Genomic DNA, 56,432 nt, shown 5'->3' with positions numbered 1-56,432 from the left:
TCCTCGGCGGCCTGGGCCATCAGCCCAACGTTCGGCACGGTGCCCATGGTGGTGGGGTCGTAGGCGCCGTGGGCACGGCAGTCGTCGATGACTGCCTGGTAGACACCGGCGTAGGAGCTGTCCGGGAGGACGGCGAGGGTGTCGTGCTCGGCGTCGTCCGCGCCCCACATGTGGCCCGAGGTACGGATCATGGCGGGCATCGAAGCATCCACGATGACATCCGACGGGACATGGAGGTTGGTGATTCCCTTGCTGGAGTCGACCATGGCAATGGCCGGTCCGTTGGCCAGTCCGTCCTGGATGGCCTTCTTGACGCCGTCGCGCACGGTGTCGGAGACCTCGTCGAGTCCGCCGAGGATGGCGGCCAGGCCGTCGTTGGCACTGAGGCCGGCGGCGTCGAGGTCATCACCGTAGGTGGCGAAGAGGTCGGGAAGGAAGGCCTTGACGACGTGGCCGAAGATGATCGGGTCGGAGACCTTCATCATGGTGGCCTTCAGGTGGGCGGAGAAGAGCACGCCTTCGTCCTGGGCGCGGGCGACCTGGGCGGCGAGGAACTCATCGAGCTTCTTGGCCGACATGAACGTGCCGTCGATGACCTCGCCCTTGAGGACGGGGAACGCCTTCTTGAGGACCTTCACCGTGCCGTCTTCGCTGGTGAAGCGGATCTCGATCTGGTCATCGTCCGCCATGACGACCGACTTCTCGTTGGCGCGGAAGTCGCCGCCGTCCATGGTGGCGACGTTGGTCTTGGACTCGGAGGACCAGGCACCCATCGTGTGCGGGTTCTTGCGGGCGTAGTTCTTCACCGACAGGGGTGCGCGGCGGTCCGAGTTGCCCTCGCGCAGGACCGGGTTCACGGCGGAGCCCTTGATGCGGTCGTAGCGGGAGCGGATGTCGGTTTCCTCGTCGGAGGAGGGGTTGTCCGGGTAGTCCGGCAGCGCGAAGCCCTGCGACTGGAGTTCGGCGATGGCTGCCTTGAGCTGCGGGATCGATGCACTGATGTTCGGCAGCTTGATGATGTTGGCTTCGGGCGTCTGCGCGAGGGCACCGAGTTCGGCCAGTGCGTCCGGCTGACGCTGGTCCTCGGTCAGGAAGTCACCGAAGACGGAGATGATGCGGCCAGCGAGAGAGATGTCGCGGGTCTCGACTTCCACGCCGGCAGTCGAGGCAAAGGCCTCGACCACGGGGAGGAAGGAGTAGGTGGCGAGCATCGGCGCTTCGTCGGTGTGGGTATAGATAATCTTTGCCATGGGTGAGGCATCTCCCTGAAGGTCAACGGTTTGGGGAGATCAACGTGATGATCTCAACGTACCCAACTTACCCGAGACGCCCCTCCAGCCCATATTCCGCACCGGGATGAGACGACGCCAGCGCCACCCCACGAAGGGTGGCACCGGCGTCGTCGTTGTTCTTCTGCTGCAGGTGAAGCCCTACTCGGTCTCGGGGGCCTTCGCGTTCGGGGTCTCCTTCAGCGAGGTCAGCTTCCAGGCGCCGTCGGCGTAGCGGCCGGTGACCGTGTAGGTCGTGCCGTCGGAATCCCACTCGGTTTCGTCGACGACCTTCCCGTCCTGGTCCAGGGTCTTCTCGGCATCCTGCATGAAGGGGACGACCGCGCTGAGTTCGCCGTTCTTGTCCACGGTCCCCACGGCCGCGACGTCCTGGGGCTTGGGCTGGCCGCCCTCGATCTTGCCGCCGTCGGCGTAGACCTTGGCGATGGCGTCGGCGGCCTTCGTGCACTGCGCACAGTCCTCGGTGACTGCGAGCATGCCCTCGGTCTTGCCCGTCTGCTGGGCGTAGGTCATGGCCTCGAAGTAGTAGTACGTGGTGGCGGAGAGGCCGGGGGCGCCTTCGTCCTTCATCTGCGCGTTCGTTTCGGGGGCCTGGATGGTTTCGGCGTCCGAGGCGGAGGCAGACGGCGCGGCCGACGGCTGGTCCGAGGCGCATCCGGCCAGGGCCAGGGAGGCCGCGGCGATGGCAATGCCAGCTCCCAGGGTGCGGGTGAACTTCATGGTGGTGGCTCCAGTGGATCGTGGGGTGGCTGGGGGCGGACGATCCGCCCGCCGCCACCACGCTACCTGTTGCCCCAGGCCACCAATTGTGGGATTCCACACATGGCGCGGGTCACGCAGGGTGCTCGTGTCCAATCTCACAGCCGCGTGAAGCCCGGTATGCTGTTCCGGGCGCCGCATCGGCGTTCCGAGCAGCAACGGACGAAGGACGGCGGACATGCCCCAGGCGGCATTGGCGATTGATGGCGGGCAAACGGGAATCCGCGCCCAGGTGCGCACCCAGGACGGCACCGCCCACGCCGACTTCCCGATCCAGGAGTTCCGGGGCATCCTCACCGACCGGCCGCTGGCTCCGCAGATCGCCGACGTCGTCGGCCAGGCGCGGGCCGCAACGGGGCTAGATTTCACCACTGTGTCCGCGGGGCTCTCGGGGCTGACGGATGGGGAGAGCCTGGCACCGGCACTGCTCACCGCGACCACTGGCTTCGGCGTCTCCACCATCCATCTGGCCCACGACTCGGTCAGTTCCTATCTGGGTGCTCTCGGTGACGCGCGGGGTGCCGTCATCGCAGCGGGTACCGGCGCCGTGACCCTGGCAGTGGGTGCCAGCGAGGTGGTACGCATCGATGGCTGGGGCTACATCATGGGCGACGCCGGCAGCGGCTATTGGCTGGGCAGGGAGGCGCTCGTCGCGGTCATGCGCGCCTTCGACGGACGCGGCCCGGCCACCGCCCTCACCGAGGTCCTGCTGGCCGAATTCCCGGATCTGGCCCAGGCCTACGTCGATCTCCAGCGCGATCCCGACCGCATTCGCCGCACCGCTTCCTACGCTGCCCATGTCGCCCGGTTGGCCGATACCGACGAGGTGGCCCGGGACATCTGCGACGCCGCGGCCGAGGAGCTCGCCCTGGCCGTGGCCACCGGACTACGCCGCGTCGGCGAAGACCGGTCCGAGTCCCCCGCCGTCTGCTTCCTGGGCGGGGTCCTGCGTGGGGAACGCGTGCGCTCCCAGCTCACCGCGCGGCTGGCCTCGCTGTGGCCGCACCTCGAAGTGCGTGAACCGCTGGCGACCTCGCTCGAGGGTGCTGCCCTGCTCCCCGGCCTTGCCCCCGGTTCCGCGCTGGCGCATCAGGTCCTCACCGCGCGTCGCTAACGGTCTGTCTGACCCACGTCTCCACCTCGCCGATGGCTTCGGGCAGCATCGTGTAGCCATGACCGGTATCAAAGCCCGCAAAGTCCGCCCCGGTCTCCGCGGCCAGCCGCTCCGTTTCCCCGAATCGCGCCTCGCCGTCGTCGTGGGACATGGCCAGCAGCACCGGATGGCCCAGATTCCGGAGGTCTTTCCCGAAAGATGCTTCACCGGCCATCCCGTAGCCGGAGAGGCTGACCACGGCGTCGGCTCCGGCGGCGCGGCCCCCGTGCACTGCCAGGTATCCTCCGAGGGATGCCCCCATGATGACTACTTCACGGGCGCCGCTGCTGCGCAGCCGCTTGACCGCCGCGACGATCTGCGACTTCTGGTTGGACTCGTTACCGGCGCACGTGGCCTGCCCATAGCCGCAGAGGTCGAAGGCCATGAACCGGGTATCGGCACCGAATCTGCTCAAGGTGTCCGCCGCGGCGACCCAACCGCACATGCCGTCGCCATCGGTCTGGTGCAACAGCAGCACACCGGTGGCGCCATGTCCCCACGTGGCCGCGGGTGCACTGGTGGATGTGGTCTTCAGTGTCTGTGCCGTGATGTCGACCGGGGCCAAACAGCGGGTGTCGTTGGGGACCTCGACGACCTGCGACGTGTCCGTTCCGGATGACGTCGCTGCTGCCTCCGGGTGGTTCTCGGAGGCCGGGGCAGAGCAGCCGCACAGTACCGCCACCGCCAGGACGGCCTGCAGGCGGGGTATCCGGCTTGCGCGGCGTGGGCCCATTCCCGGAGCCTACGAGAAGCGGTACAGGCGGGCAAGGGAAGGCGATCCCCCACGATCGTGCGCCCCCGGAGCCCGCCCGATTCAGCCCCCGGTCTCAGAAGCCTCCGCGGCGCAGGTACTTCACGTCGATCTGGTCCTGCACTGCCTTCTGCTCCGGCCGCTGGCGGTGGACTTCACGCAACATCTCGTGTTCTGCACGGCTGGCAGCCGGGCGCCGGGCCACGCGGTACCGGTGGGCCAGCCACCACACGGCCGCGACCACCGCGAAAGCACCGATGAGCAGGCCCAGCATCATGTTCCCCTGGCCGCCGTCCGTCGATTCCACCGCTGCCATCAGCTGGCCCATGGTCGCATTCAGCACGAGTCCCCCTTCATTGGTCTGAGCCTCCAATGTATCGACCGTTGATGTCGAGGGCATCACCCCACCGGATGAAATCCGCTTTCGGGGGTAGGCCCGCAGGACAACGGCCGATCCCCCGCGGTGCGGGGAATCGGCCGTCTGGTACGTGGTGCCGGCGCCGTGGGACGCCAACCCGTTAGTGGAAGAAGTGCCGGGCTCCCGTGAAGTACATCGTGACGCCGGCGGCCTGTGCCGCGGCGACGACTTCCTCATCCCGGATCGAACCACCGGGGTGGACCACGGCCTTCACGCCGGCATCGATGAGGATCTGCAACCCATCGGCGAACGGGAAGAACGCATCGGAGGAGGCGACGGCACCGCGGGCCCGCTCCTCGGAGGATGCATCCGCTGCCCCGGCGGCGCCACCGGCGGCATCGACGTCGGAGTCCACGGAGACGCCGAGCGTGTTGGCACGCTCGACGGCCAGCCGGCAGGAATCCACGCGGTTGACCTGTCCCATGCCCACGCCGACGGTGGCACCGTCACGCGCGAGCAGGATGGCGTTGGACTTGGCGGCCCGGACGGCCCGCCAGGCGAAGACCAGATCGGCCAGGGTGTCCGGGTCCGCGGCCTCCCCCGCTGCCAGCTTCCAGTTGGCCGGATCGTCGCCGTCGGCATCGATCCGGTCGGAGGCCTGCAGCAGCATGCCACCGGAGATCTGCTTGTACTCGACGCCGTCGCGCTCATAGCCGGCCGGCAGCTGCAGCAGGCGGATGTTCTTCTTGGCCTGGAGGATCTCCAGGGCGGCCGGCTCGAAGCCCGGCGCGATGACCACCTCGGTGAAGATCGAGCGGATCGTTTCGGCCATGCCTGCGGTGACGGTGCGGTTTGCGGCGATCACTCCGCCATAGGCAGAGACGGGATCGCAGGAGTGGGCCTTGCGGTGCGCATCGGCGATCGGGTCATCGGCACCGGGGGTGGCGACGGCGACCCCACAGGGGTTGGCGTGCTTGACCACGGCTACTGCCGGTTCGGCGAAATCGAAGGCGGCGCGCAATGCTGCGTCGGCGTCGATGAAATTGTTGTAGCTCATGGCCTTGCCGTGCAGCTGTTCGGCCTGGGCGATGCCTGCGGGGGCCGACTTGTCGACGTACAGGGCGGCCGCCTGGTGCGGGTTCTCCCCGTACCGCAGGGTGTCGGCGCGCTCCAGGGCGACACCGGCGTACGGCGGGAACTTCGCCGGGGCCTCGTCATCACCGAACTGGGCGGCGGTCCAGCTGGCAACCGCCGTGTCGTAGGCGGCCGTGTGGGCGAAGGCCAGCGACGCGAGGCGACGGCGGGTCTTCAGATCGAAGCCACCGGACTGGGCGGCCTCGACGACGTCACCATACTTGGCTGGATCCACGACGACGGCGACCGACGGGTGGTTCTTCGCGGCGGCACGGACCATGGAGGGTCCCCCGATGTCGATCTGTTCGACGACGGCGTCCTGCCCGGCTCCGGACTTCACGGTGTCCACGAACGGGTACAGGTTGACGACCACCAGGTCGAAGGGTTCGATGCCCAGGTCGGTCAACTGCTGGACATGCTCCGGCAGGCGGCGGTCGGCCAGGATACCGGCGTGCACGCGCGGGTGCAGGGTCTTCACGCGGCCGTCCAGGCATTCCTGGAACCCGGTGACCTCGGAGACCTCCGTGACCGGAACGCCGGCTGCCGCGATCTTCGATGCGGTGGAACCGGTGGAGACGATGGATACGCCGGCCGCGTGCAGGCCGCGTGCCAGGTCCTCGAGCCCGGTCTTGTCGTAGACGGAGATCAGTGCCCGGCGTAGCGGAACACGGTCAAGGGCGGTTTGGCTCACGAAAAGCTCCCTGGGAAATCAGCGGTCGGGGGATGCTGCCCACTCTACCGTCCAGCCTCTTCCCGGAGGATGTTTGTTGCATCCACCCCCAGGGCGGAGGCGGGCCCGCCATCGTTGGCGTTCAGGCGACCAGATCGGGAAAATGTCGGGAAAGCTGCTCGGGTGTCAGGCAACGCCGCAGCAGTGCGTCCGCATGGTCGTCGTCGGAGAGGTATACGACGATGTCGGCGTTCCGTCCCACGGCCAGCTCCTCGCGCAGACTCGTGGTGACCGAGAGCAACAGCTCGTAGAAACGACGGAGTGTCGGTTCCCAGCCCGCCGACTCGGCGACGCGGGTGAGTGCCTGACTCCAGAGTTCGGCAGCTGATTCGTCGAAGAGTTCCATCGAGCACCAGTGCCAGTCCGGTGGGTTCCAGCGGGCCGAGTAGTAGCTGGAGTCGGTCTCGGTGGCTTCGCCTTCTTCTTCCAGGCGATCCAGTTCCCCGTCGATGTCGAAGTCGTCGTCATCTGGCTCTTCGTCGTCGTCCTCGTCGTCATCCGCGTCCGTCGCTGCGGAGGGGTCGTCGGCATCGGTCCCCAGGTTCAGCGGATCGGGGCCTTCACCGTCTTCCTCGACTTCTTCCGGTTCATCGGCGACCAGATCGGCCACCTCCACCGGGCCGCGGTCACGCGTCAGCGCCTGTTCGGAATTCAGGGCCAGGACCGGGAGTTCGACCCGGCCGCTGGGTTCGGTGGACACCCCATCGAGCGCCACCGCGTAGAACACGTGGTCGGGATGATGCTCGATCACGTCCCGTGCCTGTCGCAATGCCGATCGCCGGATTGCCTCTTCCAAAGCCGTCCAATCCACTCCCATGACCAGAGCCTACCCCCGACGGAGTCCCCTGATAAGGGACGCGACACGGCGCGGTGCCCCGCAAAGGCAGCGGGCGCCGGACGGCTCCCGAATCAGGATCCGTCCGGCGCCCGTGGGGTTCCGGTGGGGGTGCCGTGCCGTTACACGTACTTCAGGATGGTCGTCACCAGCTGGTAGACACCCAGCCAGATGAACAGCACCGCGGTGATGACCAGTGCGGTGTTCGTGTGCCAGCGGTTGCGCCACTCCCTGGGCACCCGGTCGGTGTTCAGCAGCGGCAGCAGCGTGATCGCCAGGAACGGCATGAACAGCGACCCCAGGACCCCGTAGGCCAGCACCAGGCCGATCGGCTTGCCCAGCAACAACAGCAGCATCGGCGGGAACGTCAGCCACAGGATGTAGAAGCGGAAGTACTTGCCGTGTGCCTGGGAGTCCGGGTGGTTGGATCCCTTACCGCGGATGTTGCCCCAGAAATCGGCGAACATCAGCGAGACACCGTGCCAGACGCCCAGGACGGAGGAGAACGCCGCGGCGAAGAAGCCGACCAGGAACGCCTTGCCGATGAAGGTCCCGTACTTCTCGTTCAGCACGTCCGAGAGGTCGATCAGGCCCTTGTCGCCCGCGTCGATGGTGACGCCTGCGGCGGCCACGACCTCCGTGCCGACGACCATCATGGAGATGACGAAGATGCCGGTCATGACGTAGGCCATGGTGTTGTCGATCCGCATCACGCGCATCCATCCGGGTTTGACCCAGCCCTTCTCGCGCAGCCAGTACCCATAGGCCGCCAGGGTGATCGTGCCGCCGACACCGCCGGCCAGGGCCAGCGTGTACAGCACGGAACCGTGGGGCAGATGCGGCACCAGACCGGCGAGCATGGCGGGAACATCGGGGACGGCGATGATCGCCAGGCCGACGATCGTGATGAACATCAGTCCCACCAGCACCGCGGTGATCTTCTCGAACACCGAGTACCGGTTGAACCAGACCAGCAGGCAACCGGCCAGCCCGGTGCCGATGGCGAAGACGTTCTGCGGGACGCCGGGGAACAGTGCGGCCAGCGGCAAGGCGGTGGAGGCCATGGCCGAGGCCCCGTAGATGAAGCCCCAGATGATGATGTAGGGCCCGAAGTACCAGACGGGCCAGCGGCCCAGCGTGCGCCAGCCCTCGAAGATCGTCTTGCCGGTGGCCAGCGAGTAGCGTCCGGCACCCTCGACGAGGACGATCTTCAGGATGACGCCGATGACCAGCGCCCAGAGCAGCCCGTAGCCGAACTTCGAGCCGGCGACCAGGGTCGAGACCATGTCGGCGGCCCCGACGCCGGTGGCCGCGACGACGAGTCCCGGACCAATGATTTTCCATTTTTTGGGGGGTTCGAGCTCGACGCCCCGTTCGGTGGTTTCCTCTGACATGGTGTGCAGGTCCCTTCAGGCGTGCGGCAGTGCGCGCCAGGTGTGTGGTGATCGCCACCTACTGTAGTGCCCCCGTTCTCATCGGCCCAGACCATGTCGACGTCCCCGGCGGCGGTGCAGCGGCTAATCTTGAGCTGGGTGGCCCGCCTGCGCGAGCGCGTCGCCGCCCTTCCCAGCCGCACGATCCGAGGGGACCCCTACGCCATGAACGAGTACCGCACCCTGCGCACCGGGGACGCGATCGTCCAGAACCTGCCGTGGCGGTGGGGCGTCCAGGGCCGGATCTTCGTCATCGGCGGGCTCGGCTTCATGTTCGATGCCTGGGATGTCACGCTCAATGGCGCCCTCATCCCGCTGGTCATGCAGGAATGGGGTCTGGAGCGCACGACGGCGGCATGGCTGGGTACCGCGAATCTGATCGGCATGGCGCTGGGAGCCTTCCTGTGGGGCACCATCGCCGACCGGATCGGGAGGCGTCAGGCCTTCACCTGGACGCTGCTGATCTTCTCGATCTTCACCGTGCTCGGGGCGGTATCCCCGAACTTCATCTTCTTCGCCGCCTGCCGTTTCCTGGCCGGCGTCGGACTGGGCGGCTGCATCCCCGTGGACTACGCGCTGGTCGGCGAATTCACCCCGGCGAAACAGCGGGGCCGGGTCCTGACCGCCATGGACGGCTGGTGGCCGATCGGCGCGGCGGCCGCCTTCTTCATCTCGGCCCTCATCCAGTCGGGCACCGGGAATTGGCGGCTGATCCTGCTGGTCATGGTGTTGCCGGCCCTTCTGGTGTTCTGGATCCGCCGTTCGGTTCCCGAGTCACCACTGTTCCTGCTGCGGTCCGGACGACAACGGGAGGCATCGGCAGTGATCGATGACCTCGTGCGCCGCACCGGTGCCGCACCGGAGCCCTATACGTTGCCCGATGCTGCCACGGTCCCCACCCTGTCCGCCGGATCCTGGCTGGACCAGCTGCGCCGCGTCTGGGCCTTCAACTGGCAGATCACCGCTGCCGCATGGTCGCTGTTCCTGACGGTCCTGCTGGTGTACTACCTGGCCCTGACCTGGATGCCTTCCATCCTGCTCGACGCCGGCATGGCCGAGTCGGCCGCCTTGTTCAGCACCGCCGGCATGGCAGCGGTCGGCTTGGCCGGTGTGGCGGTCGCTGCCCTGCTGGTCGAACGAGTGGGGCGCAAATGGCTCCTGGGTGTGACCGGGCCGCTTGCCGCAGTCGTCCTGGTGCTGGTGGCCCTGTCCCTGTCCCAACCCCGCATGGCGGTGGCCTGGCTACTGGTCTTCGGGTTCATCATCCAGATCGCGATCCCCGTGCTCTACGCCTACGTCTCGGAGCTGTATCCCACGGAGCTGCGGGGTTCCGGGTTCGGGTGGGCCTCCAGCTTCAGCCGCCTCGGCGCCGGATTCGGCCCCCTGGTCTTCGCCTGGCTGTGGCCGGTGTTCGGACTGGCCAATGCATTCCTCGCCGCCGGTGCGCTGGTCCTGCTGGCCGTGATCTGGATGGCGCTGCGAGCCCCCGAAACCCGGGGTGCGGAGCTGGGCTAGCGGTCCCACTGTGGCCATTCCCCCTGCCGTTTCACCGGGCTACACTGGCCACCATGGGGAGCACTCCCCGGTGACGACGGTGGAGGCAGCGCCATGTTGGATCCAGATTTTTCCGGCCAGCCCGGTGAAACAACCGGCCGCTACATTGCGGTGTTCGATGACGACGAACCGAACCCCCTGGAGGTGCTCGCCGCCGGCGGTTTGACCCGGGTGCTCGATACTCGCGATCTGACCGGGGCCGCTTCCCCGGACGACGAACCCTGGCAGGGTACCTACTTCGCCCAGTTGGGCATGGCCGTGCTCACCGCCCAGGAGGCCCAGCTCAATACCCTGCGCGCGCAGTCCACCGAGCCCGGGCGCGGCATGAAGCTCTATCCCGAGCTCATCCACCACGTCCTGGAGCCCTCCACGGGCCGGCACCGTTCCGCGGCGGCCCCCGATGCGGCCCCCGGAGGGAGCGAGGGCGGAACCCCCGTGCCACCTGCGGAACCGACAGCATCCTTCGCAGACACCGACCAATTCACCTGGGGACTCCAGGCCACCGGCGTCTCCACCAGTGCAGCCCTCGGAGCGGGCATCAAGGTCGCGGTCCTGGATACGGGCTTCGACATCGGACACCCGGACTTCGCCGGCCGCACCGTCGTCACCCAATCCTTCGTCGACGGCGAGGACGCCCAGGACGGCCACGGGCACGGGACCCACTGCATCGGCACGTCCTGCGGACCCCGCTCCCTGGAGTCGGGACGTGGATACGGCATCGCCGCGGAGGCAGACATCTATGCCGGCAAGGTCCTGGGCTCCTCGGGCTCCGGTGGCGACGCGGGCATACTCGCCGGCATCGACTGGGCCATCACCCAGGGGTGCGCCGTCATCTCCATGTCCCTCGGAGCCGATGTGGCCGAGGTCCACCCTCCCTATGTCGCCGCGGGCAAGCGGGCCCTGGCCCAAGGCACGTTGATCATTGTCGCCGCGGGAAACAACGCCCAACGTTCGGCCGGCAACCCCGGATTCGTGGGGACCCCGGCAAACAGCCCCTACATCATGGCCGTCGGAGCCGTCGACCAGACGCTGGCGATCGCCGATTTCTCGGCCCGCTCCGGAACCGCGGACGGAGGGCAGGTGGACGTGGCCGGCCCCGGCGTGGACGTGTATTCTTCCTGGCCCATGCCCCAGCGCTACAACACCATCAGCGGCACGAGCATGGCCACCCCACACGCCGCGGGAATCGCAGCCTTGTTGGCGGGGACCACCGGACTGCGGGGTCGCGAACTGTGGGCCGAGCTGGTCCAAGGCTGCCAGCGGTTGGAGGCCGCCTCGGTGGATGTCGGTGCCGGGTTGGTCAGGGCCCCGCAGGACACCACCGCCGCGCCGGATCCCGGGACGCCCGGAGATGCGCCGGCATGATCGAGCGCATCACCGTCACCGTTGCCGAGGAGTATGCGGACCGGACGGCCGACGTTGCCGCCCGGTTGCGCGATGCGGGGATGACGGTCGAACGGGTCTTGGGTGCCGTGTCCATGGTCACCGGAACAGTGGAGTCCGATCGGCGCCCGGCGCTGGAGGCCATCGGCGGGGTCGCCTCCGTGGAGACCGAACGCCTCTACCAGCTCCCCGACCCCGGCTCCGGGCTGCAGTAACGCGGCCCGTGCGGCTATGAACGTGCGCGCTGCCCCGCTGCCAGATGCGCCAGCGTCTCGATCAGCAGGGCCCGCTCGGCGACCTTGATGCGTTCATGCAGGCTCTCTTCGCTGTCGTCGTCGAGCACCTCGACGGCCCGTTGGGCCAGGATGGGGCCGGTGTCCACGCCGGTGTCGGCGATGTGGACGGTGCACCCGGTGACCTTGACCCCGTAAGCCAATGCGTCACGCACGCCATGCGCCCCCGGGAAGGCGGGCAGCAGTGCCGGATGGGTGTTGATGTAGGTGCCGTCAAACGCCGCGATGAACTCCTCGCCGACAATGCGCATGAAGCCCGAGGAGACCACATAGTCCGGCGCGTAGGACAGGCACTTCTGCGTCAACGCATGGTTCCACTCAGCCCGGTCGGTGTAATCGCGGAACGGCACCTCGAACGTCTCGAGTCCGGCGGCCGCCGAGCGCGCCACACCCCCGGTACCGGCACGGTCCGCACCGACGGCGGCGATCTCGACGTCGAGCCCGCCGGAGGCCACGGCGTCGATAACGGCTTGGAGGTTGGAACCGGTACCGGAGACAAGGACTACGATGCGCATCCTGCAAGTTTAGGTGCTGCCCGGCGCCCGACTAGGCTAAGGACATGCCTGCACCCGAAGAGGACGCCCCCGCGCGTCTGGCCGCCGTCAGCGGATGGGTCCGCGCCATCGTCCTGCTGGTCCTGCTGGCCTACCTGACCTCGTCCATCGCCCTGCCGTGGAAGATCGCCTCGGTCGCGTTCGGCTGGGCCGGCGTCGTCTGCGGGATCATCGCCTCCGTGAAGGTCCTGCGGCGCAAACTCCCCGGGGTCCTGCGCATCACCATCCCGCTGGCGACCCTCGCCTGCCTGCTGTTCACCATCTCGACCTCGACCCAGGTCCTGTTCTACCAGCCGACGGCCGACTACGAGCAGTGCCTGGCGAGTACCGTCACCGACCGCTCCCAGGCACAGTGCAAGCATGACTACGAACAGAAGCTCTCGACCTTCCAAGGAGTCATCGGAACATGAGCCCCGAAGCATCCGCCCGCCAGGACGGACCCGTCCAGCCCGAACCGGATACCAAGGACTGGACGTGGACCATCACGCGTCGCTGCGACGAATGCGGCACCGATGCCTCGGCCCTGAGCCCCCAGGACATCGCCGCGGCCCTGCGCGCCACCTTGCCCCGCTGGGCGGAGGTGCTGCGCCGCGAGGACGTGGCACGGCGCGACCATCCCGCCAGCTGGAGTCCGTTGGAATATGCGGCCCACGTGCGCGACGTGTTCAAGGTGATGCACTACCGCCTGGACCTGATGTACATGGAAGACGAGCCGACTTTTCCCGACTGGGACCAGGACGCCACCGCCGTCGAGGACGATTACGCACACCAGTCACCGCAGGTCGTGGCAACGCAGCTGGCTGCCGCCGGCCGCGGCCTGGCCGACGCCTTCGACGCGGTCCTGAACCGCGACCTGCACCGACGCGGGCTCCGGGGCAACGGCTCCGAATTCACGATCCAGACGTTGGCCCGCTATGCCTGGCACGACGTCGCCCACCACCTGCACGACGTCGGGGCCTGAGCTTTCCTGCCCGTTCCCCCGGGAGGGACTCAGTCCTCCAGGACCGGGTCGCGCTCCAGGAACGGGGCCACGAGGTAGCCGATGATCACGCCCAGGCCGACCTCTCCGGTCAGCAAGACGGCGGTCATCCACACGTCGGGGCCCAGTTCCGTGAGCCGGCCGATGCCCAGTGATCCCCCGGCCAGCCAGCTGCCCAGCAGCGAGACCACCCCGGCAACGGCACCGATGAACAGGCCCAGCAGCAGGGTCGATACCGCCAGTGCCACCCACCGCACCTTCAGCCGGATGGAGATCCAGTCCTCGAAGTGGTTTTCGCCCTCGCGCAGGAACCACCAGCCCGCCAGGATGCCGGCCAGCACGGGCAGGAGCATGAAGACCCACGCGGAGTCCAGGTTCCCGGCCGGCAGCGCCCCGAGCACCGGCATGGCCGGCACCGGGCCAACGGCGGTCCCCAGCGGCCCCAGGGTGCTGCCCACGCCCAGCGCGATGCCGCCGCCGCTGATCCAGGCCAGCGACCACAGCACCAGGTTGGGGATCACGCCCAGCTGGGCGATCGTCAGCACGGCTCCGCCGATGGGGCCGGGCTGGAGCTGCTGGTAGATGTTGGAGATCTCGAGCCACCGCATCACCAGGGACACGGTCAGGCCCAACGCCGCCAGGCAGAAGGTCGCGGCGTAGCCGACCATCCCGGCACGGATGACCGACCAGAGGTAGGAACCGGCCCAGCGGGAGTGCTGGCTGGTGGTGGCGACCCATTCGACGAAGTCCACGCCGACGAGCCGGCCCCAGGAGCCGGCCTCACGCCGGGCTCCGACGATGACGCCCAGCCCCGCGGGGATCAGCGGAATCAGCGCCGCGGCGCCCAGGTTCACCCCGACTTCCTCGGTGGGCACGGCGAAGCCGGTGACCAGCCCGACCAGCAGGTAGGCACCCAACGCCCCCGCGATGCCCTGCCACAGCTGGTCGGTATAGGAGGCGCGGGCGATCCGGCGCCCGGATCGCCAGGCCAGGAAGAACGGGATGAGCGTGAGTCCCAGCGGGATGAAGCTCAGCAGCCCGGTCACCACCACCGGCGAATCGCTACCCGCCGACAGGTTCAAGTGCAGCGGCACCCCGTGGATGAGCAGCCACACCTGGCCACACATGCGGAACACCGAGTCCAGCGTGCGCTGGGCGAATCCGTCGGAGAACCACACGGCCATCAACGGAATGACCACGAGCGCAGCAGAGAAGAACGCACACTGGATGAACTCCAGGGCACCCTGGAGCCAGAGCGGCATGGGGATGCCCTCACGCCATGATTCGCGCAGGGAATCGACGGTCGCGCTTCCGCGACCCGTGGTCTTCCCCGCTGTCTTCCGCTGGCCGGAGCCGGACTGCTGCGCTTTTTTCATCGTCTCAATCGTGCCACCTGAGCCCCCGGATCCGCGCCAACGACGCGACCCGGGCACCGGGTACGACGGCGGCACGCACCCGGGTGCCCGGAAGTTCACCTTCCCGCCGCCACGAATTCAGGCGGGCATCATGCGGGCATCCCAGACTGTGGGGTGTGAGAGTCGTCGTGATCGCAGAGTCCTTCCTTCCGCACTTCAACGGAGTCACCCACTCGGTGCTCCAGGTCCTGGCGCATCTGCGCCGGAGAGGACACGAGGCCCTGGTGATCGCCCCGGCCGGCGGCACCCCGGAGGGCGCCCGCCCCGGGGAAACAGCGGCGCCGGGCGCCCGTGTCGCCGGGGCCCGCACGGTCAGGATCCCGGGTACCGGCGTCGAAATGGTGGAGGGCTTTTCCGTGGTCCGCCTGCCGTCGCTGCCGCTGACCGGCTACGCCAACGTCAGGGTCGCCGCCGGGACCGTCGCCCGCATCCGCCGGCTGATCTCCGGTTTCAGCCCCGACGTGGTGCACGTGGCCAGCCCGTTCGTGCTGGGCTGGCGAGCCATCCAGGCAGCCGGGCAGCTGGGCCTTCCGCTCGTGTCGATCTACCAGACCCAGGTGCCGGCCTACGCCACGCGCTACGGGGTGCCGTGGCTGGAGCCGGTGCTGTGGAACCACGTGCGGGCCATGCACCAGGCCTCCACCGTGACCCTGGCACCGAGCAGCCACTCGCTCGATGAACTCCAGCGGGCCGGGGTGCCCCGGCTGCGGATGTGGCGCCGCGGCGTCGACACCCGGCGCTTCTCCCCCACCCGGCGCGATGCCGCCCTGCATGCCCAGTTGGCCCCGAACGGCGAGCGACTCGTCGGGTATGTGGGCCGACTGGCCACCGAGAAGCAGGTCGAGGACCTGGCAGTGCTGGCCGATGTGCCCGGGACCCGGCTGGTCATCGTCGGCTCCGGCCCGCTGAAGAAGACGCTGCGCCAGCGCCTGCCCGGCGCCCATTTCGCCGGGTTCCTGGATGGGGACGAGCTGGCCACCATGATGGCCAGCCTGGACCTGTTCGTGCACCCCGGTGAATCGGAGACGTTCTGCCAGACCATCCAGGAGGCGATGGCCTCCGGATTGCCGGCGATCGCCGTCGGCCGGGGTGGCCCGGTGGACCTGATCGACGCCTCGCGCACCGGCTGGTTGTACCGGCCCGGGGACCTGCAGGGGCTGCGTGCCCACGTCACGGACCTGGCGCATGACGACGCCAAGCGCGCTGCCTTTGCGGCGGCCGCCTGTGCCTCGGTGCAAACCCGCTCCTGGGCCTCGGTCTGCGACGAGCTCCTGGTCCACTACGAGCGGGCCATCAACGTCAAGACCCGCAGCCTGCACGCCAGGGCCTCCTGACTTCACACCCCTGACCACACACCCCCAAGTGTGCGCAAAACGCACAACTGTACGTATTCCGTACACGGGTTTAGGATGGGATCCAGGTCACCTTTCGGTGGCGGATCCAGTCCCGAGCGAGGTTGAACGTTGAGCACCCCTGAACAGTCCTATCTGGTTGGCCTGATCGGCGAGGGGGTCGAGCCCTCCCTCAGCCCGCCGATGCACGAGGCAGCCGCGGACGCCCACGGACTGCGCTACCTGTACCGACCCATCGACCTGCTCACCCTGGGCCGCGAGGCCACAGCCGTCGGCGACCTGCTGCGCGCCGGCCGGGACCTGGGCTACAACGCCTTCAACATCACCCACCCCTGCAAACAGGTGGTCATCGACGAGCTCGACACCCTCTCCGACCATGCCCGCCGGCTCGGCGCCGTCAACACGGTACTGATCCGCGACGGCCGCTTCCACGGTGAGAACACCGATTTCTCCGGGTTCGGTTTCGCCCTGCGCACCGGCCTGCCCGGGGCGCCACTGGGCAGCGTGCTCCAGCTCGGCGCCGGCGGCGCGGGATCCGCGGTCGCCTACGCCCTGCTCGACGCCGGAGTGGGACACCTGGCACTGGTGGACACCGATGCCGGCCGCTGCGCCGAAAGGGCCGCCGCCCTGGCCGGGCATTTCCCCGACGCCTCCGTCACCGCCCATGCACCCGACGAGGTCCCGGCACTGCTCGAGGCTGCTGACGGCCTGGTCAACGCCACCCCCATCGGCATGCACCAGCACCCCGGCCTGCCGCTGGACACCTCCGCCCTGCGCCCGGACCACTGGGTCGCCGACGTCATCTACCGTCCCGTCGACACCGAGCTGATCCGCACGGCGGCGGCCCTGGGCTGCCGCACCCTGGACGGCGGATACATGGCCGTCGGACAGGCGGTGGGCGCCTTCACCCATATCACCGGGATCGAGCCGGACGCCGGGACCATGCGCGCCCACTTCCTGGACCTGATCGAACGGGGGCTCTAGGACATGCGCACCTCCATCGCCACGGTCTGCCTCTCCGGCACGCTGGAGGAGAAGATGCTCGCCTGCGCCCGCGCCGGTTTCGACGGGATCGAGATCTTCGAACAGGATCTGGTGGTCAGCCCCATGTCGCCCGAGGAGATCCGGGCGCTGGCGGACCGGCTGCACCTGACGCTTGACCTGTACCAGCCCTTCCGCGACGTCGAAGGCGTCGACGAGGCAACCTTCACCGACAACCTGCGCCGTGCCGAGGCCAAGTTCGAGCTGATGGACCGGCTGGGCATCGACACGATGCTGGTGTGCAGCAACGTCGGCACCGCCACCCTCGACGACGACGAGCTGGCCGCGACCCAACTGCGCCGCCTCGGCGAAGCCGCCCAACGCCACAGCATCCGGCTGGCCTACGAGGCACTGGCCTGGGGCCGCTACGTGAACACGTACCGCCATGCGTACCGGATCGTGGAACTGGCCGACCATCCGGCGGTCGGCACCTGCCTGGACTCCTTCCACATCCTCTCGCGCGCCGATGACCCGGCGGCCATGGCCGACCTGGATCCGGAGCGGATCTTCTTCGTCCAGCTCGCCGATGCCCCCGTGCTCTCACTGGACATCCTGTCCTGGAGCCGGCACTACCGCGTCTTCCCCGGACAGGGCGGATTCGACCTGTCGGGCTTCATGGCCCACCTGGTGCGCAGCGGGTACGACGGCGCCGTGTCACTGGAGATCTTCAATGACACCTTCCGCCAGTCCAACGTCCAACGCACCGCAGTCGACGCGATGCGCTCGCTGCTGTGGCTGCAGGACCGCACCGCTGCCCTGCTCGGCGAGGAGGCCTCCGGTCACCCGATGCGGCTGGCGTCCCTGCCGAGCGCCGCGGCACCCACCGGCATGGACTTCGTGGAGATCCACACCGAGGACGCCGAATCCGTCGCCGCACTGCTGGCCCAGCTGGGCTTCACCTTCGTGGGACAACACCGCCGCAAGCCGGTCCAGCTGTGGACCCAGGGGGCGGCCCGCATCATCATCAACGGCCAACGGGCCGCCGGCGCCGCGGCATCGATCTCCGCCCTGGGGTTCCAGGTTGCCGACCCGGACACCAGCATCGAACGGGCCCGCAGCCTGCGCGCGGCACCGGTCCCCCGGCAGAACACCGCAGACGAGGCAGTGTTGCGCGGGGTCTTCGCCCCCGATGGCAGCGAGGTCTTCTTCGGTGCCGACACCGCGACACCGACCTGGGCCGGGGAATTCGGCACACCGGTGGACCCGGGCACCGGGGAGGCACCGGCGTCGTGCCTGGTGACCGGGATCGACCACGTGAACCTGGCCCAACCCTGGCAGGCGCTCGACGAGGCGGTGCTGTTCTACGAGTCGGCGCTGCGCCTCTCCACCCGTCCGGCCACCGAGGTGCCCAGCCCGCTGGGGCTGGTCCGCAGCCAGGTCATGCGCTCCGATGACGGGGCCATCCGGCTGGCGCTGAACCTGGTGCCGCAGGCCCTGGGCGGCGGCCCGGGGCAGGGACGGCACCCGTATGCCGAGCACGTCGCGTTCGCGACCACCGACATCGTGGAGGTGGCCCGGCGGGCGCAGGATGCTGGCATGGAGTTCCTGCCGATCCCGGAGAACTACTACGCCGACGTCGCCGCCCGGTTCGGGCTCGAGGCGGGGATGCTCCGGACGCTGCGTTCGCTGCAGCTGCTCTACGATCGCGACGAACACGGCGCCTTCCTGCACTTCTATACCGGGACGGTGGGCCGGTTGTTCCTGGAGGTCGTGCAGCGCCTCGATGGGTACGATGGCTACGGTGCGCCCAATGCGCCGGTTCGGCTCGCCTCCCAGTTCGAGCACAACCGGTTGCGGGCGGGCTGACACCCGACCACGATGAGCGAGGATGCCATGACTGCCGAGACCGATGAAGCGGTGCCCGACTACTTCGTGAAATCAGCGGACAAGGTGCTGCAGATCCTGTTGGCGTTCACCTCGGCATCGCCGACGCTGACCGTCTCCCAGGCCGCGGCGGCGACCTCGATGTCCCGTGCTGCGGCCCGGCGGTTCCTGCTCACGCTCACCGACCTGGGCTACCTGGACACCGATGGCACCACCTTCACCCAGACCCCCCGCGTGCTGGATCTGGGGGCCAGCTACCTGTCCTCGCTGAACCTGCCCGACATTGCCCGGCCCCATCTGACCGAGCTGGCGCACCGGTTGGACGAGACGGCGACCCTGTCCACGCTCGATGGCCAGGACGTCATCTACATTGCCCGCGTCGCGGCCCCGCGCCTGCACAGCGTGACCGTGAACCTGGGCAACCGGCTGCCGGCGTGGGGCACCTCGATGGGCCGCGTGCTGGTCTCCGCACTGCCCGAGGCGGCACGCGAGCGCTTCCTGGCCGGAGCCGAGCTGGTCGGCTACACGGCCCAGACCATCACCAGCATCGACGCCCTGCGTGCCGAGGTCCAGTCCGTGGGGGCCCGCGGCTGGTCGCTGGTCTCCCAGGAACTCGACGTGGGCTTGCGCGGGCTGGCCGTCCCGGTGCGCCGCGGGGACGATGTCATCGCGGCGCTGAACGTCTCGATCCAGGCCGGCCACGCCGGGGCCCCCGATGTCGAAGCGGACCTGGTCCCGGTGCTGCAGGAGACTGCGGCCCGGATCGCCGAGGACTTCGGCGGCCGGACCGTCTGAGCCACCCGGTCAGTAGCTGGCCGGGTCCCCGGATTCCGCCGCCGGGTCCTGCGGGACGAATTGCGCCGCCAGGGCCTCGGTCCCCCGGGCCAGCAGCGCCACGTCGGCGCCGACTCCCACGAAGTCGACCCCGGCGTCCATGTACCGCCGCGCGCCGGCTTCGCCGAAGGCGTTGACGCCGACGAATTTTCCGGCAGCCTTCACCGCGGCGATCGTCGATTCCACTCCGGCGACGACGTCCGGGTGGTCCTGCTGGCCGATGACGCCCATCGAGGCGGCCAGGTCGGAGGGGCCGATGAAGATCCCGTCCACCCCGTCAACGGCTGCAATGTCCGCCGCGTTGGCGACGGCCTCGGCGGATTCGATCTGCACGATCAGCGTGATCGTCGACGAGGCGCGCTCCAGGTAGCCGGGGATCCGGTTCCACCGGGCGGAGCGGGCCAGCGCCGAGCCGACGCCGCGCACGCCCAGCGGCGGGTACCGCACGGCGGCCACGGCAGCCTGGGCGTCGGCGACGGTGTGGACCATGGGCACGACGAGCGTCTGGGCCCCGATGTCCAGGTACTGCTTGATGAGCACCGTGTCGTTCACCGCGGGGCGGACGACGGGCACCACCGGGTAGCCGCGCACCGCCTGCAATTGGGCCAGCACCGATTCCGGGGAGTTCGGGGAGTGTTCGGCGTCGATGAAGAGCCAGTCGAAGCCGGCGCCGGCGCAGATCTCGGCCACCAGCGGGGAGGCGGAGCAGACCCAGATGCCGGCCAGCGGGCGGTGGGCAGCGGCGAGGGCGTCGCGGAAGGACGGATCGGGGCTTACGCGAAATGGCATGTGATGGTCCCCAGTTCCCCATAGTCGGCGAAGACGGTGTCGCCCTCGTTCACCCACATCGGACGGGTGAAGGACCCGGCGAGGATGATCTCCCCGGCCTTGAGCCCGTCGCCGTGCGGGGCGATCTTGTTGGCCAGCCAGTGCACTCCGGACGCCGGGTGGTTCAGCACGCCGGCGGCGACGCCGGTTTCCTCGACCACCTGGTTCTTGTACAGGATGGCCGAAACCCAGCGCAGGTCCACCGCGTCCGGGGCGACCGGGCGGCCGCCGATGACCATGGCGCCCATCGCGGCATTGTCGCTGATCGTATCCACGATCGTCCGGCCCTCCATCTCGATCCGCGAGTCGAGGATCTCCAGGGCGGGGGTGACGTATTCGGTGGCGCGCAGCACGTCGAAGATGGTGGCACCGGGCCCGGTGATGTCGTCCTTGAGCACGAACGCCAGTTCCACCTCGACGCGCGGGTGCGTGTAGCGCTTCCACTCGATGGTGGCCGCATTCTCCAGCACCATGTCATCGAAGATGATGCCGTAGTCGGGTTCGGTGATGCCGGTGGCCGCCTGCATGGCACGGGAGGTCAGGCCGATCTTGCGTCCGGCCAGCCGCCGCCCGCTGGCCTCGCTGCGCTGGCGCCACAGACCCTGCACCCGGTAGGAGTCCTCGATGGTCATGTCCGGGTAGCGTGCCGTCAGCCGTTTCACCGGGATGCGGTTGCGGCCGGCCTCCACCAGTTCGTCGGCGATGGCGGTGATGGTCTCGTCGTTGAGCATGTCGACATGGGCCTTCCTGATCCTGCGGGACGACGGCGCCCGGTCCACCTGGTGCCGCGGCATCCCCGCTCGTCCTCACATCGTATACGATCTTGTGCGTGACGGGGGTCATAGTCAGGCGTCATCTGGCGGCCGCGGCGGCACATGTTCGCGCAGGGCCAACCCCGCTAGACGGATGCGCCGTACCGCGTTAGCGTGGAAAGCACCGTGCAGGCCACCCCGCGGTCACACGGCGTTGGACCGGCACGATGGTTCCGCGGAACCGCCATCTGAGCAGTACCGATGAAAGGAATGCACCATGGGACTCGGAGACAAGATCTCGAACAAGGCCGAAGAGCTGTCCGGCAAGGCCAAGGAAGGCTTCGGCAAGGCCACGGACAACGAGAGCCTCCAGGCCGAGGGCATGGGCGACCAGGCCAGCGCCGGGACCAAGCAGGCCGGCGAGCATGTCAAGGACGCTGCGAAGGACGTCAAGGACGGCTTCGGCAACAAATAGAGCACGACGGCGGCGCTGGATTGGCTCGCGGCTCCCACCTGTGAAGGGTTGTGGAGTAGCGGGCGTGCCTGGCGTTAGCGGTTGAGAAGTTGTGAGGGGGCGGACCCATGGGTCCGCCCCTCACGCACGTCCGGGCCCGGTCAGGCCCCGGGCTGGATGTTGGCCAGCAGCTGCTCGAAGGGCAGCGACTCCATCGGATCGGGACGCTGCGCCGAGGCGCGGACGCCTCCCAACGCGCGGGACAGTTCGGCGCCGACGCGGGCGGCGCGCTCGTTGAGCTGGCCTCCCCCGGTATCCCCACCCCAGTCCTCCGGGGCAGCGAAGACGGCGGTGGGCAGGGCGTTGGCCCGCAGGTAACTGAAGATCGGGCGCATCACGTAGTCGATCACCATGGAGTGGCGCGCGGATCCGCCGGTGGCCGCCAGGATCACGGGCTTGCCATCCAGGGCGGCGGGATCGAGCACGTCCAGGAACGATTTGAACAGCCCCGATACCGAGGCAGTGAAGACCGGACTCACGGCGATCAGCGCGTCGGCCCCCTCCACCTGCGCGATGACCTCGGCCAGCTGGGGAGGGGCATACCCCGCGACCATGGTCGTGGCGATGTCCACGGCCACATCTCGGAGCTCGATGATCGAGACCGTGGCCTCGACCCCATCGGCAGCCAGCGCCGCCACGGCGGCCTGGCCCAGCTGGTCGCCCAGCATGCGTGAGGTCGAGGGCGTTCCGAGTCCCCCGGAGATGACGACGATTTCAGTGGCCATGAAGGCTTCCTCCCGATTGGTTCAATGCGTTTGCATATAAAACCTCGGGGACCGTCGATCTATTCCCGCACGGTATCGCTAGTCCGCCGGGTGATGTGCACGCGAGGTGCCGGCGCCGGTTTCGGGCCGGGGCAGGAAGGTCAGGCTCAATCGCTTCACGATGCCGTAGGCCAGCATGTACAAGCCGATCAGGACGCCAAACCAGAGCGATCCAGAGGTATCGCCGCTGCCCAGTACCGCCGCGTTGAGGAAGGCGCAGGCCACGAGGACCAGCAGCCCTCCGGTGGCCATGGCGCCGCCTTGGATCCGCGAACCATGCGGGAATCCGCCCCGTGGGTGGCTGCCTGTGGGAATTGCGTTTCCGTAACCCATGACCCTCTCCTTCGAAAGCCGATTCGGCCCCGGACGAGCCGAATGGGTCCTTCCACCGTAGGCCCGACCCGCAGCGGAAACAAGGGACCTTCGCCCCCCAGGGGACATGCGGTACCCGCCGGCCTAGCCGGTCTGTGCTGCCTCGCGTCCGGCCCGCTCGATCTCCTCGGCACGTTCCCGGCTGGCTTCCTCGGTCAGGGCCGCACCCGCAGCGGCATCGCGGGTGAGGTTTTCCCCGGTTGCGGGGTCGAAAACGTGCAACCGGCGGGTGTCCAGCCACAGTTCGGCGGGCCGTCCGCCGCGGATCTTGCTGGCCGCATCGAGGGTGACCACGACCTGCGGGCGCAGTTCGTCGGCGTCCAGGTCCCGGGCCAGACCATCGAGCAGGTCCTTGACCTCGGGTGAGGGCTCGAAGTGGATGTAGCCGTACTGCTCGTTGCCCAGCCATTCGGTGTGGCTGGGTTCGGCGGTGAACACCGTGCCGTGGGCCAACTTCGATTCCTCCACCAGGGTCGCGTCCTCGAAGTACTCCGGTCGGATCCCCAGCAGCACCACGTCCTTGCCGGCGGCCTGGGCGGCCAGCGCCTCGGGAACCTCGATGTTGCCGATGGGTGTCTTGAGGATGTTGCCTTCGGCGGTGGCGGGCAGGAAGTTCATCGACGGGCTGCCGATGAACCCGGCGACGAAGAGGTTCACCGGCTGCTCGTACAGTTCACGCGGTGAGGCGATCTGCTGCAGTTCGCCCTTCTTGAGCACCGCCACCCGGTCGCCCAGGGTCATCGCCTCGGTCTGGTCGTGGGTGACGTAGACACTGGTGGTGCCCAGCCGACGCTGCATCTGGGAGATCTCCGCGCGCATCTGGCCGCGCAGCTTGGCATCCAGGTTGGACAGCGGCTCGTCGAAGAGGAATGCATCGGCCTGGCGCACGATGGCCCGGCCCATCGCCACCCGTTGACGCTGGCCACCTGAGAGGTTGCCGGGCTTGCGGTCCAGGTGGTCCGTCAGTTCCAGAGTCTTCGCAGCAGTGCGCACGCGCTCCTGGACGTCGTCCTCGCTGAACTTGCCCTTGGCCAGCCGGAGCGGGAACGCGATGTTCTCGAACACGGTCAGGTGCGGGTAGAGCGCATAGTTCTGGAAGACCATGGCCAGGTTCCGGTCCCTGGGGGCCTTGTCGTTGACCCGGCGGTCGTCGATGTACAGGTCACCGCTGGTGATGTCCTCGAGACCGACGATCATGCGCAGCAACGTGGACTTGCCGCAGCCGGAAGGCCCGACGAGGATCACGAACTCACCATCGGCGATGTCGATGGAGACGTCGTTCACGGCCGGGAACCCGTCGTCGTACTTCTTGACCAGGTTCTTCAGCGAAATCGATGCCATGGGATGTCCTCTGCTTTCTCGGGTCAGGGCCTCAGCCCTTGACGGCGCCCTGGGTCAGCCCGGAGACGATCTGGCGCTGGAAGCCCAGCACCAGGAGCACCACCGGGATGGTGACGATGATTGCGGCTGCGGAAATCGCGCCGGTGGGTGATTCGAATTGGGAGGCGCCGGTGAAGAACGCCAGGGCGGCCGGCACGGGCCGGGCCGCCTCGGTGGAGGTCAGCGAGATGCCGTAGACGAAGTCGTTCCAGGCGATGAAGAACGCGATGATCGCGGTGGTGAACACCCCGGGCGCGGCCAGCGGCACGATGGCCTTGCGGAACGCCTGCCAGGCGGTGGCCCCATCGACCTGTGCCGCCTGCTCGAGCTCCCACGGGATCTGCCGGAAGAAGGCAGCCAGCGTCCAGATGGAGATCGGCAGCGTCAAGGACAGGTACGGGATGATCAGGCCCAGCCAGGTGTCGTAGAGCCCGATGGTCCGCCACACGTTGAACAACGGGGTGACGATGGAGATCACCGGGAAGATGGACACGGCCAGCGCGGTGGTCAACACCAGCTTCTTGCCCGGGAAGTCCAGCCGGGCGATCGCATAGGCGCAGAGCGTGGCCAACACGACGGCGATGGCCGTGGCGATGAGCGTGATGCCGATGGAGTTGCGCAGCGAGGTCAGGAACAGCTCCTGGGCGTCGCCGACGAGGATCTGCTCGTAGTTCACGCCCGACCAGGTGGTGGGCAGCAACTTGCCGTTGGACAGGTCGCTGGGCTGTTTGAACGAGGTCGCCAGGATCGAGAACACCGGGAACAGTGCGTACACGGCGACGACGACGGTGATGATGATCCAGATGATCCGCGACTTGACGGTGGTCGTTTTCATCACTTGCCTCCCTGGGCGCCGGCGAGGTCGACCTTGAACAACTTGATCGCCACGAAACAGATGAGCAACACGCAGATGAACAGCAGCACCGATACCGCCGAGCCGAGCCCGATCTCCAGCCGGCCGATCGATGTCCGGTAGGCCAGCAGCGACAGCACCTCGGTGCCGTAGGCGCCGTTGGTCATGATGAACACGTTGTCGAAGATGCGGAACGCGTCCAGGGCCCGGAACAGCACGGCGACCATGATCGCTGCCTTCATGTTCGGCAGGATCACCCGCTGCATGCGCTGCCACCAGGTGGCCCCGTCGACTTCGGCGGCCTCGGTGAGCTCATCGGGGACCTGGGCCAGCCCGGCGAGCAGCAGCAGTGAGATGAACGGGGTGGTCTTCCAGATCTCCGAGGCCATGATCACGGATAGCGCGGTCCACGTGTCGGCGAACCAGTTCAGGTCCGAGCCGATCCCCGGCACCCAGTCGAACCAGTTGTTGACGAACCCGGAGTTGATGTCGAAGGCGTAGAACCAGGCGAACGCGGAGACCACGGTGATGATTCCGTAGGGCACCAGGATCGCGGTGCGCACGAACCCGCGCAGCGATTTCAGCGCCTTGTGCATCACCAGCGCCAGCGCGAAGCCGAGGATGAGCTCGACCACCACGGTGATGACCGTGATCAGCGAGGTGACGCCGAGGTCGCGCCAGAACAGCGAATCGGAGAGGATCACCCCGTAGTTCTTCAGCCCGATGAAGGCCTTGTCCCCGGGGGCGGTGAGCCGGAAGTTGAACAGGGAATCCCAGATGGCCTGCAGGATCGGATACAGGGTGACCAGCAGCATGACCACGAAGGCGGGTCCCGCCAGCATCCAGCCCAGCCGGCGTTCGGCCCGACGCCTTTCGGAGAGCACGACGCCGGTGCTGGCGCGGCGCTTTCCGGTGCGGTTCTGCACGGTGGTGCTCATGCCCGCACCTCCCCCGCCCGGACCGGCACGGCGTTGCTGATGCGCCTCATAGCAGCCTCTCCCCTCGCAGGACCTCGGTGATGAAGTCGGTGGTCGTCTTCGGCGTCGTCTCCGGGTCCACGCCCGACGGCGGTGCCCAGTTCTGCTGGATCCCGGTGGAGACCTCGTTGTAGTACGGCGTCTGCGGCCGTGGCGCGGACTGGCGCAGCGACTGGCGGATGGTGTCGGCCATCGGGAATTTCTCCTTGATGGACGGATCGTCATAGGCGGTGGAGTCCGACGGCGGGTTGCCGTTGGTCACGAAGTACTCGACCTGGTTTTCCGGGGTCACGATGCACTCGATGGCGTCGTAGGCCAGGCCCACGTGCTTGCTGGCCGCACCGACCCCGAGGTTGATCCCGCCCAGTGGCGGGCGGGATTCCTTGCCGGCCTCTGTTTGCGGGTACAGCGCCCAGCCGATGTCCGTGATCAGCGACTTCTCCAGGCTGCCCGCCTTCACGCTGGCGTTGGTGGCCGGCCAGACGAACGGCCAGTTGACCATGAACGAGCCCTTGTCCCCCTGGAACTGGAGCATCGCTTCGTTTTCTGCCTGGGTGGGCAGGCCGGGTCCGCCCAGGCCCTTCTTGCCGATGGTCGAGACGATTTCCGCTGCCTTCTTCCCGGCTGCGGTTTCGAGACCGAGCTGGACGTCGTCGGCGGAAGCCTCGGGGTTCTCCACGATGTGGCCGCCCCCGGATTCAACCAGGGCGTTGACCCATACCGTCATGGATTCCGCCAGTGCGCCCTGCACGCCCAGGTACTTCTTATCGTCCTGGGCCGCCTTGATGAGCTGGTCCCAGGTGACTGGCTTGGACATGTCCAGGCCTGCTGCCTTGGCCGCCGATTTGCGGTACCAGAGGATCTGGGTGTTGGCCCAGAACGGGACGGTGACCAGGGTGTCCTTCCACTTCGCGCCGACCAGGGCACCGTCGAGGGTGTGCTGGGTCGTCTTCTTCGCGGTGTCTTCGGGCACGGGGGCCAGGAAACCGGGTTCGGCGAGTTCCGGGATGAACGGCGGATCCAGGCTCATGATGTCCATCGAGGTGTCGCTGGCGGCCAGTCGCCGGGCGAGCTGCTCGCGCTGTGCTGCGGCATCGGAGGGCAGCAGCGTGGTCTCGATGCGGTACTTGCCATCCGCAGCGGCTGTGCACTTCTTCGCGATCGCCGCCTGGCCACCGTCGTCGGGGTTGATGTACCAGGTCAGCACCGGCGTTGAATCCGCCGGCCCGCATCCGGAGAGCAGCAGGGCCGACGCCGCGGCAGCGACACCAGCCCACCGTGCTCGACGCCGGAACCCGGCGCGTCTCGATTGTCCGTGCATCAGCAAGAGCCTCCCCGTCAATGTCGGCGGTGCCCGTACCAAACCAGTCCGGCAGGGCCCTGGACCTGAGACTATGCCCTGAATGTGCTTTGCGCCACATGTGAATCCTGTGGCGCGTGTCGTCCGCTGGGACACCACGCAAAAACCCGCCGCCCCATCTCACGGAGGGGGCGGCGGGCTGCGCGCTACCGGGACCGGTCAGCCGGCGTCGTACCGGTCCTCGTCATCGTCGGGACGCCGATCCGGGTCGTCGGCATCGTTGCCGCTGCCGTCGGGGACCTGCCGGTACTCGAGGGTGCGGATCGTCTCGTCGTCTTCACCGGGGACATCGACAAGTTCCCCCTCGGCGGACCCGCCGACGCTGCGGTGCTCCGCATCGTCGCTCCCCCGCCGATCGGCGCCGAGCGATGACGGATCCGAAGATACCGCCTGGTCCCGGGCCGGACCGTTCCCGCCGTTTCCTGGTTCAATCTTTTCGTGATCTGACATTCGTGCCACCTTCCTCAGGGAAATCAAGTGCTCCTGGACCGCGTAGTCGTCGATAGATGCCGTAGACCACCATGATGAGCCCCAGAATGACGCCAAGCCACACCGGGCTCGCCATGGATGCGCCGTTGAGGGCCTGGATCATGAGGTATGCGCCAAACACCACGACGACGATCACGCCGGCGATCGCCAGTTTCATGCCGGAGGGTTCCTTGCCTCGCGGCCAGGGGGAACTTCTCTTGTCTGACATAGCGTCTCCCACCTCTCCATACGGAAACTTCAGGAATTTCTCAGAGATTTGATCAACTGATCCTTGTTTTGGCCCGAGTAGCCCGACAATCCGATCTCCCGGGCGCGCGATTTCAACTGGTCGAGCGTCCAGTCCTCATAACTGCCTGACTCGCCACCGCGCTCTCCGACCTCATCGCGGCCGTCGCGTGCAGCTGCATTGGCTATGCGCGCGGCCTTCTGCTTCGAATTGCCCTCGTCGCGCAGTTCCTCGTAGAGATGCTCATCCTTGATCCTGTCAGCCATCTGGTGCTCCTTTCGGCAGCCGGTCCTTCCAGCCTATGCACCACATGCCCCAGGTCAATGCCCCGCGTCGTCGGAGCCTGATTGCCTTATCCTCAGCCCACCGTGAACTGAACCCGCTGCAGTCCGCTGGCGCCATTGGGCACCGGGTCGGCCCGCTCGGCAGTCTGGACGGTGCCGTGGGCATCGATGGCACGAACCATGACCGAATGGGTTCCGGCCTTGGCGTCCTTCCAGGCGTAGGACCACTGGCGCCAGGTGTCGACGGTGGCCTCGGCGGCCAGTTCGGCACTCTGCCAATCGCCGTCGTCGATCTTGACCTCCACCGCCTTGATGCCCGTGGTCTGGGCCCAGGCGGTACCGCCCAACATCACGGTTCCCGGGGAGACCGTCGCGAACGAGCGCGGGACGTCGACGCGGGATGAGAGCTTGATGGGGCCGTGGTCCGACCAGCCACGCGTGGTCCAGTAGCCTGCCTTGTCGGCGAATCGCGTCACTTCCAGGTCGACGACCCATTTGGTGGCCGAGACGTAGCCGTAGAGTCCGGGCACGACCATGCGGACGGGAAATCCGTGTTCGAGGGGCAGCGGATCACCGTTCATGCCGACAGCGAGCAGGGCGTTGCGGTCATCGGTCAACACTTCCAGGGGGGTGGAGGCACTGAATCCGTCGATGCTGGTGGAGAGCACCATGTCGGCCCCGGCTTGGGGCCGGGCCCGTTCCAGGACCTTGCGCAGCGGGTAACCCAGCCATTTGGCGTTGCCGACCAGGTCCCCACCCACCGGGTTGGAGACGCAGGTGAGGGTCAGCCACATTTCCTCGAGGTCCATGCCCAGCAGCTCATCGAAGCCGATGGTGAATTCCTCCTCGACCATGCCATGGACGCGCAGGCTCCAGCTCGCCGGGTCCACGCGCGGGACGGTCAGGGCGGTATCGATCCGGTAGAACTGGGCATTCGGGGTGACGAAGGCCGGCATGCCCTTCACCTCCGAGCCGACTCCCTTCGGCAACGTCATGGCGTTCTTCACCGGGCGCGGCAACTTCAGGGCCTCCCGGGTCGTTTCGGCGGTATTGCGGACGGCTGACAGTGCCCGCCCGCCGGTCAACAAGGCAGCAGCGCCCACGGCGCTGATGGCCGAGCCGAGCAGGAAAACGCGACGCGATGACGGCGTCGGATTGGTGGTCGCAGGGGTCCCGCGATCGGAGCTGGCGTTCTGCGCACCGTTGGACGTCACGGGAGTTGCACTCGCGGTGGCTGCGAGGGACACCAGGTACCGCAGGACGATGATGCCGGCGATGGTGCCGACCACGGTCGGGACGACGTCCAGGACCCCGGCGGCCGGCCGGGACAAGACGCTGGCCGACATGCCCACACCCAGGGCAACGATCACACCGGTGGCCGCCGCGGGGCGGGTGCGGGCCAACAGTCCGGTGCCCGCCGCGACCAGCGCGGCAACGACTCCCATGGAGACGAACAAGGCCAGCTTGTCTTTGGTGCCGAAGAGCCCAATGGCGAAGTCTTTCAGCCAGGGCGGGGTGATGTCGATGAAGGTCTGGCCCAGCGCGACCAACGGCGATGACGTCGTGGCGAAGAAGGCCGCGACGAGTTCGGCGACACCGAACAGCAGCGCCGCGGACACCAGCCCGGCGAGGGCGAAGCGCCACCATCTCGGCTGGTGCCGGATGTGGCCCGGACGTGCCGTGCGTCCCCGGGGTGTGGTGTTCGTGTCCATGGTTGACCTTCCTCGGTCTGTGGTGGCCGTGTCCGCGCTGCGGCGATGGCCTGCTTCTATGATGGCCCGTGCAGGCCACCTCGTCGCCCGAGCGGCGGCACGAGGTGGCCTGGGGGCTGGGGGTCAGGCCTTCTGACGGCCCAGGATGCCGCCCAGGGCGACCATTGCTGCGCCGAGGACGAGGTGGAGCCAGTTGTCGGCGTCGTTCAGCGGAACAAAGTTCGCCGGCGTCCCGTGGCCGACCAACAGGCCGTAGATCCACAGCACCAGGTAGACGATGCCGCCGATGATCAGGAAGCGCCTGGCCGACAGGGGGCCGCGGGCGAGGGTCAGTCCGGCGACGCCGAACAACAGGTGGACGATGTTGTGCAGGATCGACACCTGGAACAAGCCCAGGAGCATGGCCCCGGATTGGTGTCCGGCGAAGGTCAGTTCACCGATGTTGCTGGTGATGCCCGGAACGAAGCCGAGTACGCCGACCAGCAGGAAGGCTGCTCCGACGACGAGGGCGGCCAGTTGGACGTGGGTTCTGCCGGTGGTGGTGGCGTGGGTGGTGGCCATGTAATTACTCCTCGGGTGCGCCGCCCCGGATGTGCCCCGGGGCGTATGTCACCTGTACTTCGGAGCCGGGTCTACCGCGGATTGGACGTGGTGGCTTTTTGTTGCCGGTTCCGTCCAGTGGGCAGCAGAGGCCTCGCTGCGACCCTAGAGTTGCTGCAGCAGGATCGGGTCGGTGGTGGGCTGTTCCGACCCCTCGGCCGGTTCCACGGTGATCCCCAGGTGCGTGGCGGATTTCATCGATCCCTCGATCAGGGTGGTCCCCGAGCCGTCGAGCATGCCCATGGGCGTGGCTCCCTGGTCACCGATGAGCCAGAGCTCATACCCCTTGCCCGCTGGAGGGGAGGGCATGTCGCGGGGCGTCAGGGCGGCCAGGCCGGCAGATGCCGAATACGCGATCGTGACCTCGGCGCCGTCGTCCATCCGCTGGGTCGCGGTCTTCATGTCGGACGCGGCGGTGAGCTGTTGCATCTGTTCCTGATGCGCGTCCAGGGCAGCGAGCTGGTCCTTGAGCTGGTCCTGCTGCTGGTTCTGGTTGACCACGACACCGGTCAGCCCGCCGGCGGCCAACAGGCAGGCAGCGGCTGCAGCGGCCATGAACTTGGTCGAGCGCGGCATGCGTGCGGAACGGTCGGCACGCCGTGAACGCGCCCGGTCCAGGTCCAGGACGCCGGCTCCGGGTTCGGTCACCGGCGCACCCTGGGTGCTGGTGGGGGCAGCAACGTCGGCGGGGGGTGCGACCTCGGCGGGCGTTGCGGCGTCGGTGGCCCGGTCGACGGCGGGCAGCTGCGGGGTGTGCCGGATGGCGGCCATGATGTTGGCCTTCACGCGGGCTGGGGGTTCCACGGGAGTGGTGTCCGCGGCCAGCAGCGCAGCGGTCTCGCTGAGCGACCGGACCTCGTGGAGCGCGTCGTCGGAGCCGACGACCGCGTTCTCGAATTCCTCACGCTCGGCCGCGTCCAGGGCGTTGAGCGCGTAGGCACCAGTGAGCAGGTGCAGTTGCCGGTCCATCACGCCACTCCTAACTGGTCTCTGAGTTTGATCATGCCATCGCGTATTCGCGTCTTGACCGTCCCCACGGGAACCTCGAGGAGGGTGGCAACCTCCTGGTGGGTGTAACCGCCGTAGTAGGCGAGTTCGATGGCCTTGCGCTGCGCCTCCGACAGGTTCTTCAGCGCCACCTGCACCCGCTCGCCTTCGAGGTGGGCTTCGACGGTGTCCTGGACATCGTCATAGCTTTCCTCGAACTCCTTCACGCCCTGGCGCAGATCCCGCTCCCGGCTGCTCTGGCTGGCCCGGACCCGGTCGACTGCTCGTCGGTGGGCCATGACCATGATCCAGGAAACGGCCCGCCCGCGATCCGCGTCGTACCGTGCCGCCTGTTGCCAGACCTCCACGAAGACCTCCTGGAGGACCTCTTCGCATTGCGACTCGTCCCGCAGGACCCTGCGGATGAGTCCGAAGACCCGCGCTGAGACGTCGTCGTACAACGCTTCGAAGGCGGATTCGTCGCCGGAGGCCACCCGGTGGATGAGCTCCTCGTGGTCGGGGGAAGCGGTGTCGTCCGCTGTCCGGGACCAGGGCAATCTCATGGGTGCAATTCTTGCACGCTGTGCTCCCTGACGAGAACATGATGCGGCGGTTTGCCTCGGCGATCCGTAGCCCAGCGGGGTGCTTCCACACCCTTGCGGGACCAAGACCTCAGGCTCCGGTGGTCGAAACCCCCGGAGCCCGATGGCCATCGTGGATCCTGCGTTACTTCTTTGCCGGCGGCATCAGCACCTGGTCGATCAGGTACACGGTGGCGTTGGCGGTCTTCACGCCGCCGCAGATGACCGAGGCGTCGTTGACCTTCAGGTTGTCGCCGCTGCCGGTGACCTTGACCGTGTCGCCTTCAACCGTCTTGTGGGTTCCGGCGATCTTGTCGGGGGCGATCTGGCCGGGGACCACGTGGTAGGTCAGGACCTTGGAGAGCATGTCGGCATCCGAGACGACGCCGTTGAGGTCCTTCTTCGGGATCGCGGCGAACGCGTCGTCGACCGGGGCGAAGACGGTGAACTCGTCGCCGTTCAGGGTATCGACCAGGTCAACCTTCTTGTTGAGCTGACCGGAGACGGCCTTCGTGAGGGTCTTGAGCATCGGGTTGTTCGAGGCCGCGACGGCCACCGGGTCCTGCGCCATGCCGGCGACCGAGCCCTTGCCCTTCGGGACGGCCTTGGCGTAGGCGGCGCAGCCCGGGCCGACCAGTCCGGCTGCCGGGTCCATGTCCTCGGACATGGCCGAGGAGGAACCGGAGGAGGACTGGGACATGGGTGCTGCAGAGGAGGACTCCATCGCCTTTGATGAGGAGTCACCCGAGCCGGAGTCGTTGCCACCAGCGCAGGCGCTGAGGCTGAGCGAACCGACGGCCAGCAGTCCGAACAGTGCTACATATTTGCGGTTCATGGTCTTCATGGCTTTTCTCCTTGCTCCGGCGGCGTCCTGCCGCCCTGTGTCCCGCCCCGAGTCGGGTGGGCTGTCATGAAGTCATTCGGAGCCGAGGGGAGACCGGATTGGACGAATCGAAAAGTTTATGTGGCCGGATTCGCCAATACATCATGACGCCACACATGTCCAACCCCGGGCATGGGGAGAACTACCCATCGCGGGCACTCGGACGTTACCGTAGAGTAGCCATATCGGCATCGGAGCTGTTTTCCCCCCAAGATTGCTCCGATGCCGAGCACGCTTCAGCAGTGGGAGGCGGCCGGTGACCGGCCGCCTCCCACTGCCTTTTAATCACGGGCCCTCGCGTCGCCCGAGGATCCCAGCCGTTCGCGCAGGTCGGTGAAGGCCCGCGCATACGCCGTCGATTCCAGGTAGCTGCCGTGCGTGGCCGGCAGGAATTGGTAGGCCTGCTCACGGTAGGGCGCCGCGGCACGGTCCATCCCAGCCGCACCTCCGACATAGCGCACCGGGAATCCCAACGGGTCGGTGACCCGGTACAGATTGAGCCACCGGTCCCCCAACACACTGCCCAGTGAGCCGGGGAGCACGACGGCGGCACTCCCTGCCTGCCCGGGCCCACCCTGCTCCCGTTCCAGGTCCAGCTCCTGCGCAAGTTCCCCGTCCATCGTGGGCGGCCAGGGATCATGGGCGGTGGGTGACGGCGGGCCCGACGGAACCAGGGAGAGCACGTCCGGGCCGCAGACGCCCGGGAAGAAGCGGGAGAAGTAGCGGCGCAGCTGGCATCCATAGCTCAGCAGCCCGATGCGTTGCCGGTCGGTATCCGCCAGGCCCCGTGCACCGAGTTGGAACAGGGCCCCCACGGCCAGCACGATCCCCATCGAATGCGCCGAGATCACCAGCCCCCGCCCGTTCTCCTCGGCCGGAGGCTCCGGCGCCTCCCCTGCCGCGAACCAGTCAACGATCCGGTCCGCGAGTTCGGGCACCACGCGCTCGGCATAGCAGGACGGGCCAAACGGGTGCCCCTGGGTGGGCAGGAAACACATGAGGTCCCACAACAGTCCCAGTGGCCGGGCATCGGACCGGCGGGAGACCAGGTACAGGAGCACGACGGCGATCATCCCGGCCCAGAGCCCGGCATCTCCCAGGACCCGCACCACCGTCCAGGCTCCTGCGGCATCGGTGGGCGTGTCCTGGGGCATGAACACCAGGGCGCACCAGCCAACGCAGATGCCCACGAACACTGCCCAGCCGATCCACCCGACGAAGATCTCCATGCGCCGCAACAGTGCTGCCTGCCGGCGGGCCCGGTGGACTGCCTCCGCGGCGTGCGTCGTCATCGGGGCAGTGGTCCAGTGCCCGGCCCGTGCCACCAGGCGCTCGCGGATGGCCGCCACTTCTCCGGCCCGCAGAGCACGGCCGCGGCGATGCACTCCGGCCTGCCGCAGGGCCAGCCACGAGATGGCGACCACGAGCAGCACCAGGAAACCTGCCCCCTGCAGGACGTAGACCAGTGGCGGCTTCGGTCCGCCCAGGACCCAGCCGGCCCCCAGCACGACGGCGAAGGAGAGCAGGAGGGCAAAGCCGGCGGCCAGCGAACCGACTACGAACGGCCCGCGGCCCTTCCACCCCAAGGTCTCGCGGGCGGTCCGCGGCTCCCCCGGCGCCTCTTGGACATCGGCCCGGCGGGCCACGGCTTCGGCCTGGATCAGCACCGCCGCCAGGGTCAACGCGATGGCGAGCACCAGCACGGTGGCGGCCAGCGCTCCGGAACGTGAGCCCCGGGCACCCGACGGGTCGGCCACGCCCAGGACCATCACCGCGACCAGGAGCACCGCGCCGGCCACCAGGTAGGCGACATGCTGCCGGGGCCGGTCCCCCGCCACCTGGGCCTGCGGTTGGGTGATCCAGAGAACCCCACCCAGGGTGAGCAGCACCGCCAGGACGGTGGCGATCGGCCAGGTGACGGCGAATCCGGACCCGGCGCCCGCTGCTGCGTCGGCGTGGTCGAAGGCGACAATGGCGGCCAACCAGGCCAGCGCTGCACCGGAGTGGATCCGCCGCAGCCGGCCCATGCCGGAGCCGACCAGCCAGATGTCGCGTTGGGCCAGCAGCGGCGCGCCCTCGCTGACCGCGGAGGCCGAATCCGGGGGAACGCGCCCCGGCCGGGAGGGCCCGGTGAGGTAGCGGGTTCGTCCGAGCATCGGCAGGACCACCACCACGGCGAGCGCCACCAACGGCAGGGCCAGCAGCAGGGCGTCGCGGGCCCCGGGTCCCCACCCGGCGAGCGGGGCCAGCACTGCACGGGCGCCCGGACAGGTGGATGCCACGGCGGCGGACTCGCCGACCGGGCCGGTACCGAAACATTGCCGGGCCATCATGTCCAGGGCGACGGTGGCCGCCGTCGTGACGAACAGCAGGCTCAGCAGCAGCCCATACATCCTCAAGGTTCCCGCACCGCGTCCGGTGCTGATGGTGTGGGCGATCCACTGGTGCTGCCCCCGCATGGTGTCATCGGGGGCGGAGGAGCCGGTGCCGATCTGGGAGCGGGACCAGTAGGCGGTGTTGGCTAGCCCGTAGGGCGCCAACGCGAACCAGAGGACCTTGATGAGCGCGTCGCCGATCCTGCCCAGTGCCGGAAGTCCGGTGTACCGTGCCAGTCGCCCCCAGGCGTAGGCCTCCACCCGGCGGTCGGTCGGTGCGGTGGCAGGAAGGGGCAGCCGGTAGGTGGAAAACCCGGCCAACTGGTCCCCGCGGACCATCCGGACCTGTCCGGCCGTGGTGTCCAGCATCTCGTAGGCGGGCGTGTTCAGGACCCCGTGGATGCGCAATTCCAACAGGTTCGCCCCGCGCCCGGCGGCTTCGTTCCCGGTTCCCATGTCCCGGCCCCTTCCCACACATTTTCCCTGCTGCCAGTGAACCACGTCGGGCGGCGGCGCGGTCGGGCCACGCAGAACACTGACAGTCGACGCCGCCGGACCGTAGAGTGCGGACATGGACCCAAACACACCGCAGCAACCCGCCGCAGATAGCCCGGTCGTGGATGAGACCGGGGTGCAGGACCTCGAATCCTGGTGGCGGGCGGCCAACTACCTCTCCGCCGGCCAGATCTACCTGCGGGACAACCCGCTGCTGCGCCGGCCGCTGGAACCCTCAGATATCAAGACCCGCCTGTTGGGACATTGGGGCACGACCCCGGGGCTGAATTTCATCTACGCGCACCTCAACCGCGCCATCATCGCCGGTGACCGGCAGATGCTCTTCGTCACCGGCCCCGGCCACGGCGGCCCGGCCAACGTGGCCAACACCTACCTGGAGGGCACCTACACCGGGATCTACCCGGAGATCACCCGGGACGAAGACGGGATGCGCAAGCTCTTCCACCAGTTCTCCTACCCCGGAGGCATCCCCAGCCACGCTGCACCGGAAACCCCGGGATCGATCAACGAGGGTGGCGAACTGGGGTATTCGCTGGCCCACGCGTTCGGAACCGTCTTCGACAACCCTGACCTGGTCAGTGCCTGCGTCATCGGCGACGGCGAGGCCGAAACCGGGCCGTTGAACGGGGCCTGGCAGTCCGTGGCGTTCCTGGACCCGGTGCACGACGGCGCCGTGTTGCCGATCCTGCACCTGAACGGCTACAAGATCGCCAACCCCACCGTCCTGGCCCGGATGCCCGAGGAGCGGCTGCGCAAGTACTTCGAGGGGCTGGGCTACGCCCCGCAATTCGTCACCGTGGCCGACCCCTCCGACCACGCAGGAGCCCACCAGGCCTTTGCCGCGGCGCTCGATGCGTCGCTTCAGGACATCGCTTCCATCCAGACCCGGGCCCGCGGCACCGCCGCCGACGCAGGCGCACCCGGTGAGGACCCCGGCCAACCGGTCTGGCCGATGATCATCTTCCGTTCGCCGAAAGGCTGGACCGGCCCGGACGTCGTGGACGGCCAACAGGTCCAGGGCACCTGGCGGGCCCACCAGGTCCCGTTGTCGAACGTCCGCGAGAACCCCGGGCATCTGGCGAAGCTGCAGGACTGGCTGGCGTCCTACCGGCCCGACGAACTCTTCGACGCCACGGGAGCTCCCCGCCCCGACACCGTACGGCTCACCCCACCACCCGGCCTGCGCATGGGTGCCGCGCCGGCATCCAACGGAGGCAGGGTGCTCCAGGACCTGGTGCTGCCGGAGCTGGCCGAGTACGCGGTGGCGGTGTCGTCGCCGGGCACCGAACGCGACGGCGCCATGGCCGTGCTGGGCACCTGGATCCGCGAGGTCATCACCCTGAACCCGCACACCTTCCGCCTGTTCGGCCCCGACGAAACGGCCTCCAACCGACTGTCGGCCGTCTACGAGGTCACCGACAAGGTCTGGCAAGCACAGCTGTACGACGGCGATGAGCACCTGGCCCGCGCCGGCCGGGTCATGGAGGTCCTCAGCGAGCACCTCTGCCAGGGCTGGTTGGAGGGCTACCTGCTCTCGGGTCGGCACGGGATCTTCAACTGCTACGAGGCGTTCGTGCACATCGTCGATTCCATGTTCAACCAACACGCCAAATGGCTCGAGTCCCACCGCAAGCTCGCCTGGCGCCAACCGGTCGCCAGCCTGAACTACGTGCTGTCCTCGCACGTCTGGCAGCAAGACCACAACGGGTTCTCCCACCAGGACCCCGGATTCATCGACGTCGTGGCCAACAAGAAAGCCGAGGTAGTGCGCGTCTACCTGCCCGTGGACGCCAATACGCTGCTGGTGACCATGGACCATGTGATGCGCACCCGCGACTACGTCAACGTCGTCGTCGCCGGGAAGGCACCGGCCCTGCAGTGGCTGTCCCTTCACGAAGCGGTCGAACACTGCGCCGCGGGCATCGGGATCTGGGACTTCGCCGGCACCGAGGTCGACGACGCCGCCCCCGAGGTGGTGCTCGGCTGCGCCGGGGATGTCCCCACCGCCGAGGTGGTCGCCGCCGCTGACCTGTTGCGCCGGGACGCCCCGGGCCTGCGGGTCCGGGTGGTCAACGTGGTCGATCTGATGCGTTTGCAGGATGAGGGCCAACACCCCCATGGTCTGCCGGACGCCGACTTCGACACCTACTTCACGCGGGATCGACCGGTGGTCTTCGCCTACCACGGCTACCCGTGGCTGATCCACCGGCTGACCTACCGCCGGGCCAACCACCAGAACATCCACGTGCGCGGTTACATCGAGGAGGGCACGACGACGACCGGGTTCGACATGGCGATGCTCAACAGGATCGACAGGTTCCACTTGGCCCTGGACGTGCTGGACCGGGTCCCGGGAATGGATGAACGCTACCCGGGCCTGCGCCAGCGCTACGAGCAGGCACTGGTCGATGCACGCGGCCACACGCGGATGTATGGCGAGGACTCAGCGGAAATCACCGGGTGGACGCTCTGAGGCGCGGACGCCCACCCGGCATTTCCGGCTACGGTGTGGACTTGCCACCGTTGACGTTCAGGGTCTCCCCGACGACGTAGCTGGACTCGGCGGAGGCCAGGAACACATAGGCGGGGGCCAGTTCCACCGGCTGGCCCGCGCGGCCCAGGGGCACGTCGTGGCCGAACGTGGGCAGTGCGTCCTTGGGCTGGCCGTCCGAGACCTGCAACGGGGTCCAGATCGGCCCCGGGGCCACGGCGTTCACGCGGATCCCCCGCGGTGCCAGCTGGGTGGCGAGTCCCTTGGTGAAGGCGTTGATGGCGGCCTTCGTCGAGGCGTAGTCCAGCAACGTCGGCGAGGGATCGTAGGCCTGCACCGACGTGGTGTTGATGATCGTCGCCCCGTCGGGGAAGTGCTTCAGGGCGGCCCGGCACAGCGTGAACATCGTCTGGATGTTGACCTGGAAGGTCTGGGCGACCTGTTCATCGTCCAGATCCTCGAGCTTCTCGATGGCGACCTGTTTGCCGGCGTTGTTCACCAGGATGTCCAGTCCGCCCAGGGCGTCGGCGGCCTGGTCGACCAAAGAGTTGCGGTACTCGGCGTCAAGCAGGTCACCGGCCAGCCCGACTCCGGTGCGGCCTTCGGCCTCGATGACGGAGATGATGTTCCGGGCGTCCTCCTCCTCGGCCGGCAGGTAGGCAATGGCGACGTCGGCGCCTTCCCGGGCGAAGGCGATGGCCACCGCAGCGCCGATGCCCGAATCACCGCCGGTGACCAGCGCCTTGCGCCCCGTGAGCCGGCCCGTTCCCACATAGGATTTCGCGCCCAGATCGGCCTTCGGTTCCAGCTTCGCATCCAACCCGGGTTCGGGCTGGTCCTGTTTCGGCGGCGAGATCTTCGGGTACCGCGTCACCGGGTTGTCCAGTCCCAGCTGAGCGGGGGCGTCCTGCGGGTTCGGTGTGCGCTTGTCCATGGGGTGACCTCCGGTCGTGGATGGATGTGCTTCCTGTTTTCACGCTAGGGGACACCGTCGGGCCGGGCAACGTTTCGTGCAGCCCCCCGCTCAGTCCCAGTGGACGTCGGCGGCCGCCTTGTCGGGCCGCCAACCGCGCCACACGGGATGGCGCAACCGGCCGTCCCCGGTGACTTCGCTGAACCTGACCTCGCCGACCAGCTGCGGCGACACCCAGGTCGCGTCCCGTCGATCCGCTGCCGGCACGTCATCTGCCGGTGGTGTCTTGCGGGTGATGCGCTCCAGCCGGGTCCGCGCGTCCTCCAGTTCCGTGCGGGAAAACCCCGTTCCGACCCGGCCCACATAGTGCAGGGCACCGTCGTCGTTCACTGCCAACAGCAGCGATCCGAGGGAATCGGCGCGGGAGCCGGTTCCTGCCCTCCAGCCGATGACGACGACCTCCTGGTGGGCCTCGTGCTTGATCTTGACCCAGCCGTGGCTGCGTTTACCGGGCAGGTAGCGCCCGTCGGCCTTCTTCGCGACGATCCCTTCCAGCCGCAGTTCGCGGCTGGTGTCGATGGCGTCCTGCAGGCTGCCGGTGTGGGCGATGGGGACGTGGATGTGTTCGCCCTCGGTGACCGCGTCGAACAGGGCGGTGCGGCGTTCGGTGTACGGCGAGCGCATCAGGTGGCGGACCCCGCCGTCGGCCTTGTCCGGCAGGCGGAGCGCGTCGAAGGCCATGAAATGCACCGGGATCTTGCCGGCCATCGCCGCGACCTCGCGCTTTTTGGTGAGTTTCATCCGCTGTTGGAGGCGCCCGAAGTCGGGGCGGCCGGAGGAATCCAGGGCCACGATCTCGCCGTCGAGCAGCGCGCCGTCGCCGACGAGTCCTGCCAGTTCCTGCAGTTCGGGGTAGCTGGCCGTCATGTCCTTGCCGTTGCGGCTGACCAGCGTCACGGCTCCGTCGGCCACGGTCGCGAGGGCCCGCACGCCGTCCCATTTCATCTCAAAGGCCCAGTCATCGTCGGCGTCCAGCTCTGCGGGCGTGCCCTTCGTGGCGAGCATCGGAGCCGGCACCCCGGCGTCGTCGGAAGAGCCCACGGGCGGGCGGACCGGCTGGTCCTTCATCAGGTGGATGAGCCAGTTCTTCTCCGCGCCCAGGCCCGGGGCATTGACCAGCGCGTAGCGGCGCGGGACCCCGCCGAGGCCGCCGTCGGGACGCCCGTGCAGCACGGCGATGACTTCCTTGCCCTCCCGCCATTTCTCGAGATCACACGTTCCGTGGTCCCAGAGCGTGACCTGCCCGGCCCCGTATTGCCCCTGCGGGATGGTCCCCTCGAACGATCCGTAATCCAGCGGGTGGTCTTCCGTCATGACGGCCAACCGGTTCTGCCCGCTATCCAGTGGTGGCCCCTTGGGCACGGCCCAGGAAACGAGCACCCCGGAGTGCTCCAGCCGGAAGTCCCAATGCAGGCTCGAGGCGTGGTGCTCCTGGATGACGAAGGACGGTGCGCCGTCCCGCTGCCGTGCCGGCTCGGCGGGCACGGGTTCGGGCGTCTGGGCCGCATCGCGCAGGGAACGGTATGTTCCGAGCCGGTCCGGGGCGGTGGCTCCGGACCAGCCCTGGTCGGCCAGGGGGTCGATGCCGTCGGCGACGCGTTTGAGCACCTCCTCATAATCCAGCTGCCGCAGCTTCGGGTCCCCGATTTCCTTCCAGGTGCGCGGGGCGGCGACCAGGGGACGGGACCTCCCGCGCAGCGAGTAGGGGCAGATGGTGGTCTTGGCCCAGCTGTTCTGGCTCCAGTCGACCAGCACCTTGCCCGATCGCCGGGACTTCTTCATGTCCGAGACCACCAGGTCCGGGTGGTCTGCCTCCAGCGAGCGGGCCAACTCATGGGCGACCTCGGATACCTGGGCGGAGGTGTAGCTGCCATCGAGGGGCGCATACAGGTGGATGCCCTTGGACCCGGAAGTGACCGGAACACTGTCCACACCCATGTCGGCGAGCAGTGTACGGCACAGCAACGCCGTCTCGGCGCATTCGGGTAGGCCGGCGCCCTCCCCCGGGTCCAGATCCAGCACCATCCGGTCCGGGTTGGCCGGAGGGCCCTCGGGGGTGAACCGCCATTGCGGCACGTGCAGTTCCAACGCAGCCAACTGCCCGAACCAGGCCAGCACCGCCGGCTCGTTGGCCAACGGATACGTGTTGGCGTGGTCACGATGCTCCAGTTCCCTGCGCGGAATCCAGTCCGGAGCCGAATCCTCCAGGTCCTTGCGGAAGAAGGCCTGGCCGGGTTGCTCCGGCGTGCCGACACCATTGACCCAGCGTTTGCGGGTCACCGGACGCCAGGCCGCCTGCGGGATGAGGACGGGCGCAACCTCGGCCAGGTAACGCAGGACGTCGGCCTTGGTGGTGCCGGTCTCGGGATACAGCACCTTGTCCAGGTTGCTGATCTTCAACTGACGACCCGAAACCCTGACCGTCTGTTCATTCGTCCGTGGTGACAAGGGGATTTCCTTCCGTCTCGTTCCACTGTGCCGCGAAATGCCGCGCGTGGCCATGGCACGCGCCCGGCAGGTGCCGCGAATGCTGGCGCCTCGGTGGAACCGATGTTTCACTGGGCCTATGAGGGCAATCTGGACGGGCGCTGTCGCCTTCGGCCTGGTCAACGTGCCGGTCAAGGCCTACGGTGCCATCGAGGACCACGACGTCGACCTGCACCAGGTCCACGACGCTGATGGCGGACGGATCCGCTACCAACGCCGGTGCGAGGTGTGTGGGAAGAAGATCGACTACGAGCACATCGACAAGGCCTACGAAGACGGCGATCGCACCGTAGTGCTCACGGACGACGACATGGAGTCGCTGCCTGCGGAGAAGAGCCGGGAGATCGAGGTCGTCCAGTTCGTCCCGAACGACCAGATCGATCCCCTGATGCTCGAACGCAGCTACTACCTCGAGCCGGATTCGAAGTCGCCGAAGGCCTACAAGCTCTTGCGCCAGACGTTGGAGGACACCGAGCGGATCGCGATCGTGAGGTTCGCGTTGCGCCAGAAGACCCGCCTCGGGCTGCTGCGCGTGCGGGGCAAGGTCCTGGTGTTGCAGTCGATGCTCTGGGCCGATGAGGTCCGTGAAGTCGACTTCCCGGCCACCAAGTCGGCCACGAAGATCAGCGACAAGGAACTGAAGATGTCGGCCGCCTTGGTGGAGCAGTTCAGCAACGATTTCACCCCCGGGGACTTCGAGGACGAGTATCAGGTCGAACTGCGCACCCTCATCGACGAGAAGATCAAGCAGGGTGACTCGTTGGACACGGACGCCACCTTCGGGGACCAGGAGGCCGCACGCGACGACGCGGGGTCCGGGTCAGGAGACGTCATCGACCTGATGGAGGCACTGAAGCGCAGTGTCGAGAAGAAGCGATCGGGCGGCGCCGACAAAACAGCGAAACCCGGGACGACGTCCGACGGCAAGAAGCCGAGCGGGAAGAAGTCCGCGGGAAAGAAGTCAACGCCCGCCAGTGCGAAGAACGACCGGCAGACGCGCCCGAGCGGCAAGAAGGGCACCTCGCAAAAGGGCGCCTAGGTGGGCACCGGGGCCGAAACGCCGACGTGGGTCCGCGACACCCCCACGATCCCCGGCCGCGGACGCACTGCCCCGTAGGATATGGCCCAGTGTGCACCGGGCCCTCCCGCCGACAACGCCCGGCGGAAGGCCCAGCCCGTGATCGACGAACCCAGGAGGCCACCATGGAAACACCCACCGTGCAGTTGACCACCGCAGGCTCGCTACCGGCCGCCGACGGGGCCTCCGTGGCATGGCTGGACGCCGCGGCGCGCTGCGCGGGCGACCCCGCGCCGATGCTCGCGGCGCTGCGGGCCGCCCCCGGAACACCGCCCGTTCCCGGTACCGGTGCCACCCTGGCGCTGTGGGAGCTGCTGGCCTCGGTCGCCGCCCTGGATCTGACGGCGGCGCGCACCCTGGAGCCCCATCTGGACGCCGCCGCCATCCTCGACCAGGCCGGCATCGCCTGGGTTCCCGGCACCACGTGGGGTGTTTTCGCCGCCGAGGGACCCGGCCTGCAGCTGGAGGCCAGTGCGGAGAACGACGACGGCAACTGGCTCCTCCACGGAGACAAGCCCTGGTGCTCCCTCGCCGGAAGCCTGGACCATGCGGTCATCACGGCTGTCGTACCCGGCGGACGCCGCGCCTTCTGCCTCGATCTGCACCAGACCGGCGTCGTGCCGGCGGCCTCGACGTGGGCCAGCCATGGCCTGGCCCACGTCCCCAGCGGGCCGATCCGGCTCGACGGCGTTGCCGCCCGGCCGGTGGGCGGCGCCGATTGGTACCTGCATCGCGACGGGTTCGCCTGGGGCGGGCTGGCCGTCGCGGCCTGCTGGTTCGGCGGAGCCGTCGGGCTGTACCGCACCCTGTTCCAAGCGGCCACGCGCCGTGAGCCGGACCAGGTGGCCCTGGCCTGGCTGGGCGAGGCCGATCGGCTGCTGGCCTCGGGAGCCGCATTGCTCGCCGACGCGGCCCACCAGGTGGACTCCGGCCGTGCCGGGTGGGCTGTGGCCCACCGGGTTCGCGGCCACATCGCCAGCCTGTGCGGGCGCATGCTCTCCCTCACCGGCCAGTCCCTGGGCCCGGGGCCACTGGCCTTCGACGCGGACCACGCGCGCCGCGTTGCGGACCTGACCGTCTACGTGCGCCAGCACCACGCCGCCCGCGATGATGCCTCCTTGGGCCGTCTCCTGCTCGACGATGCGGCAGCCGGGCAGGGCGCCGGAGTGAGCCCATGGTGACCTTCAGCCATGACGACGCCGGCACCCCGGAGAGCATGTGGGCCGGGGCAGGAGTCGGGCAGCTGCCGGAACTGGCGGCGGGAAGCGTCCCCGGTAACGGGGAACGCCTCATCGTGGTGGCCGCGCATCCCGACGACGAGTCCCTGGGTGCAGCCGGGCTCATCCATACAGCCCTCCACCGGGGAGCCACCGTCCAGGTGGTGATCTGCAGCGCCGGGGAGGCCTCGCACCCGCACTCCCCCACGTATACGCCCGCCCAGCTGGCCGCGTTGCGCCGCCACGAGCTGGACACCGCGCTGGGCCTGCTGCGGGAGGGTGCTCCAGATCCCGGACAACTGACCTGGCGCCACCTCGACCTGCCCGATGGGAGCCTGGCCGCGCACGCTGGTGCCCTCGATGACGCACTCGCCAGCGTCGTGGACGGACCCGCCGACGGAACGCCGGGCGACGCACCCACCGGCCGGACCGTGATCGCCGCCCCCTACCGCCTCGACGCGCATACCGACCACGACGCCGTCGGCACAGCGGCGGCACGGCTGGCCACCCGGAAACACCTGGGATTGTTGGAATTTCCCATCTGGTTCTGGCATTGGGGAACACCCGCACACACCGAATGGCGGGACTGGCAATCACTGCAGCTGGATGCCCCGACCCGCGATGCCAAGCGGGCGGCGCTGAGCGCACACCGCTCGCAGATCCTGCCGCTCTCGTCCGCTCCCGGAGACGAGGTGCTCCTCAGCGAGGCGTTCCAACAACATTTCCTGCGCCCCACCGAGACCTTCCGCTGGACCCCGCCGGAACCACGGGATTCCACGTCGGCGGCTCAGATCTTCGACGACCTCTACCGCCGCAGGCCCGATCCCTGGGACTACCTCGGAAGCGCCTACGAACACCGCAAGCGGGTCGTGACCCTGGCATCCCTGCCGCGGCCCGGCTACGACTTCGCCATCGAGGCGGGCTGCTCAATTGGGGTGCTCACCTCCGCTTTGGCGGAGCGCTGCTCCCACGTCCTGGGGATCGACGCCAGCCAAGTGGCACTGGACGCGGCAAGCACGCGCGTCCAGGCAGCCGAAAACGTCGAGCTGCTCCGCGCCGATCTTCCCGCCGGATGGCCACAGCAGATTCCGGGCACCGTCGATCTGGTGGTCGTCTCTGAAATCGGATACTTCCTCAGCCGGGACGAATGGAGGACGCTGCTCGACGCCGTGGCCGGGACACTACGCCCGGGAGGAGACCTGCTCTTGTGCCATTGGTTGCACCCCATCGAGGGCTGGGAGCTGGACGGCGACCAGGTCCACGAAATCGCCCGGTCCCTCGGCTGGAAGCGGATGGTCGAGCACCGTGAAGATGATTTCCTGCTCGAAGTCCTCCGCGCCCCGGGAGGTATCGGTGGCTAGAGCCGTGCCGCGGATCGGGCAGATCACCGTGGTCGTTCCGGTACGCGATGAAGAGGAACTACTCGGCATCGCCCTGGATCATCTCCGCGCAGCCATGGACCACGTGGAAACCGGTGGGCGGCGAAGGGCGCGGCTGGTCGTCGTCCTCGATGCCTGCACCGACAGTTCGGCACGCATCGCCGAGGCCGTGGCCGGGGTGGATCCCCGAGTCAGGGTCATCCACACTGCGGTGCGCGCAGTGGGTGCCGCCCGCGACCTGGGGGTTCGCACCGCATTGGCGGCCCTACCCACGACGTCCCTGCCCCGGCACTGGATCGCCAACACGGATGCGGACACCCGGGTCCCTGCCAACTGGCTCCAGGTTTTCGCGGACGCCGCCGACGCCGGAGCCGACGCCCTGGTGGGCACGGTCGAGCCCGATGCCGGCGACCTCGGACGGCAACGCTATCTGGCCTGGCAGTCGTTGTATGTCCGCAAGGACGGCCACCCGCACATCCACGGTGCCAACCTGGGCGTCCGCGCTTCGACCTACTGCGAGGTCGGTGGTTTCCCGCCGGTGCCCGGCGACGAGGACGTCCGCTTGGTCCAGGCCCTCCGCGCCCATGGCGCAGATGTACGGTCCAGTGCCCAGCTCCACGTCGTCACCTCGGGCAGGCTCCACGGACGAGTTGGCCACGGATTCGCCAATTTCCTGGCCGGTCTCCCCGTCGACGACGGCGTTCCGGAGGCGATGGTGCCGGTATCGACGTCATTCAAGGACACCAACGATCACAGCCCCTAGTGTCAGCCGGGTGGCCAACCAGAAGCGACCGAACACCCCGGCCCCGTCGTCGGCACAGGCGCCTTCCGTGTGGCGTGGCGACGTCGACCCGGAGTAGTTCGTTTGCTTCGCCACGCTGGCAACCCCATTCCAGCGCGCCCTCGGAGTCCGCGGCCAAGGCATCGGTGTATGTCCGGCGGCGCACATGGCATGGGACCCGTCGCGCCGGGCATGGGCCATCCGATCGGGGACCCGCTCATGGTCGACGTCGGTCATCTCCTCGCGCAGGTGGTGGTCCCGCTAGGCAAACCGTTCCCAGACCCTGTGCGACGCCAGCAGTTCGGCGATGGCTGGCACCGCATCCTCCGGGGATTCCTCCTGCACGCCCGGAGAGTCCGTGGGCAGACCGGAACCGGACATGACCCCCGCCCCCGGCCCGGCCAGGACGATGGCCTTGGCCTGCCGGAAGACCTCCTGTAGCAAGAGCACCAGCCGCGGGTCGAGGTCAGCGCCCTGCGGCGGAACCACGGCTCCAGCCTTCGTGTCCAGGTCCGGCTTCGCGTCCGGTCCAGCCGCAGGTGCGGCAGCGAGGATCAGCGCATCGTATTCGATGGACCGACCGGTCAGGAAGGTCCGGTCGACCGGCGAGCCGTCGGCGAGCCGTCCACCAGTCGGGGCGATGAGCAGCGGGGTCATTCCTGCAGCGTGCGTGGCCGCCAGCAGCGTCTCGATGACCCCGGCCTCCGTGGAGTGTTCGGCCACGATGCCAATCACCCGGCCATCCACGGGCCAGGTCTTGCCGACCTGTGAAACCGCAGGGCTCGGGTCCCGGTCCTCGACCTCGGTGTCCGGCGCGGGCGAGGGCAGGCCGAGCGAGGCGGCCACCCCGGCGCACAGCTCAGTATCGATGTTCGCCAGCGCCTGCACTTGGCGGGCCCGCACCTCCTCGCTGGTGCACTTGCCGAGCTCGAAGGAGTAGGCCTGCTGCACGTGCAGCTGTTCCTGCGCCGAGAGGCTGCGGTAGAACAACCGTGCCTGGCTGTAGTGGTCCTCGAAGGTGGCGGGATTGCGGCGTTCCTTCACCGACGCGGCGATGTGTTCCGGTACGTCGATGAAGGGCATCCGTGTCGAATCGCCCTCCCCCGCCATGAACGGGCACCCTCCGTCCAGGGAGTTCGGCTTGTACGGGGCAACGCCCTCATGGATGTAGGTCTGGTGCATGCCATCGCGCAGCATGTCGTTGACTTCGGCGTGCGTCAGATTGATCGGCAGTTGCGAGTAGTTCGGCCCGCCGAGCCGGGTGATCTGGGTGTCAATGTAGGAAAAGAGCCGGCCCTGCAGCAACGGGTCGTTCGTGACGTCGATCCCCGGAACCAAGTGGCCCGGGTGGAAGGCGACCTGTTCAGTTTCCGCGAAGTAGTTCGACGGGTTCCGGTCCAGCGTCATCTTGCCCAGCAGCTGCACCGGCGCGAGTTCCTCAGGTACGAATTTCGTCGGGTCCAGCAGGTCGATGCCCTCGAACATCTGCTCTTCGGTGTCCGGGAACACCTGCACGCCGAGTTCCCACTCCGGGAATGCCCCGGCGTCGATCGCCGTCGCCAGGTCGCGGCGGTGGAAATCCGGGTCGTTGCCGTTGGTGAGCAGCGCTTCCTCCCAGACCAGTGAGTGCACGCCCAGTTTGGGTTTCCAGTGGAATTTCACCAGCGACGTCGTGCCATCGGCGGCAATCAGCTTGAACGTGTGGACGCCGAAGCCCTCCATCATCCGTAACGACCGCGGGATGCCGCGGTCGGCCATGAACCACATGGTGTGGTTCTGCGCTTCCGTGTGCAGGGAGACGAAGTCCCAGAAGGTGTCGTGCGCGGATTGGGCTTGGGGGATCTCCAGATCCGGATGGGGCTTCACCGAGTGCACGACGTCGGGGAACTTGATGGCATCTTGGATGAAGAAGACCGGGATGTTGTTGCCGACCAGGTCGTAGATTCCGTCTTGCGTGTAGAACTTCGTGGCAAAGCCGCGGGTGTCACGCACGGTGTCGGCCGATCCGCGCGATCCGGCAACTGTGGAAAAGCGCACGAAGACCGGCGTCTCCACGCCTTCGACAAGGAACGACGCCTGGGTGAGGTGGGCTCCGGTCCCATAGCTGACGAAGCGTCCGTGGGCGCCGGCGCCCCGGGCGTGGACCACCCGTTCGGGGATCCGCTCATGGTCGAAGTGGGTGATCTTCTCGCGCAGGTGGTGGTCCTGCAACAGCACCGGGCCTCGCGGACCGGCCTTGAGGGAGTGCTCCGTATCCTGCAGCGGGGTCCCCTGGCTGGTCGTCAGGGTCTTCCCCTCTGGATGATCCGGCGCCGCGTTCATGTTCGCCTTCGAATGGGCGTGCGGGTCAGAGCTGGGAATGGTCATGTGCTTCCTCCAATGGAAAACCGCGATGCCGTCGAACACCGTCCACGAGCCTTACACCGGTGAATGCCGGGGCCCTCTCATGCCACGGTAGGACGGGGCCACCACTGGTCGTCAAGGGTTTGCGTAGCCGCCGACAGCGGCCCACGGCTTGTCGGGCGGCCAGCTGCGCCGGACCGCCGGAGCTGCGGCGGTTGCCTGGACGCCGCGTCGACCGGAACGGGACGCGAATGCTTGACTTCGCAATCGACCATCGCCAACGATGGGGGCACTGGACACGGCTCTTCCCGGGCCGGCAATCCGTCCGGTCAAAGACCTTCAAGCAGCGGGGGTATCCCACCAGCAGGGCCACGGCATCTTTCCGCACGGGCTCTGTTGTCCGTCAGGAGCAACCCGTGAGTATTTCCCAGCAACGCCGCCCAGTCGCCCCCGTTGATGACCAGCCTGTGGATTCCGAGGACTCCGCACCGTGTCATTGCCCGCATTGTGGGACAGATGAATACCTCGTCCCCGAATCCGTCCAGCAGCTCCATTCCGCCCATGCCAGTGGAAGGACCTGCTGGGACGTCAGCTATTGGTGTAGCAACTGCGATCGGTATTTCGGGCATTTTTCACTGCGCATTCCAGCGGCCTGGAGAAATGAGGGCGGCTAGCAGGCAGCCTGAACTCCCCTGAAATCGCCACGTACCCGAGGGAGGATGCACGGAGGGCTTCCAGACTCTTTGCACCGCCTCCCGCGTCTCGATCGGTGATTCCCGAACCCGCACATCGTCCGGGCAGGAGCACGATGAGGGGACGAATGCTCATCCACACGACGGATCCACACAGGAAGGCCCACCATGGACCACGACAACACCGACATCAACCACCGGATGTATACGACGTACCTCAATGAGCATCTGCTCGGTTCCGAGGGCGGTGTCGCTGCCTTCCAGGCGGCTTCGCGGACGTGGAAAGGGACCCCATCCGAACAGCAGTTCGCCTCGCTGGCCAGTCAGGTCGGCGACGACCATGCGGACCTGGAGAAGATCATCCGCACCTTGGGTTACCGCCCACATCCCGTCAAGCATGCGCTCACCCATAGCGTCCGCCTGGCCGGTAGGCTCAATCCCGTGAACATCCTGCGCCAACAGAACACGGGAATGACCCAGGTGGAACTGGACATCCTGATCGGCATGCTCCGGGCCAAAAAAGCCATGTGGGAAACGCTCTTGTTGGTCGCCTCCCGCGACCTCCGGCTTGAGGTGCCCCTGCTGGAGGATCTTAACCGGCGCGCCGACAGCCAAATCCAACAGGTTTTCGCCGTCATCGAGCGGACTTGGCCGCGGCGGTTCTTCGATGCCGGCTAAGCCCCCAGGACAGCATCACCGCCACTATGGCCCCAACCGCCGAGGAGCACGTTCATGAACCGCACCGCCATCGTCGTCGGCTCTGGCCCCAACGGACTCACGGCCGCCGCCATGTTGGCCAGCCGCGGAGTCGAGGTCACGATCTACGAGCAGGCCAACGAGCCGGGTGGTGGCGCACGTTCCGGCGAAATCCTAGGGAGCGGGCTGGTCTCCGACCTGGGAGCCGCGGCTCATCCTTTTGCCATCGGCAGTCCGGCTTTCCGCGCATTGGACCTCACAGCACACGGCCTGGAGTGGGTCCACCCCAAATATCCCATGGCCCACCCGTTACCCGGCCGGGACTCAGCCATCCTCCACCGCGACGCGGCAACCACTGCCGCACAATTCGGCCCGGACGCCGCGGCGTGGCTTCGCGTTCACGCGCCGGTGACGGAGCATCCGTTGCATACGCTCGAGAACATCACCGGCCCATTGCTGCGGCTACCTCCGCATCTGCTACCCATGGCCTCCTTCGGCCTCCGTGCCGCCTGGCCGGCCGCCACGCTGGCCCGCACCATGTTCAAGACACCTGAGGCCCGCGCTCTCTTCGGTGGGTCAGCTGCACACTCCATGCTGCCTCTCCACCACCCCTTCAGCGCAGCCTTTGGGGTCATCTTCGGAGGACTGGGACACACCTCAGGTTGGCCTGTCGCCCGAGGCGGAACGGGTCAAATCATCGAAGCATTGCTGTCGGTGCTGGGATCGCATGGCGTTCGAATCCACACCGGTTCACCGGTGACTGATCTCCGCGAGCTTCCCGCGGCGGACGCGGTGCTGCTGGATCTGACTCCCCGCCAGGTCCTGGATCTGGCGGGGACCCAGCTCTCCAAGCGCTACCGCGGATGGCTGCGCCGTTGGAAGTACGGCACGGGTGCACACAAGGTCGACTACCTACTGGATGGTCCGGTCCCTTGGAGGGACGAACGGACCGCAGACGCAGGAACGGTGCACATGGTGGGCAGTTTCGAGGAACTCGTCCACGCCGAACGACTCACCAACCGCGGCCAGGTCCCGGATCGCCCCTTCGTCATGGCCGCCCAACAGTCCATGGCCGACCCCACCCGGGTCCACGGCGGCCAGCAGATCCTCTGGAGCTACGCCCACGTCCCCAACGGTTCGACCGCCGACGTCGGCCCACTCATCGATGCGCAGTTCGAACGCTTCGCACCCGGGTTCCGGGACCGCATCATCGGACGCGTGGAAACTCCGCCGGATGCATTGCAGGCATGGAACCCGAACCTTGTGGGCGGCGACATTGGCGGCGGATCACTGCGTGGAACGCAGCAGTTCCTGCGACCGGCGCCGACACTTCGGCCTTACAACACCGGCCAGACAGGCCTGTACATTTGCTCCTCATCGACGCCGCCCGGAGGCGGAGTGCACGGAATGGCAGGCTGGCACGCGGCCCAAGCAGTAGTGAAGGACTGGGCCCGCGAGCAGCGGTAAGACCGCCACTGGGCTGCCCCACGGCAGCGGTTTCCCAGGAGGTCACCCGGCGGCCCGTCTTGACGTTCCGGCCACCTCCCCGCATTCGGACCGGCGCACTCTCTGTGCCCCCCAGCTGACCGGGTGGAGCAGAACAAAATTAGGTCACCTCCCGGCCGGTCCCTGCGGACGGCACGTCGCAGCGCGTGGAGAAGGGTTCACCAGCGCGTCCATCGGCGTTCGTGACAGCGTCGACTTGCCAAGGAATCCACCGCATAGAGTAGGCTGACGTTGGTTCAGCAGCGGGCCACCGCATCCTTGATCGGAGCAGCCGTGCGTTCCTTGTATATACACTCTTCACCGCTCCTTGGCACACGCTATTCGCCGTGCGGCGTCCTGCATGCCGCAGCGTCTCGGGCAGAGGTGGTCTAGACCATGGCCATCGTCGTCGAAAACAACCGCGAAGAGCTCCAATACCAGATCTTCAAGGCCGGGGAACTGGCCGGCTTCGTGCAGTACAGCATGTCCGGACATGAAATATGGCTGCGCTATACGTCGATGAAGCGCAGTTTCAAATCGGCCGTCCTGGGAGACATCCTCATGCACCACGTGCTGATGGATGCCCACACCAGTCGCCTGGCTGTCCTGCCATTTTGCCCTGCCATTCGGACCTTCATCGCCGAACACGTCGAATTCGCGTCGCTGGTCCCCACCGAGTGGCAGGCCCGCATCCCGCCCCCCTCTGGCCGCGAATCGGGCGCCGAGCCAAAATCCCCCTTGGATTTCGTCCGTATGACGGGATCACGCCGGTCCCGTCTCCACGAGACAACCCTGAATTCAGCGGACGTCACGGACTACGTAGCGGCGACGATGCACCCCGATCCACATCCCACAGGTATGGATGCCACCCCTACCGGAGGCTAGCCTGAGCCCGGGTGTGGATCGGCAGCCGACGGCTGACCCACAGCCGACGCCCAGCAGCTTCCCTTGCCATCGGAGGAAACCATGACGGACAGCCAACAGCTCGATTCCGAGCACATCGCCGAAGAACTCCAAAAGCACGTCCTCGATAGCAGCCAGGTCGAGGAGTTCCTCACGCAATTGGCCATCCACGCGTCGAAGTCACTGTCCCGCCATGGTGCCCCCATCCATTGCGGAGTGACTCTCCTGCGTCACCGTCGTGGCGACATGGCCGCCAGCAGCGGCCCCCAGGCCGCCTTCATGGACGAGCTCCAGTACAAGTACGACGAGGGCCCCTGCCTGAGCGCCGCCAGAAACGGCGAGGTGTTCCATGCCCCGGATCTGGCGCTGGAGACCAGGTGGCCGGAATACATCACCGAGATTCGCGACACGGGCGTCGAGTCCATTTTGGCCGTCCCCTTTGAACTGTTGGGTGAGGCGCTCGGCGCCTTGAACCTCTATGCGGAAGGCAGGGACGCATTCGACGAGGACACCCGGACGCTCGCGCTCGCTTATGCAGCCCAAGCCAGTGCCAGCATCCGTTTGGCCGTCCGAATCACCGGGCTTGCCACTACCGCGGAAGACCTCAAGACCGCCATGGCATCACGGACGATCATCGATGTGGCCGTCGGAGTCATCATGGGCCAGAACCGCTGCAGCCAGGACGAGGCATTCTCGATCCTCCAGCGCGCGTCCAACACCCGCAACATCAAACTTCGCGAAATAGCCACACGCGTCGTCGGGAACGTGGCACCTGGCCCCGTAGGAACCCACTTCGACGGTTGACCGACCCGTCTGTCCGTGGGGACCCGTCCAGCGTCGCCAACGTCACGGCCGGCGGTTCGGTTTCCTGCTCGACGCTGCTGGCCTGGCGTAGTGGCGGTGGCAGCTGGACGGCCGGCGGGTGTCCCGGCGGCTCCCCAAATCATTGACCTCGCCGGGTCAGCCGGTGTTGACTGCGAAGCAGGGGTGTGCTGCCCCACGGACGGTCCTTCCGCACCGGGGGATCGCCCACCATCCTGGTGGCCACCCCTCCAGTGGAGGAGAAACCATGAACGTCGACGAACCGCTCTCTGCACACCAGGCCTCAATTCCAGGTGACCCCGGGTTCGACCCACCGGGGCAGCCCAGCCCGGGCTACCCCTCCGATCCAACCCAGCCGCCCACGGCACCACCCACCGAACCCCAGCCCAGTCCGAGCACCGTCCCGACGACAGATCCCCCGACCTCCCCCGAACCACCGGCGGAGCCCTGGCCGGAGCCGGCCATTGATCCAATCGAGGTCCCGCCGGAACCGGAAACGGAGCCGCGTCGCGAGGAGGCGGCCCACGGGGATGGGCCCCTGGATACCCGATGACCGGGCGACGCCGTACCCCACTTCAGCGGTCCGAATCACGCCATGCTGCCGAACAGGGCCAGGATGTCGATGAGTTCCGGAACGTGATGCGCCGACGGCAGGACACCGAGGAGAAACTCAAACGGCATCTGGAAGGCGAGCGGGATGGCCGGGCCATCGACCCCGCGAAGGACGCCGATGCGGACGCCGATTCCGCGGACGATCCAGGAAATCCGCCCGCCACCGGAAAATGAACCTGTCCTGGGGCAGGTGGAGCGATGCGGGGATCAGCTCAGGCAGAGGCAGAACGGGTGGCCGGCCGGATCCAGGAACACGCGAAAGGTGGTTCCCGGCTGTTCTGCCGCCACAGCCCCGCCCCGGCTCAACACCTCGCGTTCACCCTCATCGAGATCGTTCACGATCGCGTCGAGGTGCATCTGCTGTGGCACGCCCTGGCCCGGCCATTCGGGTGCGCGGTAATCGGTGACCTGCTGGAAGGAGATGCAGTTCGAGCCGTCGTCCGGACGGATGTCGATCCAGCCGCCATCCTCCTGGCTGATCCGCCAACCGAACAGGCCGGAATAGAAGGTAGCGAGCGCCTCGGCGTCCGGGCAGTCGATGATGAAGCTGGGATAGCGTGCGATGGCCATGACCGCACGCTACCGCCCGTACGTGCCGGAGGGAAGGTCCCTTCAGGCCGCCTTGGTGTATCCGGCGGCGACGAGCTCCTCCTCGGTGGTCGGCGCTCCCGGCTGTCCACGGCGGGCCGCCAGGGCGACCACGCAGGTGAGCACGGCGACGGCGGTGGCACCGGCCATGGCGATCTGGGTGCCCGGGCCGTCGATGAGTGCCCCCGCGACGGCCGAGCCCAGGGCAACACCGATCAGCTGCGCCGTCGTCGTCCAGCCGAAAGCCTCGGCGACGTCGGCCGCCGGTACCCCGGAGGAGGTCATCTGGGTCAACGCGGCGATCACCGGCGCCACCCCGAGGCCGGCGAGGAAGATGGTGGCCGTCAGCCACCAGAACCCGGTGCCCATGCTGGCCAGCGCGAGGCCGAGCGACACGACGACCATGCGGCGGGCTGTGCTCCAGCGACCGATCCGCTTGCGTCCCAGGTACAGGCCGGCAGCCAGCGAGCCGACGCAGAAGATCCCCAGGATGATGCCGGCCTGGGCTCCCCCGTGGCCGAAGCTGGCGACGATGGAGGCCTCGACCATGGAGATCGTGGCGCAGATGAGGAAACCGATGACCGCTGCCAACCGCAGCGCCGGCGAGCGCAGCACCGAGCCGAAGCGGCCGGTCGGCGGGAGGGCCACGGCGCGGGCGATCTGCTCGGTGGTGATGAACCAGAGGCCTCCGCCGATGAGGAACACCGCGGCCATGACGATGCCCAGCGATGAGTTGATCGACAGCGACACGAACGTGGTCAGCACCGGGCCCAGGATCCAGATGACCTCCTGCAGCGAGGCGTCGAAGGAGAACAGTGCGCCGCGGGCCCCGGGGGCGACCAGCGACGGGTAGATCGAGCGCGCTGCCTGCTGCACCGGCGGGGTGCTCAAGCCGCAGACCAACGCGATGGCCGCGTAGGCGCCCACCGACAGCCCGGGCAGGGCCAGGGCGAGGATCGAGACGCCGGAAACCACCAGGGTGGCCAGCAGGACCCGGTGCATGCCGAAGCGGCCGAAGATGCGGCTGCTCAGCGGTCCGGCGATGGCCTGGCCGATGGCCAACGCCGCGAGCACCAGACCGGCGGCCGTATAGGAGTCATGGACGCGCTCGACGTGGATCAACGCGGCCAGCGACAGCATCCCCGCGGGGAAGCGTGCGACCAGTTGCGAGACCACGACGCGGAGCACGCCGGGGGCACGGAAAAGATCACGGTAGGAAGTCATGTATCCAGCGTAACGAATAGTGCACAATACTGCACTATGCAGTGCATCACCATAGTTGGCGGGTTCGGGCCACGTCGCCCACCGCCCGGCTAGGATGGTCACCGACCCACGGAAGGAACCCCCACGTGACCGGACACCAGGACATCGCAGCGCTGATCGGCCAGCGCATCCGCGCCCGCCGCACCTCCCGCCAGTGGTCCCTCGACGAGGTCGCCACCCGCTCGGGCGTCAGCCGCCGCACGCTGGTGGCCATCGAACAGGGCCAGGCCAACCCCTCGATCGCCGTGCTCTCCAGCATTTCCGATGCCCTCGGCATCGCGTTTGCCGCGCTCGTCGGGGCCGGGGAATCCGAGGCCCTGCAGGTCCGCCGCGCCGGTGAGGGCCCCGTGCTCTGGGAGGGGGACGACGGCGGTGCTGCCCACCTCGCGGGAAGCCTCGGTGGCAGCAATGTCGCCGAGCTCTGGGAATGGCGCATGGCACCGGGCGAAATCCACCACAGTGCCCCGCACCCGCCGGGGACCCGCGAACTGCTCTCGG

53 protein-coding genes (2 of these 53 cut by a window edge) are annotated in these 56,432 nt (G+C 67.8%); 22 read left to right on the top strand and 31 right to left on the bottom strand.

Features of this window, described 5'->3' with window-relative positions; translation table 11 throughout:
• Both ABD088_RS00660 and ABD088_RS00655 read right to left on the bottom strand, forming a co-directional pair.
• Nucleotides 1-1,250, bottom strand: partial view of an NADP-dependent isocitrate dehydrogenase gene (locus ABD088_RS00660; RefSeq protein WP_343899390.1) — the 5' portion only. 976 nt of this gene lie to the left of the window's left edge; 1,250 of the gene's 2,226 nt are visible here — the first part of the coding sequence; its start codon is at nt 1,248-1,250; the stop codon falls past the left edge of the window.
• Nucleotides 1,251-1,430: 180 nt separating this feature from the next.
• Nucleotides 1,431-2,009 carry a DUF6318 family protein gene (locus ABD088_RS00655; RefSeq protein ID WP_343899388.1) on the bottom strand — a complete coding sequence of 193 codons (579 nt, stop codon included), beginning with the start codon at nt 2,007-2,009 and terminating at the stop codon, nt 1,431-1,433.
• 217 nt (nt 2,010-2,226) lie between these two features.
• On the opposite strand from ABD088_RS00655, the gene ABD088_RS00650 reads away from it, so the two are divergent.
• The gene (locus ABD088_RS00650; RefSeq protein ID WP_343899387.1) at nt 2,227-3,162 is read left to right on the top strand and encodes an N-acetylglucosamine kinase; all 936 of its coding nucleotides are present in this window, start codon (nt 2,227-2,229) and stop codon (nt 3,160-3,162) included.
• Here the strand turns inward: ABD088_RS00650 and ABD088_RS00645 are convergent.
• The 5 genes from ABD088_RS00645 to ABD088_RS00625 form a co-directional block, all read right to left on the bottom strand.
• The gene (locus tag ABD088_RS00645) at nt 3,146-3,934 is read right to left on the bottom strand and encodes an alpha/beta fold hydrolase (RefSeq protein WP_343899386.1); all 789 of its coding nucleotides are present in this window, start codon (nt 3,932-3,934) and stop codon (nt 3,146-3,148) included. The two genes, ABD088_RS00650 and ABD088_RS00645, sit on opposite strands and share 17 nt — an antisense overlap.
• Nucleotides 3,935-4,028: 94 nt before the next feature.
• The gene (locus ABD088_RS00640; protein ID WP_343899385.1) at nt 4,029-4,295 is read right to left on the bottom strand and encodes a hypothetical protein; all 267 of its coding nucleotides are present in this window, start codon (nt 4,293-4,295) and stop codon (nt 4,029-4,031) included.
• 175 nt (nt 4,296-4,470) lie between these two features.
• Nucleotides 4,471-6,135 carry a bifunctional phosphoribosylaminoimidazolecarboxamide formyltransferase/IMP cyclohydrolase gene (gene purH / locus ABD088_RS00635; RefSeq protein WP_343899384.1) on the bottom strand — a complete coding sequence of 555 codons (1,665 nt, stop codon included), beginning with the start codon at nt 6,133-6,135 and terminating at the stop codon, nt 4,471-4,473.
• 121 nt (nt 6,136-6,256) lie between these two features.
• Nucleotides 6,257-6,925 carry a DUF4303 domain-containing protein gene (locus tag ABD088_RS00630; RefSeq protein ID WP_343899383.1) on the bottom strand — a complete coding sequence of 223 codons (669 nt, stop codon included), beginning with the start codon at nt 6,923-6,925 and terminating at the stop codon, nt 6,257-6,259.
• Between the two features lie 206 nt (nt 6,926-7,131).
• A complete protein-coding gene (locus ABD088_RS00625) occupies nt 7,132-8,403 on the bottom strand; it encodes an Nramp family divalent metal transporter (protein WP_343899382.1) in 1,272 nt (423 codons plus the stop codon).
• Nucleotides 8,404-8,607: 204 nt separating this feature from the next.
• On the opposite strand from ABD088_RS00625, the gene ABD088_RS00620 reads away from it, so the two are divergent.
• The 3 genes from ABD088_RS00620 to ABD088_RS00610 all read left to right on the top strand — a co-directional run bounded on the left by ABD088_RS00620 (nt 8,608) and on the right by ABD088_RS00610 (nt 11,594).
• The gene (locus ABD088_RS00620) at nt 8,608-9,957 is read left to right on the top strand and encodes an MFS transporter (RefSeq protein WP_343899472.1); all 1,350 of its coding nucleotides are present in this window, start codon (nt 8,608-8,610) and stop codon (nt 9,955-9,957) included.
• A gap of 93 nt (nt 9,958-10,050) precedes the next feature.
• Nucleotides 10,051-11,361, top strand: a complete 1,311-nt coding sequence (locus tag ABD088_RS00615; protein ID WP_343899381.1) for a S8 family serine peptidase — start codon at nt 10,051-10,053, stop codon at nt 11,359-11,361.
• On the top strand, nt 11,358-11,594 hold the full coding sequence (locus ABD088_RS00610) for a hypothetical protein (RefSeq protein WP_343899380.1): 237 nt from the start codon (nt 11,358-11,360) through the stop codon (nt 11,592-11,594). The genes ABD088_RS00615 and ABD088_RS00610 overlap by 4 nt, the downstream gene beginning before the upstream one ends.
• A gap of 14 nt (nt 11,595-11,608) precedes the next feature.
• Here the strand turns inward: ABD088_RS00610 and purN are convergent, their stop codons facing one another.
• Complete coding sequence (purN, locus tag ABD088_RS00605) at nt 11,609-12,187, bottom strand: phosphoribosylglycinamide formyltransferase (protein WP_343899379.1); 579 nt, start codon at nt 12,185-12,187, stop codon at nt 11,609-11,611.
• Nucleotides 12,188-12,231: 44 nt separating this feature from the next.
• Here purN and ABD088_RS00600 point away from each other — a divergent pair, with 44 nt between their 5' ends.
• Entirely contained in the window at nt 12,232-12,636 is a 405-nt protein-coding gene (locus ABD088_RS00600) for a hypothetical protein (protein ID WP_343899378.1), read from the top strand.
• Complete coding sequence (locus ABD088_RS00595) at nt 12,633-13,187, top strand: DinB family protein (protein ID WP_343899377.1); 555 nt, start codon at nt 12,633-12,635, stop codon at nt 13,185-13,187. Before ABD088_RS00600 ends, ABD088_RS00595 begins: the two co-directional genes overlap by 4 nt.
• A 29-nt stretch (nt 13,188-13,216) precedes the next feature.
• Here the strand turns inward: ABD088_RS00595 and ABD088_RS00590 are convergent, their stop codons facing one another.
• Nucleotides 13,217-14,467: a cell division protein PerM gene (locus ABD088_RS00590; RefSeq protein WP_343899471.1), complete on the bottom strand. Its 1,251-nt coding sequence runs from the start codon at nt 14,465-14,467 to the stop codon at nt 13,217-13,219.
• A gap of 269 nt (nt 14,468-14,736) precedes the next feature.
• Here ABD088_RS00590 and ABD088_RS00585 point away from each other — a divergent pair, with 269 nt between their 5' ends.
• From ABD088_RS00585 to ABD088_RS00570, 4 genes are all read left to right on the top strand, one after another.
• Nucleotides 14,737-15,954: a glycosyltransferase family 4 protein gene (locus tag ABD088_RS00585; protein ID WP_343899376.1), complete on the top strand. Its 1,218-nt coding sequence runs from the start codon at nt 14,737-14,739 to the stop codon at nt 15,952-15,954.
• Nucleotides 15,955-16,083: 129 nt separating this feature from the next.
• Entirely contained in the window at nt 16,084-16,956 is an 873-nt protein-coding gene (locus ABD088_RS00580; protein WP_343899374.1) for a shikimate dehydrogenase, read from the top strand.
• 3 nt (nt 16,957-16,959) lie between these two features.
• Nucleotides 16,960-18,819, top strand: a complete 1,860-nt coding sequence (locus ABD088_RS00575) for a bifunctional sugar phosphate isomerase/epimerase/4-hydroxyphenylpyruvate dioxygenase family protein (protein ID WP_343899372.1) — start codon at nt 16,960-16,962, stop codon at nt 18,817-18,819.
• Between the two features lie 27 nt (nt 18,820-18,846).
• Nucleotides 18,847-19,632: an IclR family transcriptional regulator domain-containing protein gene (locus ABD088_RS00570; RefSeq protein WP_343899371.1), complete on the top strand. Its 786-nt coding sequence runs from the start codon at nt 18,847-18,849 to the stop codon at nt 19,630-19,632.
• Between the two features lie 9 nt (nt 19,633-19,641).
• On the opposite strand, the gene ABD088_RS00565 is transcribed toward ABD088_RS00570, so the two are convergent.
• Both ABD088_RS00565 and hpaH read right to left on the bottom strand, forming a co-directional pair.
• Nucleotides 19,642-20,460 carry an aldolase/citrate lyase family protein gene (locus ABD088_RS00565; RefSeq protein WP_343899370.1) on the bottom strand — a complete coding sequence of 273 codons (819 nt, stop codon included), beginning with the start codon at nt 20,458-20,460 and terminating at the stop codon, nt 19,642-19,644.
• Nucleotides 20,445-21,230: a 2-oxo-hept-4-ene-1,7-dioate hydratase gene (gene hpaH / locus ABD088_RS00560; RefSeq protein WP_343899469.1), complete on the bottom strand. Its 786-nt coding sequence runs from the start codon at nt 21,228-21,230 to the stop codon at nt 20,445-20,447. Before hpaH ends, ABD088_RS00565 begins: the two co-directional genes overlap by 16 nt.
• A 298-nt stretch (nt 21,231-21,528) precedes the next feature.
• On the opposite strand from hpaH, the gene ABD088_RS00555 reads away from it, so the two are divergent.
• The gene (locus tag ABD088_RS00555; protein WP_343899369.1) at nt 21,529-21,726 is read left to right on the top strand and encodes a CsbD family protein; all 198 of its coding nucleotides are present in this window, start codon (nt 21,529-21,531) and stop codon (nt 21,724-21,726) included.
• A 140-nt stretch (nt 21,727-21,866) separates the two neighbouring features.
• Here the strand turns inward: ABD088_RS00555 and ABD088_RS00550 are convergent, their stop codons facing one another.
• The 15 genes from ABD088_RS00550 to ABD088_RS00480 form a co-directional block, all read right to left on the bottom strand.
• The gene (locus tag ABD088_RS00550; RefSeq protein WP_343899368.1) at nt 21,867-22,490 is read right to left on the bottom strand and encodes an FMN reductase; all 624 of its coding nucleotides are present in this window, start codon (nt 22,488-22,490) and stop codon (nt 21,867-21,869) included.
• 78 nt (nt 22,491-22,568) lie between these two features.
• Complete coding sequence (locus tag ABD088_RS00545; RefSeq protein WP_343899367.1) at nt 22,569-22,781, bottom strand: hypothetical protein; 213 nt, start codon at nt 22,779-22,781, stop codon at nt 22,569-22,571.
• Nucleotides 22,782-22,985: 204 nt separating this feature from the next.
• Nucleotides 22,986-24,242 (bottom strand): ABC transporter ATP-binding protein, encoded by a 1,257-nt coding sequence (locus tag ABD088_RS00540; RefSeq protein WP_343899366.1) that lies wholly within the window; start codon nt 24,240-24,242, stop codon nt 22,986-22,988.
• Nucleotides 24,243-24,273: 31 nt separating this feature from the next.
• Nucleotides 24,274-25,116: a carbohydrate ABC transporter permease gene (locus ABD088_RS00535; RefSeq protein WP_343899365.1), complete on the bottom strand. Its 843-nt coding sequence runs from the start codon at nt 25,114-25,116 to the stop codon at nt 24,274-24,276.
• Entirely contained in the window at nt 25,116-26,072 is a 957-nt protein-coding gene (locus tag ABD088_RS00530) for a carbohydrate ABC transporter permease (protein ID WP_343899364.1), read from the bottom strand. The genes ABD088_RS00535 and ABD088_RS00530 overlap by 1 nt, the downstream gene beginning before the upstream one ends.
• A 46-nt stretch (nt 26,073-26,118) precedes the next feature.
• Entirely contained in the window at nt 26,119-27,432 is a 1,314-nt protein-coding gene (locus ABD088_RS00525) for an extracellular solute-binding protein (protein ID WP_343899363.1), read from the bottom strand.
• Nucleotides 27,433-27,630: 198 nt separating this feature from the next.
• Entirely contained in the window at nt 27,631-27,921 is a 291-nt protein-coding gene (locus ABD088_RS00520) for a hypothetical protein (protein ID WP_343899361.1), read from the bottom strand.
• Nucleotides 27,899-28,117, bottom strand: a complete 219-nt coding sequence (locus ABD088_RS00515; protein WP_343899359.1) for a hypothetical protein — start codon at nt 28,115-28,117, stop codon at nt 27,899-27,901. The genes ABD088_RS00520 and ABD088_RS00515 overlap by 23 nt, the downstream gene beginning before the upstream one ends.
• Nucleotides 28,118-28,197: 80 nt before the next feature.
• Entirely contained in the window at nt 28,198-28,452 is a 255-nt protein-coding gene (locus ABD088_RS00510; protein ID WP_343899358.1) for a DUF7218 family protein, read from the bottom strand.
• 92 nt (nt 28,453-28,544) lie between these two features.
• On the bottom strand, nt 28,545-30,182 hold the full coding sequence (locus ABD088_RS00505) for a molybdopterin-dependent oxidoreductase (RefSeq protein ID WP_343899357.1): 1,638 nt from the start codon (nt 30,180-30,182) through the stop codon (nt 28,545-28,547).
• Nucleotides 30,183-30,305: 123 nt separating this feature from the next.
• The gene (locus ABD088_RS00500; protein ID WP_343899356.1) at nt 30,306-30,743 is read right to left on the bottom strand and encodes a DUF4383 domain-containing protein; all 438 of its coding nucleotides are present in this window, start codon (nt 30,741-30,743) and stop codon (nt 30,306-30,308) included.
• A gap of 144 nt (nt 30,744-30,887) precedes the next feature.
• Nucleotides 30,888-31,751: an anti-sigma factor gene (locus ABD088_RS00495; RefSeq protein ID WP_343899355.1), complete on the bottom strand. Its 864-nt coding sequence runs from the start codon at nt 31,749-31,751 to the stop codon at nt 30,888-30,890.
• A complete protein-coding gene (sigK, locus tag ABD088_RS00490) occupies nt 31,751-32,332 on the bottom strand; it encodes an ECF RNA polymerase sigma factor SigK (RefSeq protein WP_343899353.1) in 582 nt (193 codons plus the stop codon). The genes ABD088_RS00495 and sigK overlap by 1 nt, the downstream gene beginning before the upstream one ends.
• Before the next feature lie 163 nt (nt 32,333-32,495).
• The gene (locus ABD088_RS00485) at nt 32,496-33,194 is read right to left on the bottom strand and encodes a fasciclin domain-containing protein (protein WP_343899351.1); all 699 of its coding nucleotides are present in this window, start codon (nt 33,192-33,194) and stop codon (nt 32,496-32,498) included.
• Nucleotides 33,195-33,514: 320 nt separating this feature from the next.
• Nucleotides 33,515-36,064 carry a hypothetical protein gene (locus ABD088_RS00480; protein ID WP_343899350.1) on the bottom strand — a complete coding sequence of 850 codons (2,550 nt, stop codon included), beginning with the start codon at nt 36,062-36,064 and terminating at the stop codon, nt 33,515-33,517.
• 115 nt (nt 36,065-36,179) lie between these two features.
• Here ABD088_RS00480 and ABD088_RS00475 point away from each other — a divergent pair, with 115 nt between their 5' ends.
• On the top strand, nt 36,180-38,597 hold the full coding sequence (locus ABD088_RS00475; protein WP_343899349.1) for a phosphoketolase family protein: 2,418 nt from the start codon (nt 36,180-36,182) through the stop codon (nt 38,595-38,597).
• Between the two features lie 28 nt (nt 38,598-38,625).
• Here the strand turns inward: ABD088_RS00475 and ABD088_RS00470 are convergent, their stop codons facing one another.
• Both ABD088_RS00470 and ABD088_RS00465 read right to left on the bottom strand, forming a co-directional pair.
• Nucleotides 38,626-39,549: an SDR family oxidoreductase gene (locus ABD088_RS00470; RefSeq protein WP_343899348.1), complete on the bottom strand. Its 924-nt coding sequence runs from the start codon at nt 39,547-39,549 to the stop codon at nt 38,626-38,628.
• Between the two features lie 90 nt (nt 39,550-39,639).
• Complete coding sequence (locus tag ABD088_RS00465) at nt 39,640-42,090, bottom strand: ATP-dependent DNA ligase (protein ID WP_372711025.1); 2,451 nt, start codon at nt 42,088-42,090, stop codon at nt 39,640-39,642.
• Nucleotides 42,091-42,154: 64 nt separating this feature from the next.
• On the opposite strand from ABD088_RS00465, the gene ku reads away from it, so the two are divergent.
• From ku to ABD088_RS00445, 4 genes are all read left to right on the top strand, one after another.
• On the top strand, nt 42,155-43,114 hold the full coding sequence (ku, locus tag ABD088_RS00460) for a non-homologous end joining protein Ku (RefSeq protein WP_343899344.1): 960 nt from the start codon (nt 42,155-42,157) through the stop codon (nt 43,112-43,114).
• A gap of 164 nt (nt 43,115-43,278) precedes the next feature.
• The gene (locus ABD088_RS00455; RefSeq protein ID WP_343899343.1) at nt 43,279-44,334 is read left to right on the top strand and encodes an acyl-CoA dehydrogenase; all 1,056 of its coding nucleotides are present in this window, start codon (nt 43,279-43,281) and stop codon (nt 44,332-44,334) included.
• Complete coding sequence (locus ABD088_RS00450; RefSeq protein WP_343899342.1) at nt 44,328-45,731, top strand: PIG-L family deacetylase; 1,404 nt, start codon at nt 44,328-44,330, stop codon at nt 45,729-45,731. Before ABD088_RS00455 ends, ABD088_RS00450 begins: the two co-directional genes overlap by 7 nt.
• Nucleotides 45,724-46,512, top strand: a complete 789-nt coding sequence (locus ABD088_RS00445; protein ID WP_343899341.1) for a glycosyltransferase family 2 protein — start codon at nt 45,724-45,726, stop codon at nt 46,510-46,512. Before ABD088_RS00450 ends, ABD088_RS00445 begins: the two co-directional genes overlap by 8 nt.
• 279 nt (nt 46,513-46,791) lie before the next feature.
• On the opposite strand, the gene ABD088_RS00440 is transcribed toward ABD088_RS00445, so the two are convergent.
• Nucleotides 46,792-48,852, bottom strand: a complete 2,061-nt coding sequence (locus ABD088_RS00440) for a catalase (protein WP_343899467.1) — start codon at nt 48,850-48,852, stop codon at nt 46,792-46,794.
• Between the two features lie 881 nt (nt 48,853-49,733).
• Here ABD088_RS00440 and ABD088_RS00435 point away from each other — a divergent pair.
• From ABD088_RS00435 to ABD088_RS00415, 5 genes are all read left to right on the top strand, one after another.
• Nucleotides 49,734-50,243 carry a hypothetical protein gene (locus tag ABD088_RS00435; protein ID WP_343899340.1) on the top strand — a complete coding sequence of 170 codons (510 nt, stop codon included), beginning with the start codon at nt 49,734-49,736 and terminating at the stop codon, nt 50,241-50,243.
• 54 nt (nt 50,244-50,297) lie between these two features.
• Nucleotides 50,298-51,728: a phytoene desaturase family protein gene (locus tag ABD088_RS00430; RefSeq protein WP_343899339.1), complete on the top strand. Its 1,431-nt coding sequence runs from the start codon at nt 50,298-50,300 to the stop codon at nt 51,726-51,728.
• 414 nt (nt 51,729-52,142) lie between these two features.
• Nucleotides 52,143-52,631, top strand: a complete 489-nt coding sequence (locus ABD088_RS00425; protein ID WP_343899338.1) for an N-acetyltransferase — start codon at nt 52,143-52,145, stop codon at nt 52,629-52,631.
• 81 nt (nt 52,632-52,712) lie between these two features.
• A complete protein-coding gene (locus tag ABD088_RS00420) occupies nt 52,713-53,453 on the top strand; it encodes a GAF and ANTAR domain-containing protein (RefSeq protein ID WP_343899336.1) in 741 nt (246 codons plus the stop codon).
• A gap of 567 nt (nt 53,454-54,020) precedes the next feature.
• Complete coding sequence (locus tag ABD088_RS00415) at nt 54,021-54,257, top strand: hypothetical protein (RefSeq protein WP_343899335.1); 237 nt, start codon at nt 54,021-54,023, stop codon at nt 54,255-54,257.
• A 33-nt stretch (nt 54,258-54,290) separates the two neighbouring features.
• Here ABD088_RS00415 and ABD088_RS00410 read toward each other — a convergent pair whose 3' ends face one another.
• The gene (locus ABD088_RS00410) at nt 54,291-54,653 is read right to left on the bottom strand and encodes a VOC family protein (RefSeq protein WP_343899334.1); all 363 of its coding nucleotides are present in this window, start codon (nt 54,651-54,653) and stop codon (nt 54,291-54,293) included.
• A 42-nt stretch (nt 54,654-54,695) separates the two neighbouring features.
• On the bottom strand, nt 54,696-55,895 hold the full coding sequence (locus ABD088_RS00405; protein WP_343899333.1) for an MFS transporter: 1,200 nt from the start codon (nt 55,893-55,895) through the stop codon (nt 54,696-54,698).
• Between the two features lie 125 nt (nt 55,896-56,020).
• On the opposite strand from ABD088_RS00405, the gene ABD088_RS00400 reads away from it, so the two are divergent.
• Nucleotides 56,021-56,432 carry the 5' portion of a helix-turn-helix domain-containing protein gene (locus tag ABD088_RS00400; RefSeq protein ID WP_343899332.1) on the top strand. Its footprint extends 182 nt past the window's final position, so only the first 412 of its 594 coding nucleotides appear in the window; it begins with the start codon at nt 56,021-56,023; its stop codon lies off the right edge, out of view.

Origin of the sequence: Arthrobacter rhombi (assembly GCF_039526245.1) — a bacterium.
In the GTDB taxonomy this organism is placed as follows: Bacteria; Actinomycetota; Actinomycetes; order Actinomycetales; family Micrococcaceae; genus Arthrobacter_H; species Arthrobacter_H rhombi.
Note: the sequence above shows the minus strand (reverse complement) of the source record. Positions and strands in the feature narration are given on the sequence as shown.

Bases quoted from the DNA above. Each gene is read 5' to 3' on its own strand.
- ABD088_RS00655 (WP_343899388.1), bottom strand. From the start codon at position 2,009: ATGAAGTTCACCCGCACCCTGGGAGCTGGCATTGCCATCGCCGCGGCC.
- ABD088_RS00650 (WP_343899387.1), top strand. From the start codon at position 2,227: ATGCCCCAGGCGGCATTGGCGATTGATGGCGGGCAAACGGGAATCCGC.
- ABD088_RS00645 (WP_343899386.1), bottom strand. From the start codon at position 3,934: ATGGGCCCACGCCGCGCAAGCCGGATACCCCGCCTGCAGGCCGTCCTG.
- ABD088_RS00625 (WP_343899382.1), bottom strand. From the start codon at position 8,403: ATGTCAGAGGAAACCACCGAACGGGGCGTCGAGCTCGAACCCCCCAAA.
- ABD088_RS00620 (WP_343899472.1), top strand. From the start codon at position 8,608: ATGAACGAGTACCGCACCCTGCGCACCGGGGACGCGATCGTCCAGAAC.
- ABD088_RS00615 (WP_343899381.1), top strand. From the start codon at position 10,051: ATGTTGGATCCAGATTTTTCCGGCCAGCCCGGTGAAACAACCGGCCGC.
- ABD088_RS00610 (WP_343899380.1), top strand. From the start codon at position 11,358: ATGATCGAGCGCATCACCGTCACCGTTGCCGAGGAGTATGCGGACCGG.
- purN (WP_343899379.1), bottom strand. From the start codon at position 12,187: ATGCGCATCGTAGTCCTTGTCTCCGGTACCGGTTCCAACCTCCAAGCC.
- ABD088_RS00600 (WP_343899378.1), top strand. From the start codon at position 12,232: ATGCCTGCACCCGAAGAGGACGCCCCCGCGCGTCTGGCCGCCGTCAGC.
- ABD088_RS00595 (WP_343899377.1), top strand. From the start codon at position 12,633: ATGAGCCCCGAAGCATCCGCCCGCCAGGACGGACCCGTCCAGCCCGAA.
- ABD088_RS00590 (WP_343899471.1), bottom strand. From the start codon at position 14,467: ATGCCGCTCTGGCTCCAGGGTGCCCTGGAGTTCATCCAGTGTGCGTTC.
- ABD088_RS00575 (WP_343899372.1), top strand. From the start codon at position 16,960: ATGCGCACCTCCATCGCCACGGTCTGCCTCTCCGGCACGCTGGAGGAG.
- ABD088_RS00570 (WP_343899371.1), top strand. From the start codon at position 18,847: ATGACTGCCGAGACCGATGAAGCGGTGCCCGACTACTTCGTGAAATCA.
- ABD088_RS00565 (WP_343899370.1), bottom strand. From the start codon at position 20,460: ATGCCATTTCGCGTAAGCCCCGATCCGTCCTTCCGCGACGCCCTCGCC.
- hpaH (WP_343899469.1), bottom strand. From the start codon at position 21,230: ATGCTCAACGACGAGACCATCACCGCCATCGCCGACGAACTGGTGGAG.
- ABD088_RS00555 (WP_343899369.1), top strand. From the start codon at position 21,529: ATGGGACTCGGAGACAAGATCTCGAACAAGGCCGAAGAGCTGTCCGGC.
- ABD088_RS00550 (WP_343899368.1), bottom strand. From the start codon at position 22,490: ATGGCCACTGAAATCGTCGTCATCTCCGGGGGACTCGGAACGCCCTCG.
- ABD088_RS00545 (WP_343899367.1), bottom strand. From the start codon at position 22,781: ATGGCCACCGGAGGGCTGCTGGTCCTCGTGGCCTGCGCCTTCCTCAAC.
- ABD088_RS00540 (WP_343899366.1), bottom strand. From the start codon at position 24,242: ATGGCATCGATTTCGCTGAAGAACCTGGTCAAGAAGTACGACGACGGG.
- ABD088_RS00535 (WP_343899365.1), bottom strand. From the start codon at position 25,116: ATGAAAACGACCACCGTCAAGTCGCGGATCATCTGGATCATCATCACC.
- ABD088_RS00530 (WP_343899364.1), bottom strand. From the start codon at position 26,072: ATGAGCACCACCGTGCAGAACCGCACCGGAAAGCGCCGCGCCAGCACC.
- ABD088_RS00525 (WP_343899363.1), bottom strand. From the start codon at position 27,432: ATGCACGGACAATCGAGACGCGCCGGGTTCCGGCGTCGAGCACGGTGG.
- ABD088_RS00520 (WP_343899361.1), bottom strand. From the start codon at position 27,921: ATGTCAGATCACGAAAAGATTGAACCAGGAAACGGCGGGAACGGTCCG.
- ABD088_RS00515 (WP_343899359.1), bottom strand. From the start codon at position 28,117: ATGAAACTGGCGATCGCCGGCGTGATCGTCGTCGTGGTGTTTGGCGCA.
- ABD088_RS00510 (WP_343899358.1), bottom strand. From the start codon at position 28,452: ATGGCTGACAGGATCAAGGATGAGCATCTCTACGAGGAACTGCGCGAC.
- ABD088_RS00505 (WP_343899357.1), bottom strand. From the start codon at position 30,182: ATGGACACGAACACCACACCCCGGGGACGCACGGCACGTCCGGGCCAC.
- ABD088_RS00500 (WP_343899356.1), bottom strand. From the start codon at position 30,743: ATGGCCACCACCCACGCCACCACCACCGGCAGAACCCACGTCCAACTG.
- ABD088_RS00495 (WP_343899355.1), bottom strand. From the start codon at position 31,751: ATGGACCGGCAACTGCACCTGCTCACTGGTGCCTACGCGCTCAACGCC.
- sigK (WP_343899353.1), bottom strand. From the start codon at position 32,332: ATGAGATTGCCCTGGTCCCGGACAGCGGACGACACCGCTTCCCCCGAC.
- ABD088_RS00485 (WP_343899351.1), bottom strand. From the start codon at position 33,194: ATGAAGACCATGAACCGCAAATATGTAGCACTGTTCGGACTGCTGGCC.
- ABD088_RS00480 (WP_343899350.1), bottom strand. From the start codon at position 36,064: ATGGGAACCGGGAACGAAGCCGCCGGGCGCGGGGCGAACCTGTTGGAA.
- ABD088_RS00475 (WP_343899349.1), top strand. From the start codon at position 36,180: ATGGACCCAAACACACCGCAGCAACCCGCCGCAGATAGCCCGGTCGTG.
- ABD088_RS00470 (WP_343899348.1), bottom strand. From the start codon at position 39,549: ATGGACAAGCGCACACCGAACCCGCAGGACGCCCCCGCTCAGCTGGGA.
- ABD088_RS00465 (WP_372711025.1), bottom strand. From the start codon at position 42,090: ATGGCCACGCGCGGCATTTCGCGGCACAGTGGAACGAGACGGAAGGAA.
- ku (WP_343899344.1), top strand. From the start codon at position 42,155: ATGAGGGCAATCTGGACGGGCGCTGTCGCCTTCGGCCTGGTCAACGTG.
- ABD088_RS00455 (WP_343899343.1), top strand. From the start codon at position 43,279: ATGGAAACACCCACCGTGCAGTTGACCACCGCAGGCTCGCTACCGGCC.
- ABD088_RS00450 (WP_343899342.1), top strand. From the start codon at position 44,328: ATGGTGACCTTCAGCCATGACGACGCCGGCACCCCGGAGAGCATGTGG.
- ABD088_RS00440 (WP_343899467.1), bottom strand. From the start codon at position 48,852: ATGAACGCGGCGCCGGATCATCCAGAGGGGAAGACCCTGACGACCAGC.
- ABD088_RS00435 (WP_343899340.1), top strand. From the start codon at position 49,734: ATGGACCACGACAACACCGACATCAACCACCGGATGTATACGACGTAC.
- ABD088_RS00430 (WP_343899339.1), top strand. From the start codon at position 50,298: ATGAACCGCACCGCCATCGTCGTCGGCTCTGGCCCCAACGGACTCACG.
- ABD088_RS00425 (WP_343899338.1), top strand. From the start codon at position 52,143: ATGGCCATCGTCGTCGAAAACAACCGCGAAGAGCTCCAATACCAGATC.
- ABD088_RS00420 (WP_343899336.1), top strand. From the start codon at position 52,713: ATGACGGACAGCCAACAGCTCGATTCCGAGCACATCGCCGAAGAACTC.
- ABD088_RS00415 (WP_343899335.1), top strand. From the start codon at position 54,021: ATGACCGGGCGACGCCGTACCCCACTTCAGCGGTCCGAATCACGCCAT.
- ABD088_RS00410 (WP_343899334.1), bottom strand. From the start codon at position 54,653: ATGGCCATCGCACGCTATCCCAGCTTCATCATCGACTGCCCGGACGCC.
- ABD088_RS00405 (WP_343899333.1), bottom strand. From the start codon at position 55,895: ATGACTTCCTACCGTGATCTTTTCCGTGCCCCCGGCGTGCTCCGCGTC.